The 57671-nt window shown below is 41.6% G+C and carries 48 protein-coding genes and 1 pseudogene (2 of these 49 running past the window's edge); 16 read left to right on the top strand and 33 right to left on the bottom strand.

The window, feature by feature from the left end; all coding sequences use genetic code 11:
• A protein-coding gene (locus CDG60_RS11370) for a universal stress protein (protein ID WP_087512554.1) crosses the window boundary here: on the top strand, nucleotides 1–722 show its 3' portion. The gene continues 121 nt to the left of window position 1, outside the view; the window shows 722 of its 843 coding nt (coding positions 122–843); its start codon lies beyond the left edge, outside the window; the stop codon is at nucleotides 720–722.
• Nucleotides 723–881: 159 nt separating this feature from the next.
• On the opposite strand, the gene CDG60_RS11365 is transcribed toward CDG60_RS11370, so the two are convergent.
• The 4 genes from CDG60_RS11365 to mutS all read right to left on the bottom strand — a co-directional run bounded on the left by CDG60_RS11365 (nucleotide 882) and on the right by mutS (nucleotide 5811).
• The gene (locus CDG60_RS11365; protein ID WP_087512555.1) at nucleotides 882–1547 is read right to left on the bottom strand and encodes an O-methyltransferase; all 666 of its coding nucleotides are present in this window, start codon (nucleotides 1545–1547) and stop codon (nucleotides 882–884) included.
• A 133-nt stretch (nucleotides 1548–1680) separates the two neighbouring features.
• Complete coding sequence (locus CDG60_RS11360; protein ID WP_087512556.1) at nucleotides 1681–2400, bottom strand: M15 family metallopeptidase domain-containing protein; 720 nt, start codon at nucleotides 2398–2400, stop codon at nucleotides 1681–1683.
• Nucleotides 2401–2530: 130 nt separating this feature from the next.
• Entirely contained in the window at nucleotides 2531–2854 is a 324-nt protein-coding gene (fdxA, locus tag CDG60_RS11355) for a ferredoxin FdxA (protein ID WP_086197921.1), read from the bottom strand.
• A gap of 326 nt (nucleotides 2855–3180) precedes the next feature.
• A complete protein-coding gene (mutS, locus tag CDG60_RS11350) occupies nucleotides 3181–5811 on the bottom strand; it encodes a DNA mismatch repair protein MutS (protein WP_087512557.1) in 2631 nt (876 codons plus the stop codon).
• Nucleotides 5812–6125: 314 nt separating this feature from the next.
• Here mutS and CDG60_RS18425 point away from each other — a divergent pair.
• The 6 genes and pseudogenes from CDG60_RS18425 to CDG60_RS11325 form a co-directional block, all read left to right on the top strand.
• Nucleotides 6126–6245: pseudogene (locus CDG60_RS18425) on the top strand (IS5/IS1182 family transposase); the annotation flags it as partial.
• 305 nt (nucleotides 6246–6550) lie between these two features.
• Entirely contained in the window at nucleotides 6551–7798 is a 1248-nt protein-coding gene (locus CDG60_RS11345; RefSeq protein ID WP_087512558.1) for a dienelactone hydrolase family protein, read from the top strand.
• Nucleotides 7799–7819: 21 nt separating this feature from the next.
• Nucleotides 7820–8611 (top strand): SDR family oxidoreductase, encoded by a 792-nt coding sequence (locus CDG60_RS11340; protein ID WP_087512559.1) that lies wholly within the window; start codon nucleotides 7820–7822, stop codon nucleotides 8609–8611.
• A gap of 54 nt (nucleotides 8612–8665) precedes the next feature.
• The gene (locus CDG60_RS11335; protein WP_087512578.1) at nucleotides 8666–9904 is read left to right on the top strand and encodes a styrene monooxygenase/indole monooxygenase family protein; all 1239 of its coding nucleotides are present in this window, start codon (nucleotides 8666–8668) and stop codon (nucleotides 9902–9904) included.
• 27 nt (nucleotides 9905–9931) lie between these two features.
• Complete coding sequence (locus tag CDG60_RS11330) at nucleotides 9932–10468, top strand: flavin reductase family protein (protein WP_394373904.1); 537 nt, start codon at nucleotides 9932–9934, stop codon at nucleotides 10466–10468.
• A 68-nt stretch (nucleotides 10469–10536) separates the two neighbouring features.
• Nucleotides 10537–11484, top strand: coding sequence for a SphA family protein (locus tag CDG60_RS11325; protein ID WP_087512560.1), 948 nt, complete (start codon nucleotides 10537–10539; stop codon nucleotides 11482–11484).
• 275 nt (nucleotides 11485–11759) lie between these two features.
• On the opposite strand, the gene CDG60_RS11320 is transcribed toward CDG60_RS11325, so the two are convergent.
• From CDG60_RS11320 to antA, 5 genes are all read right to left on the bottom strand, one after another.
• Nucleotides 11760–12818, bottom strand: a complete 1059-nt coding sequence (locus CDG60_RS11320; protein WP_087512561.1) for an AraC family transcriptional regulator — start codon at nucleotides 12816–12818, stop codon at nucleotides 11760–11762.
• A 227-nt stretch (nucleotides 12819–13045) separates the two neighbouring features.
• A protein-coding gene (locus CDG60_RS11315; protein WP_223155595.1) for an IS3-like element ISAba14 family transposase occupies nucleotides 13046–14178 on the bottom strand; the annotation gives its coding sequence in 2 pieces (ribosomal slippage) (nucleotides 13046–13926 and nucleotides 13926–14178; 1134 coding nt in all).
• A gap of 508 nt (nucleotides 14179–14686) precedes the next feature.
• Nucleotides 14687–15718, bottom strand: coding sequence for an anthranilate 1,2-dioxygenase electron transfer component AntC (gene antC / locus CDG60_RS11310; RefSeq protein ID WP_087514448.1), 1032 nt, complete (start codon nucleotides 15716–15718; stop codon nucleotides 14687–14689).
• An 11-nt stretch (nucleotides 15719–15729) separates the two neighbouring features.
• Nucleotides 15730–16221 carry an anthranilate 1,2-dioxygenase small subunit gene (gene antB / locus CDG60_RS11305; RefSeq protein ID WP_087514449.1) on the bottom strand — a complete coding sequence of 164 codons (492 nt, stop codon included), beginning with the start codon at nucleotides 16219–16221 and terminating at the stop codon, nucleotides 15730–15732.
• Nucleotides 16222–16223: 2 nt separating this feature from the next.
• Nucleotides 16224–17639: an anthranilate 1,2-dioxygenase large subunit gene (antA, locus tag CDG60_RS11300; RefSeq protein ID WP_087514450.1), complete on the bottom strand. Its 1416-nt coding sequence runs from the start codon at nucleotides 17637–17639 to the stop codon at nucleotides 16224–16226.
• Nucleotides 17640–18211: 572 nt separating this feature from the next.
• Here antA and CDG60_RS11295 point away from each other — a divergent pair.
• The gene (locus CDG60_RS11295) at nucleotides 18212–18499 is read left to right on the top strand and encodes a hypothetical protein (protein WP_160117033.1); all 288 of its coding nucleotides are present in this window, start codon (nucleotides 18212–18214) and stop codon (nucleotides 18497–18499) included.
• A gap of 12 nt (nucleotides 18500–18511) precedes the next feature.
• Complete coding sequence (locus CDG60_RS11290) at nucleotides 18512–19516, top strand: hypothetical protein (RefSeq protein WP_087514452.1); 1005 nt, start codon at nucleotides 18512–18514, stop codon at nucleotides 19514–19516.
• A 105-nt stretch (nucleotides 19517–19621) separates the two neighbouring features.
• On the opposite strand, the gene CDG60_RS11285 is transcribed toward CDG60_RS11290, so the two are convergent.
• Nucleotides 19622–20827, bottom strand: coding sequence for a diguanylate cyclase (locus CDG60_RS11285; protein WP_087514453.1), 1206 nt, complete (start codon nucleotides 20825–20827; stop codon nucleotides 19622–19624).
• A 132-nt stretch (nucleotides 20828–20959) separates the two neighbouring features.
• Nucleotides 20960–22092 (bottom strand): IS3-like element ISAba14 family transposase gene (locus CDG60_RS11280; RefSeq protein ID WP_223155595.1). Its coding sequence is split into 2 segments (ribosomal slippage): nucleotides 20960–21840 and nucleotides 21840–22092, totalling 1134 coding nucleotides; the frame shifts between segments, so codons are not numbered across the junction.
• Between the two features lie 312 nt (nucleotides 22093–22404).
• Here CDG60_RS11280 and CDG60_RS11275 point away from each other — a divergent pair.
• On the top strand, nucleotides 22405–23157 hold the full coding sequence (locus CDG60_RS11275) for an iron-containing redox enzyme family protein (protein ID WP_087513833.1): 753 nt from the start codon (nucleotides 22405–22407) through the stop codon (nucleotides 23155–23157).
• 67 nt (nucleotides 23158–23224) lie between these two features.
• Here CDG60_RS11275 and CDG60_RS11270 read toward each other — a convergent pair whose 3' ends face one another.
• The 18 genes from CDG60_RS11270 to CDG60_RS11180 all read right to left on the bottom strand — a co-directional run bounded on the left by CDG60_RS11270 (nucleotide 23225) and on the right by CDG60_RS11180 (nucleotide 45045).
• Nucleotides 23225–25231 carry a lipase family alpha/beta hydrolase gene (locus tag CDG60_RS11270; protein ID WP_406565287.1) on the bottom strand — a complete coding sequence of 669 codons (2007 nt, stop codon included), beginning with the start codon at nucleotides 25229–25231 and terminating at the stop codon, nucleotides 23225–23227.
• Between the two features lie 120 nt (nucleotides 25232–25351).
• Nucleotides 25352–26269: an ABUW_2363 family tetratricopeptide repeat lipoprotein gene (locus CDG60_RS11265; RefSeq protein ID WP_087513835.1), complete on the bottom strand. Its 918-nt coding sequence runs from the start codon at nucleotides 26267–26269 to the stop codon at nucleotides 25352–25354.
• A 111-nt stretch (nucleotides 26270–26380) separates the two neighbouring features.
• Entirely contained in the window at nucleotides 26381–27190 is an 810-nt protein-coding gene (cysE, locus tag CDG60_RS11260) for a serine O-acetyltransferase (protein WP_264757121.1), read from the bottom strand.
• Nucleotides 27183–28040 carry an RNA methyltransferase gene (locus CDG60_RS11255; protein ID WP_087513837.1) on the bottom strand — a complete coding sequence of 286 codons (858 nt, stop codon included), beginning with the start codon at nucleotides 28038–28040 and terminating at the stop codon, nucleotides 27183–27185. The genes cysE and CDG60_RS11255 overlap by 8 nt, the downstream gene beginning before the upstream one ends.
• A 31-nt stretch (nucleotides 28041–28071) precedes the next feature.
• On the bottom strand, nucleotides 28072–31644 hold the full coding sequence (dnaE, locus tag CDG60_RS11250) for a DNA polymerase III subunit alpha (protein ID WP_087513838.1): 3573 nt from the start codon (nucleotides 31642–31644) through the stop codon (nucleotides 28072–28074).
• A gap of 254 nt (nucleotides 31645–31898) precedes the next feature.
• Nucleotides 31899–32594 carry a methionine ABC transporter permease gene (locus tag CDG60_RS11245; RefSeq protein WP_087513839.1) on the bottom strand — a complete coding sequence of 232 codons (696 nt, stop codon included), beginning with the start codon at nucleotides 32592–32594 and terminating at the stop codon, nucleotides 31899–31901.
• Nucleotides 32591–33616, bottom strand: a complete 1026-nt coding sequence (locus CDG60_RS11240; protein ID WP_087513840.1) for a methionine ABC transporter ATP-binding protein — start codon at nucleotides 33614–33616, stop codon at nucleotides 32591–32593. Before CDG60_RS11240 ends, CDG60_RS11245 begins: the two co-directional genes overlap by 4 nt.
• Before the next feature lie 70 nt (nucleotides 33617–33686).
• Nucleotides 33687–34562 (bottom strand): MetQ/NlpA family ABC transporter substrate-binding protein, encoded by an 876-nt coding sequence (locus tag CDG60_RS11235; protein ID WP_087513841.1) that lies wholly within the window; start codon nucleotides 34560–34562, stop codon nucleotides 33687–33689.
• 987 nt (nucleotides 34563–35549) lie between these two features.
• The gene (locus CDG60_RS11225) at nucleotides 35550–36107 is read right to left on the bottom strand and encodes a GNAT family N-acetyltransferase (RefSeq protein WP_087513842.1); all 558 of its coding nucleotides are present in this window, start codon (nucleotides 36105–36107) and stop codon (nucleotides 35550–35552) included.
• On the bottom strand, nucleotides 36104–36934 hold the full coding sequence (locus CDG60_RS11220) for a TIGR02391 family protein (protein ID WP_118868746.1): 831 nt from the start codon (nucleotides 36932–36934) through the stop codon (nucleotides 36104–36106). The genes CDG60_RS11225 and CDG60_RS11220 overlap by 4 nt, the downstream gene beginning before the upstream one ends.
• A gap of 86 nt (nucleotides 36935–37020) precedes the next feature.
• On the bottom strand, nucleotides 37021–38307 hold the full coding sequence (gene purD / locus CDG60_RS11215; protein ID WP_087513844.1) for a phosphoribosylamine--glycine ligase: 1287 nt from the start codon (nucleotides 38305–38307) through the stop codon (nucleotides 37021–37023).
• A gap of 128 nt (nucleotides 38308–38435) precedes the next feature.
• Nucleotides 38436–40010, bottom strand: coding sequence for a bifunctional phosphoribosylaminoimidazolecarboxamide formyltransferase/IMP cyclohydrolase (gene purH / locus CDG60_RS11210; RefSeq protein WP_087513890.1), 1575 nt, complete (start codon nucleotides 40008–40010; stop codon nucleotides 38436–38438).
• Nucleotides 40011–40103: 93 nt separating this feature from the next.
• Nucleotides 40104–40373, bottom strand: coding sequence for a DNA-binding transcriptional regulator Fis (gene fis, locus CDG60_RS11205; RefSeq protein WP_001086304.1), 270 nt, complete (start codon nucleotides 40371–40373; stop codon nucleotides 40104–40106).
• A 390-nt stretch (nucleotides 40374–40763) separates the two neighbouring features.
• A complete protein-coding gene (locus tag CDG60_RS11200; RefSeq protein WP_087513845.1) occupies nucleotides 40764–41639 on the bottom strand; it encodes an MJ0042-type zinc finger domain-containing protein in 876 nt (291 codons plus the stop codon).
• A gap of 23 nt (nucleotides 41640–41662) precedes the next feature.
• Nucleotides 41663–42565 (bottom strand): 50S ribosomal protein L11 methyltransferase, encoded by a 903-nt coding sequence (prmA, locus tag CDG60_RS11195; RefSeq protein ID WP_087513846.1) that lies wholly within the window; start codon nucleotides 42563–42565, stop codon nucleotides 41663–41665.
• Nucleotides 42566–42670: 105 nt separating this feature from the next.
• Nucleotides 42671–43558, bottom strand: coding sequence for a bile acid:sodium symporter family protein (locus tag CDG60_RS11190; RefSeq protein ID WP_087513847.1), 888 nt, complete (start codon nucleotides 43556–43558; stop codon nucleotides 42671–42673).
• Between the two features lie 100 nt (nucleotides 43559–43658).
• Entirely contained in the window at nucleotides 43659–44540 is an 882-nt protein-coding gene (locus CDG60_RS11185; protein WP_087513891.1) for a bile acid:sodium symporter family protein, read from the bottom strand.
• A gap of 151 nt (nucleotides 44541–44691) precedes the next feature.
• Nucleotides 44692–45045 carry a hypothetical protein gene (locus CDG60_RS11180; protein WP_087513848.1) on the bottom strand — a complete coding sequence of 118 codons (354 nt, stop codon included), beginning with the start codon at nucleotides 45043–45045 and terminating at the stop codon, nucleotides 44692–44694.
• 233 nt (nucleotides 45046–45278) lie between these two features.
• Between CDG60_RS11180 and mnmG the strand changes: the two genes are divergently transcribed.
• Nucleotides 45279–47159, top strand: a complete 1881-nt coding sequence (mnmG, locus tag CDG60_RS11175) for a tRNA uridine-5-carboxymethylaminomethyl(34) synthesis enzyme MnmG (protein ID WP_087513849.1) — start codon at nucleotides 45279–45281, stop codon at nucleotides 47157–47159.
• 48 nt (nucleotides 47160–47207) lie between these two features.
• Here mnmG and CDG60_RS18420 read toward each other — a convergent pair whose 3' ends face one another.
• The gene (locus CDG60_RS18420) at nucleotides 47208–47786 is read right to left on the bottom strand and encodes a hypothetical protein (protein WP_227542870.1); all 579 of its coding nucleotides are present in this window, start codon (nucleotides 47784–47786) and stop codon (nucleotides 47208–47210) included.
• Nucleotides 47787–48727: 941 nt separating this feature from the next.
• Between CDG60_RS18420 and mhpT the strand changes: the two genes are divergently transcribed.
• The gene (gene mhpT, locus CDG60_RS11165; RefSeq protein ID WP_087513892.1) at nucleotides 48728–49933 is read left to right on the top strand and encodes a 3-(3-hydroxy-phenyl)propionate transporter MhpT; all 1206 of its coding nucleotides are present in this window, start codon (nucleotides 48728–48730) and stop codon (nucleotides 49931–49933) included.
• A 395-nt stretch (nucleotides 49934–50328) separates the two neighbouring features.
• Here mhpT and CDG60_RS11160 read toward each other — a convergent pair whose 3' ends face one another.
• A complete protein-coding gene (locus CDG60_RS11160; protein WP_087513850.1) occupies nucleotides 50329–51336 on the bottom strand; it encodes a helix-turn-helix transcriptional regulator in 1008 nt (335 codons plus the stop codon).
• Nucleotides 51337–51577: 241 nt separating this feature from the next.
• Between CDG60_RS11160 and CDG60_RS11155 the strand changes: the two genes are divergently transcribed.
• The 4 genes from CDG60_RS11155 to CDG60_RS11140 are packed head-to-tail and all read left to right on the top strand — an operon-like array spanning nucleotide 51578 to nucleotide 55284.
• Nucleotides 51578–53131, top strand: coding sequence for a circularly permuted type 2 ATP-grasp protein (locus tag CDG60_RS11155; protein WP_087513851.1), 1554 nt, complete (start codon nucleotides 51578–51580; stop codon nucleotides 53129–53131).
• 21 nt (nucleotides 53132–53152) lie between these two features.
• Nucleotides 53153–53764, top strand: coding sequence for an alpha-E domain-containing protein (locus CDG60_RS11150; protein ID WP_087513852.1), 612 nt, complete (start codon nucleotides 53153–53155; stop codon nucleotides 53762–53764).
• Nucleotides 53752–54531 (top strand): transglutaminase family protein, encoded by a 780-nt coding sequence (locus CDG60_RS11145; RefSeq protein ID WP_087513853.1) that lies wholly within the window; start codon nucleotides 53752–53754, stop codon nucleotides 54529–54531. Before CDG60_RS11150 ends, CDG60_RS11145 begins: the two co-directional genes overlap by 13 nt.
• An 18-nt stretch (nucleotides 54532–54549) precedes the next feature.
• Nucleotides 54550–55284 carry a proteasome-type protease gene (locus tag CDG60_RS11140; RefSeq protein ID WP_087513854.1) on the top strand — a complete coding sequence of 245 codons (735 nt, stop codon included), beginning with the start codon at nucleotides 54550–54552 and terminating at the stop codon, nucleotides 55282–55284.
• A 403-nt stretch (nucleotides 55285–55687) separates the two neighbouring features.
• On the opposite strand, the gene alr is transcribed toward CDG60_RS11140, so the two are convergent.
• Nucleotides 55688–56761, bottom strand: coding sequence for an alanine racemase (alr, locus tag CDG60_RS11135; protein ID WP_087513855.1), 1074 nt, complete (start codon nucleotides 56759–56761; stop codon nucleotides 55688–55690).
• Between the two features lie 474 nt (nucleotides 56762–57235).
• Nucleotides 57236–57671 carry the 3' end of an AraC family transcriptional regulator gene (locus CDG60_RS11130; protein ID WP_087513856.1) on the bottom strand. The gene runs 605 nt beyond the window's last position, so the window shows 436 of its 1041 coding nt (coding positions 606–1041); its start codon lies beyond the right edge, outside the window — the gene reads right to left on this strand; its stop codon occupies nucleotides 57236–57238.

Below are 57671 nucleotides of genomic sequence, written 5' to 3'. Positions count from 1 at the left end.
ATCCGGCCAGCTATCATCTTGGGGAGATCAGTGGCGTCATTGGTTTTGAGAGTAATGCCATGCTGCTCAAAGAGCTGGCGGAACTCGAGCAGAAACAGAGTGAACTGGCACTGGGCTACAGTAATAATCTGCTGGATCACATTTCATCCCTGATCAAAGAAAAATATGACCTGGATACAACACATCTTCAGGAGAAAGGTGACTTTCTTGAGCAAAGTTTCAATGTACTGAAAGAGGATGATATTGTTGTTATTGGTCGTGTTGGGGAAAAATCGGCTGAAAAAAATAAATCACTCGGCAGTAATGTTGAAAACTTTATCCGTGGTGCCAACTGTATTGTGATGACGGTTGGAGAAACCTTTAAGCCACCGACACGATTCATTTTTGCCTATGAATATTCACCGACCTGTGTGCAGATGATGAAACGCATTGCACAGAGTGATCTGCTGAAACTGTTGCAGTGCCATTTACTGTATGTGGGTGATCATCCTGAAATACTGAATGAACCTTCTCAGTATCTGAAAAATGCAGGACTGGATGTGGTGGTGGAATACCGATATGGAGATGTTGCGGAAAATATCCTAGATTATCAGCGGGAACATGGTATACAGTTAATAGTGCTCGGCGCATTCAGCCACAGTAAAATTCACCAGTTCTTCCTGGGGAGTATCACCACGACGATTTTCCGAAATTCCCTGGTTCCATTACTGGTGGTCAAATAGATATAGTGTTCAGTATTGATTAGAGTAAATTATCTATACTGATGCTCTTCTGTTCATAGTTATCCTCATAATATGTGGATAACTATATGGACAGTATATCTAAGTGTATAAAATTAAAAAAATTACTGGATATGAGCGTTTTTTATCCGGCTCAGGTTTTTATTTCACAATAGCTAAAGCAAAACCGTCATGACCTTTACTGCCAACAGTCTGCAGTGCGGTACAGGAAAGGATTGCTGGATGATTCTGCATGGCGCTGAACATGTCACGAATTCCTTCAATACTAGGTTTATGATTGCTCTCTTCCAGAATGGCACCCGCACGGATAACATTGTCCAGGAAAATCACTGTACCTGAATGTGACAGTTTCAGACTCAGTTCAAGATATTCAGGATAGCTCTGTTTATCTGCATCAATGAAAATAAAGTCAAAAGCCTCAGTGTCTTCAGGCAGAGCACGCATGATATCAGCAGCGCGACCAACTTTGAGTTCAACCTGTTGTTTCAGCTTAGCATTATCAATATTTTCCTGACCCAGTGCAGCATGTGTGTCACGTCCTTCTATGGTCAGAATGTAGCCATCATCAGGAAGTGCTCTGGCAAGCCACATTGTGCTGTATGCAGCAAAAGTGCCGAGTTCCAGTACACGTTTGCAGTTATTCATCTGAATCAGCATCTGTAAAAGCATGCCCTGGTTCGCTGCAACAGCAAGGTGATCTGGATAACCTCTGTCATCCGTATTTTTCAGGGTCTGCAGTAGAACAGGGTCTTCTGGAATTAAATGTGACTCGATGTATTGATCAATATCTGTCCACATTTGTTGCATGATTCATTTACCTTTGTTGCGATGCTGAGCATTTTATACCTTTCCGTTCAGAGTGCAATTTTTACTGTCAGTTTTGATGAAATTGCACTGCACAAAAAAGAGACCCAAAGGTCTCTTTTAAAATTAAACGATATCAGTAATTACACATGGATGAATTCCGGCTCAGATCAGGACCCCAGGTGCGGTAACCCTGTGTATCAATATGAATCTGTCCCGAAGCATATAATCCAAGTCCCATATTCAGGCTTTGACCATGCTGAGCCCAGAACTGACACAGACGGAATTTGGTATTTTCAATAAATGCATAATCTTCAGGTTGTGGAAACTGCGGACCAATTCTGAAATCAATTGCAGAGTTGAACAGATGGCGTGAAGAACCTGCACCACCTGCACACTGATTTAAAGGTAGATCACGATAAACTGAAGTCACTTCAAAATCGGTCAGTACTTTTGCTGCCACCAGGTATTTGAACACTCGCAGTGTTGGAACCTGGTTAGCCCATAGTTCACGGCTTGGGATCATATACTGAGAACGGCCACACTTCTGCCAGTCGCGGGCAGTACGTAATAATTCAAATGCAGGAACGATGTTGCCCACACCATTGCGTTCAAGGAAGTTTTCATACTCACGGATCTGACGTAAGTTATCACTGACCTGAACCCAGGCATTATAGGAATATGGAATTATTTTTGGAGGAACAGGGCGGTTGTAGATCACCTGTTCCTGAGGAATAAATATGCGCTTTCCATTCGGCGTCGAAATCGTTTTGCCTTTTTGAGGAGAGGTTGTACAACCAATCATAATGGCAGGAACGATGCTGAGAGTCAGCATAGCCTTCAAAAAATGCTTCATTATGCAAATCAGGTATTTATCAATATTCCCGCTATTCTAATCGAAATCTTTGTAGAAAATCTGGAAATATTGCAATCAAATGTGTGTTTTAGGTATAAAAAAAGATCAGCAGGTGCTGATCTTTTTTTAATTATTTTTCCAGATACTGGAGTTTGTCTGTTTTACCGTTCCATTCTTCACGGTCAGCAGGCTGGTCACCAATCTGTGTGATGTTCGGCCATTTTTGAGACAGGTCAGCATTCAGTTCAATAAACACTTCCTGACCTTCAGGCAGTTCATCTTCAGAGAAAATGGCATTGGCAGGGCATTCAGGCTCACAAAGCGCGCAGTCAATACATTCATCCGGGTTGATCACCAGGAAGTTAGGACCTTCGTAGAAACAGTCAACTGGACAAACTTCCACACAGTCCTGATATTTACATTTAATACAATTTTCAGTGACAACAAAGGTCATGGCGACAGCTACCTAAAAATATGGTTCTAATTGATAATGACGTATTTTAGGGAAAACACACAGAACTAACAATTCCTTTTATTGATAATTAATATACGAGTTCCTGCTGAATCAGTTTTATTTATGGTTGAGCAGAGCAATCCGCACAATTTTTATCCACTATAGCCCGATTTTTCATGAAAGTTGTCTGAAAAAGCAAAGAATCTTTTTATTTATATAAAAAATGCATATACAAAACATTTTTAAAGAAAAGCAGTTACATGAGCTTCCTTTCAGTATTTATAAATAAAAAAAAGACCCTGCAGATAACAGGGTCTTTTTTATTTTCAGGATTTCAGCAGTTCCTTTAATGTATACAGCTGCTCAAGGGCTTGCCGTGGTGAAAGATCATCGATATTCAGAAGTTCCAGCGCATCGAGCGCAGGGGATGCTTTTTCAGTTTCAATGATACGTTCCACAATTTCAGGTTCATGAGGTTCAGAAAATAGATCATTCTGAACTGCATGATTCAAATGCTGATGCTGCTGTTTTTCCAGGATTTTCAGTCGGTTCTGTGCTTCTTTAATCACAGAAGCAGGAATGCCTGCCAGCTTGGCAACCTGTAAACCATGACTCTGACTGGCTGGACCCTGCTGGACTTTGTGCAACAGAATCAGATTGCCGTTCAGTTCTTTGGCAGTGACATGATAGTTATCAATGCCGGATTCTTTGCCCAGTTCAGTCAGTTCAAAATAATGTGTAGCAAACAGACATAAACATTTGATGCGCCGGCTCAGGTCGAGCACACATGCCCATGCCAGAGACAGACCATCATAGGTACTGGTACCACGTCCAACTTCATCCATCAGTACCAGTGACTGACTGGTGGCATGGTGCAGGATCTGGGAGGTTTCCGTCATTTCCACCATAAAAGTGGATTTTCCTGTGGACAGGTCATCAGCAGAACCGATACGGGTAAAAATCCGGTCAATCGGACCCAGTCGTACTGACTGAGCAGGAACATGACTGCCACAGTATGCAAGCAGGGTAATCAGTGCCGTCTGACGCATGAAAGTCGATTTACCGCCCATATTTGGACCGGTAATAATCACCATTCGATGGTTATAATCCAGCGTAGTATCGTTTGGTGTAAATGTGGTTTTGCTCAGAGCTTCAACAACAGGATGTCTGCCGGCAGTAATTTTAACTCCGGTTTCAGGACTGAATTCAGGTCTGCACCAGTTACGCAGTCTTGCCTGATGTGCAAAATTGGAAATCATATCCAGCTGAGCAATGGCACTGCTCATCATCTGCAGATTACCAATATCTTCGCGCAGTTCATTCAGCAGCAGTTCAAACAGAATTTTTTCGCGAGCCAGTGCCCGTGATTCACTGGACAGGACTTTGTCTTCAAAAGATTTCAGTTCTGGTGTGATGTAGCGTTCAGCATTTTTCAGGGTCTGTCTGCGGATATAGTGGTCTGGAGCCTGTTCTGCCTGAGCGCGTGTCAGCTCTATATAGTAACCACTGACTCGGTTATAACCGATTTTGAGTGTATTGATACCGGTATTTTCACGTTCCTGAATTTCAAGATCAATCAGGAACTGACCTGCATGATCACGTATTTTGCGTAATTCATCCAGTTCACTGTCAAAACCTTCTGCAATTACATTGCCATCACGTAGTAACACCGGTGGGTTTTCCACAATTGCAGAAAGCAGATGCTGATGTAAGCCATGGAAGTCCCCCAGTTCTTCATTCAGCTGATACAGCAGCTCTGTCTGTGAAGTACTCAGAACAGGCTGAAGAGCCTGTCTCAGTACGGGTAGCTGGGCACATGCCTGACGCAGTTGCACCAGATCCCGTGGACGGGCGCTGCCTAAAGCAACACGGCTTAGGACACGTTCAATATCGCCTATTTCCTTGAGAACATCACGTAGAGGAGACTCATGAAATCCTTTAATCAGGGCAGTCGTGGCATCCAGTCGTGTATCCAGTATTTTGGTATCACGTAACGGCTGCATCAGTGTTCTGCTGAGCAGACGACCACCCATCGCCGTCTGACAGTCGTTAATCAGTTCAAACAGTGATGTGCCATGTTCAAACAGTGGTTCAGTCAGTTCCAGATTGCGTCGGGTCACAGGGTCCAGAGCGATAAAGTCACTGCTCTGTTCCAGCTGAATGGAGCGGATATGTGGCAAAGCCGTTCGCTGTGTTTCACGGGCATAATGGATCAAAGCGGCAGCAGCTGCTTTTGCTAAAGGAAAATGATCAATGCCAAAGCCAGACAAGGTTGATACACCCAACTGATCGCACAGTGTTTTTTGAGCATTATTCAGGTTGAAATCGACATTTGGACGTTTGGATACAGGGCAGTCCAGCTGTTTCTGAATATCTGAAATAATATTGGGATCAACGATATTTTCATCAATGACAATTTCGCTTGGCATCAGGCGGGATAGTTCAATCACAAGCTGTTCTGGTTTTGATTCCAGCTGCTGGACTTTAAAAATACCTGCACTCAGATCCAGCAGTGCTATACCAACCTGATTCTGATGGAAACATAGTGCAACCAGATTGGAGGACTGATGTGATGTGAGTAAAGCATCATCTGTCAGTGTGCCAGGTGTAATAATTCTGACAACGCCCCGTTCAACAGGTCCTTTTCCTGTGACCTCACCCAGCTGTTCACAGATAACAACGGTTTCGCCTTTTTTGACCAGTCTTGCTAGATAACCTTCAGCAGCATGAAAAGGAACACCAGCCATAGGAATAGGCTCGCCATTTGCTTTTCCTCTGTGTGTCAGAGTAATGCCAAGCAGTTTTGCAGCCTTATGTGCATCTTCAAAGAACAGTTCATAGAAGTCACCCATGCGATAAAACATTAAGGAGTGCGGATGCTGCATTTTCACTTTGAGGTATTGCTGCATCATAGGGGTATGGGAGGAAAGATCAGCCATTGTTTCTGTGCTATTCATGTATGCTAAGTCTTTAAATAATAAATATGTTTTGAAGGTTTGGCTGTCTGACCAGTTTTAACCACATCTGGATAAATCTGACTCAATTCAGGATAAAAGTATACATTCGGGTGTACTTTTTTCTGTGTCAGAATTGAAGCCACGGTGTGTGAGCGTTCTCATCAGACTCTCAGGTATGTCATCTTAACAAATCAAAGCGGATTCACAAAAAGGATTGCTGAGATGAATGAAGAAATAAACAGCAACAGGAACGTTGCTTTGTCAGTCTGTACAGCCATTTGATCTTGTGTCCTGAAATACGATCTATTGAATGATTGGGAGATAAGCTGAGAGCTGGAAACTTTGATCGCCAGGTCAATGAGATTCATGCACGTATAGCCGTCTTAAATAAACTCACTGAATCAGGTCAGCCATATATTCAGGTTGTTACTTAAATTTGAGTAGATATAAGAAATTCTTAATTTTTAAAATCTTTGTACAGCAAAGCCTGAAGCTCATCTAACATACTTTGATTGAAGATTTTTTCCTGAATCACTATCTCTTAAGTCCATATCTTCATCCATATTTTCCGCATGATTTAACTTTGACGAGATCAGAACAAAAAGATTGATTCAGGGAAGTTTTTTGCATTTTGACGCAACATTTCGCAGAAGCTGGATAATTTTCGCAGATTCTGGACAGACGCTACTCTCCTTTCACAGACATGATAACTGCAAGAGTTAGGTCTGGAGTCAGTGAAATGGCAGGTCAATATATTGACGTAAAAACACAAACAGGGAAGTCATTTGCTGCGTATTTAGCAATTGCCGAAGGTGGAAAAGGTCCAGGAGTCGTACTGTGTCAGGAGATTTTTGGTATTAACGCTGCAATGCGTGCCAAAGCAGATTTCCTGGCAGAAGAGGGATATACAGTCATCGTGCCAGATCTATTCTGGCGGACTGCACCACGTATTGAACTGGGTTATACCGAACAGGATTTTCAAAAAGCGTTTGAGCTTTATCAAAATTACGATGAAGACCTGGGGGTGGAAGATATTCAGGATAGCTTGAATCATTTAAAAACACTTGCAGGTTGTGATGCTGACGCTGGTTTAGGGGTTGTTGGGTATTGTCTGGGGGGAAAAGTGGCTTATCTGTCCGGTTGCCGTCTTCCCGAAGTTGCTTGTGCAGTCGGTTATTACGGTGTGGGAATCGAAAAGGCATTGCATGAGCTTGCGAACGTTAAAGGCCGAATGGTTTTACATATAGCCGAATTGGATAAATTTACCCCGCCAGAAGTACGGCAACAGATTCTGGATGCTGCTGCACAATATAAGAACGTCAATGCTTATGTTTATGAAGGTGTGGATCATGCCTTTGCCCGTCCAAACAGTGAACATTATCACAAGCCATCTGCACGTTTTGCTCATGAGCGAAGTGTTACTGCACTGCATCAAACCATTGGACCTGTTTATGACCTGGTTGCGCTTTGGGAAGAGCACATCCGTCATGAATTTGATACGCGTGATGTGCCTGCCACAATGGCGACGATGGTTGCTCAGCCTTATGTCAATCATATTCCAACGCTCACGGGTGGCGTGGGATATAGCCAGCTCGCACGTTTCTATCAGTATCATTTTGTCCATCAGAATCCTCAGGATATGAAGATTACTTCGATCTCACGTACCGTCGGTTCAACACAGGTGGTGGATGAGTTCATTATGAGTTTTACCCATGACAGCGAGATTGACTGGTTGCTGCCAGGGGTTGCTCCAACTGGAAAATATGTCGAAATTCCGATGCTGGGTGTGATTCAGTTCCGTGGTCCAAAGTTGTGTCATGAACATATCTATTGGGATCAGGCTTCTGTTCTGGTGCAGATCGGATTATTGAATCCTGAAGGTTTGCCTGTTGCAGGTGTTGAAACTGCCAAAAAACTGTTGGATGAAGATATGCCATCCAACACTTTAATGCCGTCCTGGTCGAGCAGCGAAGCTAAGCCGATTTAAACGGGTCTTCAGGAGCAGAATATGAATATTGAATTAAATCAAAAAATTGCTGTAGTGAGTGGTGGTGCAACCCTGATTGGTCAGGCAGTGGTACAGGCTTTGGTGAATGCAGGTGCGAAAGTCGTCATTCTCGATATTGCTGAGCAGGGGCAGCAGGTCGCTGATGCCATGAAAGGACAGGCACAATTTATTCAAACCGATTTACGTAATGATGCCGCCATTGCCAGTGCTGTGAAGACCATTCATGAAACATTTGGAAAAGTCGATTACCTGGTCAATCTGGCCTGTACCTATTTAGATGATGGCTTTAAATCCTCACGCGGAGACTGGTTGCAGGCACTGGATGTCAATCTGGTATCAGCTGTCGAACTGACCCGTGCTTTTTATGAAGATTTAAAAACTAATCAGGGTGCGATTGTGAATTTCACATCAATCTCTGCCAAAGCTGCTCAAACGGGACGGTGGTTGTATCCCGTTTCAAAAGCGGCGATGCGTCAGCTTACTCAATCAATGGCAATGGATTTTGCACCTGATGGTATTCGCGTTAATTCCGTATCACCAGGCTGGACATGGTCACGTGTCATTGCAGAAGTCAGTGGCAACAATCGAGCCAAAGCAGATGCCGTGGCAGCTGATTATCACTTGTTGGGTCGTTTGGGCAATCCAGAAGAAGTTGCAAATGTTGTTCTGTTTTTACTCTCGCCAGCCGCAAGTTTTGTGACAGGTGCTGATTATGCCGTAGATGGAGGTTACTCCGTCATGGGACCAGAAGGGAATCAACCTGCTATTCCACGCTTAGCAGATGAAGCGTGATAGCAAATCAATATTTAAACCTTAAAGAATTTAAAAAATATGGGAGAACGCATGATGCGTCGTATAGCAATTGTTGGAGCAGGTCAGTCTGGATTACAGCTCGGTTTGAGCCTGCTGGACACCGGTTATGATGTCACAATTCTGACTAACCGTACCGCAGATGAAATCCGTCAGGGTAAGGTCATGTCAAGCCAGTGTATGTTTCATACTGCCTTGCAGACTGAGCGTGATGTTGGACTCAATTTTTGGGAAGAGCAATGTCCTGCAGTGGAAGGGATTGGCTTTACACTGGTCAGTCCTGAAACTGGAGAGCCTGCATTTTCGTGGAGCGCACGACTGGAGCGCTATGCTCAATCGGTCGATCAGCGGGTAAAAATGCCTTACTGGATTGAAGAGTTTGAACGTCGTGGTGGCAAACTGATCATTCAGGATGTCGGGATTGATGAACTGGAACAACTGACTGCCGAATATGAACTGGTGCTGTTGGCAGCAGGTAAGGGTGAAGTGGTGAAACAGTTTGTGCGCGATGATGAACGCAGCACATTCGATAAACCGCAGCGTGCGCTTGCTTTGACTTATGTCACAGGCATGAAACCGATGTCGCCGTATTCGCGGGTTGCCTTTAATGTGATTCCAGGGGTGGGGGAATACTTTTGTTTCCCTGCGCTAACAGTGACAGGCCCTTGTGAAATTATGGTATTTGAAGGTATCCCAGGCGGTCCAATGGACTGCTGGCAAGATGCAAAAACACCTGAACAGCATCTGCAGGTGAGTAAAGACATTCTCAACAAATATCTGCCCTGGGAAGCTGCACGTTGTGAAAATATCGAGCTGACTGATGCAGGGGGATATCAGGCAGGACGCTTCCCACCAAGTGTACGCAAGCCTGTGTTGACTTTACCATCAGGTCGTCAGGTGTTTGGTATGGCAGATGCACTGGTCGTGAATGATCCGATCACGGGTCAAGGTTCAAACAATGCTGCCAAATGCAGCAAAATTTACTTTGATGCCATTTTAGCGCAGGACTCTCAGGCATTTACCCCTGAGTGGATGCAGCAAACCTTTGAACGTTACTGGTCTTATGCTGAAAAAGTTGTGGCTTGGACTAACAGTTTACTGGTTCCACCGCAGCCGCAGATGATTGAAGTATTAGCTGCAGCAAGTCAAAACCATGCAATTGCCTCAACGATTGCCAATAACTTTGATGATCCACGCAACTTCTCTCCGTGGTGGTTTGAACCAGAGCAGACTCAGCGTTTTATCGAATCTAAAAGCTGTCAGAAAGTGGCTTAAACACAAGGAAAGTAAAGGGTGAATGTCATGAATATCAATACATCGCATGAGCTCGGTTTAAAACCGATTGATATAGAAAATCCAAGAGAAATCCGTAATTTACTTGGGCAGTTTGCAACAGGTGTGACTGTGATCACTACACGTGGTCGTGATGGACGGAAAATTGGAATGACAGCCAATTCATTTTCATCATTGTCGCTTGAACCGCCGCTGATTCTGTGGAGTTTGTCGAAAACTGCACCAAGTTTGCCAGATTTTACAGAGGCTGAATATTTCGCGATTCACATGCTGGCTCAGGAGCATCATTCACTTTCTGGACATTTCGCACGTGGTTCAGAGGATAAATTCGCCAGTATTGCACATCGTGAATGCGAGCGTGGTCTGCCTTTACTTGAAGATGTACTTGCGACCCTGATTTGTAAAAACATCAACCAGTATGAAGGTGGTGATCATCTGATTTTTATTGGTGAGATTGAACATTATCAGCAACGTACCGGTGAGCCACTGGTTTTTCATGCGGGTAAATATCGTATCGCGGCTGAACATCCAGAGCTTAGTCTTTAATCATTCACAATACCTTTAACGAGAGACATCACGATGAGTTATGGTCGTGATTTTCTTGAGGATACAAGATGAAAAATAATGTCATAAAAAGAGGTTTTCTGGCTGGAACAGTAGTCCTGACTTCCATTGCAGCACATGCTTACGATCTGCCAACCGTCAATCTGGGCATGACCAGTTTTATGGATGGAGGATTACCAGCTGGACCAGGCTGGTATTCACAAACTTATTTTCAAAATTATGATTCAAATAAATTTATGGACAATGAAGGGGATAAACTCCCTTTACCTAAAACTGATTTGAACTATCAGGTATTGGTTCAGCAAATCAGTTATATGTCCAATGTCCGTGTGGGTGAGCATGCGGCACTGGGACTGAATTTTCTGGTTCCATTTGTAAGTAAAATGGATATGGATGATGGCTTAAATAATGCGGCGATCAAAGCACAGAGTGGCTTTGGTGATCTGATGATTGGTCCATTTATCCAGTTTGATCCAGTTATGGGAGCTGATGGTCCAAAATTTGTGCAGCGCGTTGAATTCCAGGTCAACTTGCCAACTGGTCGTTATGATCGCGACAAAAATATCAACCCTGGTAACAACGCCGTGTCACTGGATCCATACTGGGCAGCCACTTACTGGTTTAATCCGAAATGGACAGCATCGACCCGCATTCATTATTTATATAACTTTAAAAATGATGACCCTAACTATACCTATGGCACTGCGGATGATATTCAGGCAGGGCAGGCGATTCATGCCAACTTTGCAACTGATTATGCAGTGACGCCTCAACTGCGCTTAGGCATAAATGGCTACTGGCTCAAGCAAGTGACTGATAATGAAGTCAATGGTGAAAAAGTTAAAGATGCGCGTGAGCAAATCTGGGCGATTGGACCTGGTGGCATGTACAGTTTTTCAAAAAATGACCATGTAGTTGCCAATGCTTATTTTGAACAGGATGCTAAAAATCGACCTGAAGGCACACGTTTACAGGTACGTTATATCCATCATTTCTGATTAATTGCCTCAAACCATTTTAATAATGACTTTCTTTGGCCTATTTAGAGTTTTCTGAATAGGTTTTTTATTATTGTCTTAAAATTGAACAAGCTTTTGATAGAAATAAACATAGTATCCTGATCACGTTTCAGTAACGGATATAAGAAAAATCTGGGCAATATAGTTAAAAATGGGGGGCTATAGAGAATATGCTTGAGATAAGACCACTCTTCTAATCAAAAAGAATCCCGCACATATGACTTAGTTTTATGTCTTGAAATATTTTAGCCTGATTATGAATATGCTTTTAAGCTGATATCCTGATGTTCTATAGAGGTACGGCGAGTACTGGATGGTAATTCACCATAGCGGCGTTTGTATTCCTGAGAAAAACGTCCCAGATGTGTAAAGCCCCATTTGAATGCGACATCCGTAACTGAAATATGCTCGTTACGCAACAATTCAATATGCGCCTGTTCAAAACGTAGCTCTCTTAAATATGACATTGGCGTAGTATTTAAAAAACTTTTAAATCCTGCGAACAGGGTGCGTACACTGACGCCAGCATGTTCGGCCAATTGTTCAATGGTGAGTGACGCATGCAGATTTTCGCGCATAAATGCTTCGGTACGTTTGATGAAATAAGGTGAAATAGCCTGTTCTTTGGTTTGTTCAATACGTTGTAATAACGTATTTTGCTGACCATAAATCAGTGCATTGAACAGACTGGATTCAAACTGTTTAAAAGCCATTGGATGATGTAATGGATGTCGTTCGCAAGCTAAAGCATCGGTCAGGGTACGCATAAGCTGTAAAAAGTAACCACCACCTTGCGTCGAAAAATCAAGTTTTGGCTCAAATAACGGTAAGTGATGAGGGACATCAGGAAGATGCTGACGACAATGCTGGAGCAAGTCTTCTTTATCTATTTTGAGAATGAGTTGCGGAGAATTCGCATGCCAGCGCATTTTAAACGACTGATCTGGGGAAATGAGCGATGCAACTTGTGTATAAGAAATAAATTTTTGCTGATTAATTTCAATTTCAGCATAACCCTGTGTTGGAATTTGAATCAGATAAAAATTATCCAGATGATCAGGTTCAATATAAACATCAGCGCCGTATTCAAGACGACTGATGGATAAACGACCAGCTGTGAGATGATGCATGGACGAGTAAAAATCGTTGCGTTGCTGCACAATTTTTAACAGGTGTGGCTTAAAGATTTGCCCCACACTTTTGCAGGTTTCACCCAGATCCTGGTGCTGGAACACTAAGTTTTGTGATGAAAAAATGGAACATTGTTGTAGATGACGTCCATTTAATTCAATAGCGGGATTGACCTGACTCATTCATATTCCTTTTGGCTGGCTCACTGAAAATATCGCAACTGTGTCAACCAGATTGAAATATTGTCAGTAATACTTAAACATTTAAGTGGCTCGCAATAACATAAAGAATTAAGCAAAAAATAGACCAGTTAATATACTTTTAATACTATTTTTAAGCCTGTCAGGAAGAGGTGGTCCCACTTGTTTGAACAACTAAAAGCGTATTTATAAGTGATATTCCGCTCTAGTTAAGCCACCTTGTTTTGTTGGGGTAGCTGATCATAGTAAAACTCATTTGGTGTCATTTTGTCTAGACTCGAATGAGGTCGTTTCAAATTATAAAACTCAAAATATGCACTTAATTGCTTTTTCGCATCTGTGACACTGCTATAAGCTTTGAGATACACCTCTTCATATTTAACGCTCCGCCATAATCGTTCAACCATCACATTATCTACCCATCGACCTTTACCATCCATACTGATTTGAATGCCATTTGATTTCAATACATCAATAAATGCATCACTGGTAAACTGGCTGCCTTGGTCTGTATTAAATATTTCAGGTCGACCATATTTTTCAATCGCTTCATTTAAAGCCGAAATACAAAAATCCACCTCCATACTAATCGATACCCTATGCGCAAGTACCTTGCGGCTATGCCAATCAATCACAGCACATAAATAAACAAAGCCTTTTGCCATAGGGATATACGTTATATCCGTAGACCACACTTGATTACTGCGCTGAATAGCCAACCCTTTGAGCAGATATGGATATTTACGGTGAGCTTGATTAGCCTGGCTTAAATTTGGTTTGCAATATAACGCCTGAATACCCATTTTCTTCATTAAAGTACGTGTATGACGTCGTCCTATATGATGTCCTTGACGATTCAACAAATCACGCATCATACGACTGCCTGCAAAAGGATATTGCATATGTAATTCATCAATACATCGCATCAGCTTCAGATCTGATGCACTCACAGGTTTTGGGCGATAGTAATAACAACCACGGGAGACTTTCAGCAGCTTAGCTTGCTTAGATACTGAAATCTGAAGTGAGTCGTCGATTAACTTTTGTGGTTGAAGCGGCCCAGTTTCTTCAACACACCTTCTAAAAAATCAATTTCTAATGCCTGCTCACCGATTTTTGCATGTAGTTTTTTTAGATCGATGGGTGGTTCTGTTGGAGCTTTTGATTGATCGAAAGCTTGCGAGGAAGCTGAGATCAATTGATTTTTCCAGTCAATAATTTGGTTTTGATGAACATCAAACTCAGCACTCAATTCAGCAAGTGTTTTTTCTGCTTTAATCGCAGCAAGTGCTACCTTAGCTTTAAAATCATTTGAATGATTTCTTCTTGGTCTACGTGCCATAAAATACTCCATATATTGATGTTTATAACATCATTTGAGGAGCAGAATATCACTTATAGGAGTTGTTCAAATTTACGGATCCATCTCTGGACATGATCAATCAAATTAAAAATGAGAAGTTATTATTTCAAATTAAAGAGAAAAACGTGATCATATCTTGAACTCTTTATATGACCTTATTCCTTAAGATCAGTCTTTAATATATAGCAAATCTGACTAAAATGATCAATTTATTTCAGTTATATGGTATTTTTTAAGTAATTGAAATTTATTGTATTATTTATATTAAATTGTAATTTTTTTATACAATTAAAACAAGTTGAATCAATCATATAAAATATGTTGAAAGATATGCTAAGTTTCAGAAAAATGAGAGGGTATCGTTTTTATCAGTTATGTTTATTTATACATATTATTTATACATATATGACTTAAATAGCTAATGAATCAGCGCAGGGTGACAGTCAATGCCATATCTTAGAATATGACATTGAGCCAGTAAGGGGGATTAAGTTTTTGCTGTGTTACTTTGTAAGAATTTTTCACTGTAAATGTGACAGTCCTCAATCGCTTGTTCATCCAGCCATGTTTTGACTGCTTCAATCATGGGCGGTGGACCACATAAGTACATATCAAAGCTTTGTTCAGCCAGTTGGTTTTTGTCTAAATGTTCATGGATGAAACCTGATTTGCCTTGCCATTGTTCCGATGCTTTAGAAATAATCGGATGATAGCTGAAGTCTTTAATCCGTTCGGCATAGGCAGTTAAGCGGTTCTGTTCGCATAAATCAGCTTCTGTATTTACACCATAATACAAGCGAACCGGCGGCTGACACGGTTGTTCTGCAATATTATCCAGCATACCTAAAAATGCGGATAACCCTGTACCACCTGCAATAAATACCAAAGGACGTTCCGCTTCACGAAGATAAAAGCTGCCTAAAGGTGCTTCCATCATCAAAGTTTGCCCAATCTGACAACGTTCTCTCAAATAATTGCTCATCACACCATTCGGGAGGAGGCGAATTAAAAACTGAAGCTGATTGCTGGCATTTGGACGATTGGCAAATGAGTAAGAACGCCAGTCCTCTGTCCCTGGAATCTGTAAACGCGCATACTGACCTGGTAAAAAGTCCAGTTGTCTGGTGTGGCTACGGGCATCTAAATATAGAATAGCAGTAGTTTCTGAAACGAGTTCTACCCCCGTCACAACGGTCGCAATTTTTAAAGTCTCACCGGTATTACAAATGGTGGAGTTATGATCAAAATAAAAAGCGGCATTGGATTTGACGCGGGTCTGACACGCCAGCATTTTGCGCTCGGACAGATCACGTTCACTTAATGCATCTTCATCCACATATTCCTGTTCATAAATACCCGTTTCGCATTTCCCCTGACAGGTTCCACAAACGCCTTCACGACAGTCTAAAGGCAGATTAATGCCCTGACGAACTGCTGCATCAAGCAACAATTCGTCTTGCTGGACAGAGATAAAAAAAGTTTTGCCATCAGCAAAATTGAGTGCAACAGAATGATCCATATTGACTCCCCTTAAACGTGATAGAAATCAAGAACGGAATCAATCCTGTCATTCAACAGTACACTGTGCTGACGGCGGATACGGAAACTGTCTTCTGTTGGACGTAATAAATAGGTTGCGCGTCCATAAAAACAGCCCTCCAGTCCCTGACGGTTATACAGTGTTCGCCAGCTGACTCTGGCTTCAACCAAACCATCATCCAGTGTTTTTACCTGCACATTATGAATATTGTGTTGTGTACGTGGCAAGGGCGTTGCTGAAGCTGCTTTACCGGTACGGATACGGAATACACGGTCTTCAAGACCAGAACGGTCCTCATAATAAACGTAAGATAAGCCCTGATCTGGATCCTGAACATAGTTGTGATCATCAATCCATTGTGGGATGTGGTATACACTGTCCTCATCGTATAGGTTGATGTAAGCATCCCAATCGTAGTTATCGCATAGTTCGGCTTTTTTATAGAGGAACTGTGAAACTGCAAAATGAAGTTCGAGAGACATAATTACACCTCATCCGTAACAGATTGATTGTTAAAAGTAACATCATGCATTTTGAGCATTTTCTTATTCAACCCATCTAAAATAAGGCGTTGCCATTGTCCATGCTGATTGACATACAGTCCTTCATGAGTAAATTCACGACCTGTAATGACAGGCTGAATGCCCAGATCCTGCGAGTTTTGTGTTGGACCATATGTCCATTGATGATAGCCACGGGAGATATCACTCCAGCGCTCCAGACGTCCCTGAAAGCCTTTTTGCTGCTCACGGAATTCAACCAGATCGTCAGGTGTGCCTAAACCAGACACATTGAAAAAGTCTTCAAACTGACGAATACGGTTACGACGTGCTTCTCTGGACTCACCTTTAACACCAATACACTGACTGATGACCTCAGTTTTATTCCATGCGACTGGGCGAATAATCCGTAGTTGCGAGCTGATCTGATCCATAAAGAACAGGCTTGGGTATAAATTTAAGTTGCGTAAGCGGTGCATTGCCCATTCAGCACGTTTCTCACCAAACCTTTCCACAAGGTAAGGCATAACCACATCATAGCCTGGACGCACTGTTGGGTTTGGCATATCACTGAACAATACGCTATGACCATTTTTAAAGCTGAACCAGCCATCATCGGTTTCAGCATCGCCTGCACCGAGCTTACTGTAATCCAGTGTATCAAGTTCATCGCCTTTGGCAGCATTCACTTGCTGACGGTGCTGTACAGTAGATACATAGTTATAATGCACTGTGCTGACGTGGTAGCCATCCAGACCATTTTCATTTTGCAGTTTCCAGTTACCTGCAAAGGTGTACGCAGATTTACCTTGTAGAACTTCAAGTTCACCTGTCGGAGACTGATCGACCATCAGATCCAGAAATACTTTGGCATCACCTAAAAAGTCTTCAAGTAAATCTGTCGCCTGAGTATCCAGGCTGACGAATACAAATCCACGATAGCTACTGATACGAGCTTGTTTTAAGCCACGGCTTGATTTGTCAAAATCTTCACAGTATTCACCAGGGGCTTTAACTTTGACTAAACGACCATCAGATTTATAGCACCATGCATGGAATGGGCAGGTAAATACCGACTGATTGCCTTTGGCAACACGTGTCAGTGTTGCACCACGATGTTCACAGGCATTGACCATTGCATGTAATTCACCTTTAGCATCACGGCTCACAATGATAGGTTGACGACCGATCTGTACGGTGACGAAGTCATGATGATCTGGAATTTCACTTTCATGACAGGCATAAATCCAGACTTTTTCAAAAATGAGTTCCATTTCGAGTTCGAATAATTCTGGCTCAGTAAACATATCGCGAGCAATTCGATAGACTCCATCATTTGGGCGAAAATCGAGACAACCCTGTACAAAATTTTGCCATTCGGCGAGGTTACGTGCAGTCATGGGATCTTCCTCTATCCAATCAGTGCTTTTGTCTGATTGAACCGCGAATCTGAGAAGGGCTCTATCCAGATTTTCTGTGTCTTTATCCACTTTATGCAGTTTGTTACAACCAGGCTGTAAAACAAGTGACTTATATTTTTTGAGTTTTTTGATTTAATTTTAAAAAATTCAATTATGTACAGTTTTACAGGGTTAAGCGTAATCCTGAATAAGTGCTGTTACAGATAGAACAGACATGATCAGGCTCTGGCTTGTATAAAGTCGGTCTGATCAAAAATGCCGACTCAGGAAGTAATATCATGTTGCTTAAGTATTGAGTTGGATATGAAAAATCACTCTGGTCAAATATATTTGCCCATACAGGCTCAAAACAGGCAGTTTTTTCTGTTCTTTGTAGAGGGTAATTATGTATTATATATTTGTTTATTATAAAAATTATAGAGAGTGGTTTTTATTGCCAGCAGCGTGCTGAGCAACTGGGGCTGTAGGAATACTTCCTTCGAAAGAAGCACAAGTCAGTAAAACGGATAAAAAGTGGCACAACAGAGATATCCATAAGTGGGTCTCTCTTTTTGAAGATAAAAATTTTTAAATACTTTGGGGAAAATCAAATGTCATTAGGTGCTGTTTACTTATGGGAACCTGAAATTTTTACGGGAAATATGCCTGATATCAACCATTCAGAACATGTAGCTTATGAGTTGTATCAGAAATCTCGAGGCACTAAGAGTAATGGAAATGCATTACAGGCATGGATTGATTATATTGCTGCAACAGTAACAGCACCGCAATACAGTGAATTTTTTTCTGAAAAAATACAAAAGTGGGCTATCGGTTTACAACAAAGTGTAAAAGACTAAGCTTATGCAATATTGGAAATAGAGAACTTTGATATTCTTGCACAGGGAGATACGCTTTACCGTGTATTTTATGAAGCAGTGCAGGCATCGGGCGTTGGTTTCTATGAGCCTTATTTTTCAGTCTGGGGAATTGGTAATTCACAAATACCTGTAGGTGCAGTTGAAGGTGTGCTTACTTCATTTTTCAAACCTTTAACAACAGATTCACAAATTTTTAATCTGGAAAATATTGAACCGCCCCGTAATATAAAAAAAGCTGAAGAATTAGTGCGGTTATGGGCAACACAGCACCCATATGCTAAAAATTTAAAATTACATATTTATAATACTGGGCATGATTTTATTAATTTGCATGGGAATATTGAGAATCCTGAATTGGCACCGGATAAAGGGTATCGTATGTGCCTTTTTGTTGATGAAGTTACCGGTATTTTTTATCAATTACAAATGCTATTAACAAGTATGTCAACAAACCCAATGGTTTCATTTGCAATGGACTTGACTAATCATTTTATACCACAAGATAAACAAAATTTATTAAAATATAAATTAATTTTTAGATTTAACCCACAGGGTATTCGTACACATTTTTTAAATAAATCTGGAAAAAATACACTTAAATATTTATTGACTGATAGTTGGGATGGGAAGAGCTATATCCGGAAATTTTTTAGTGAATTTAATGGTTATGTCAGTTTTATTTTCTCACACCTGGGAAATGGAAATTTAAAAACATTACAGGCATGGGCATATGGAGATATGCCTGACGATACTATTATTCAATTAAGTTATCAAGATAAGATGATGATTTATGCATTAAGTCTGGATCAGGACAGTTTATCTGAATGTTATGAAACATATAAGGATGAGTGCAGTAAAAAGGAATATGAAAAACAGGAATATTATGACAAAGCATTATCTGACTTAGAATATAATTATTCATTATATCAAGGCATGATAGCATTAATAAGAGAAGCGGGGACTGCGTTACCACCCTATCAAAAAGTGAATAAATAGTTTTAAGCGTAAGATGTACTTTATAAGTACATCTTACAGCGGACTTTACAGATCATTTATGTGTATTTAATGAATTTTGATTCACCTGAACTCAGGTATAGGGTTTTATGATGCAATTTTATAGCGGTTGCGTCCCTGACTTTTTGCTTCATATAAAGTCTGGTCTGCTTTGTTGATAAACTCAGTCAGTTGATCGTTCATCTGAGGAACGATGGTGACTATTCCCAGACTGATTGTGACCTGACTGGAAATACTGCTGGAAGGGTGAGGAATCTCAAGATCTCCAATACGCTGTATCAGCAGATCAGCTATCCGTTTAGCTTCAAATGTTGAGGTCATAGGGAATACCAGCATAAATTCTTCACCGCCATATCGTGCTGCACATTCTTTACTGCGTGAAGCAACGGAACTCAGAACAGTGGCAATCTGCTGCAGGCATCGGTCGCCTGCGACATGTCCCAGTGAATCGTTATAATTTTTAAAATAATCAATATCAATCATCATGACGGTCACTGGTTTTTTAAAACGGACCGCCCATCGCCATTCCTTATCCAGCACGGTGTTCAGATAACGTCGGTTTGCCAGACCCGTTAATGGATCCTGATGTGACAGCAGTTCAAGCAACTCAGCCTGTTGAGTCATTTCCTGCTGGTTCAGGGCAATAATACAGTTTTGCAGATAATTTTCACGGTGCTGACGGTCTATGGCATATGCAAGCGACATACCCAGAATACTGCTGAAGGTATAAGTACGGTTCAGTGCAGTCCAGTCGATATCAAAATGCAGCCATAAAGTAACAACAATGGCAATCAGACCACCGACCCATCCAGCAATAAATGCCGTATAAAAACGCATGCCGACAAAGCCGTAAATAATCACAACGGCATACATCATGGCAGCATGGAGCAGGGCATCGTTACTTTCTTTACCAATAATAGGAATGATAATAAATGAAATGGCAACCGCACCCATAGAGCCTAGGCAGGTGTACAGGTCAAAGTAAGGGTTGAATGCTTTAAAAAATGATAGAACCCATGCACCGAGAATGATGACGCCAACCCATCCGTAGTATGAAAACCATTGTCTGGTGATTTCTCCATCAGGTAAAACCTGAAAAATACCGTAACTGAGAAAAGCGTAAAGAAAGAAAATGATCGGTCCACGGAAACGGAACTCGAATGCTGCTTCATTTTTATACTGTTGTCTGTAGGTAGGCTCAAGCGCAGGCGAAAAGTGGACGTAATTTAATCCCTTTGCTATCAGTGCATCTAACTGCGTCCTGTCTAAAAGCTTTGAACCTTCCAGTTTCATATTGGCTCACATTTTTATCATATTCAAAAATTACTTATAGTTCTGATAATCTGTCAGTTGGTATTTTAAAGAGAGGTGGTCCCACTTGTTTGAACAACTAAAAGCGTATTTATAAGTGATATTCCGCTCTAGTTAAGCCACCTTGTTTTGTTGGGGTAGCTGATCATAGTAAAACTCATTTGGTGTCATTTTGTCTAGACTCGAATGAGGTCGTTTCAAATTATAAAACTCAAAATATGCACTTAATTGCTTTTTCGCATCTGTGACACTGCTATAAGCTTTGAGATACACCTCTTCATATTTAACGCTCCGCCATAATCGTTCAACCATCACATTATCTACCCATCGACCTTTACCATCCATACTGATTTGAATGCCATTTGATTTCAATACATCAATAAATGCATCACTGGTAAACTGGCTGCCTTGGTCTGTATTAAATATTTCAGGTCGACCATATTTTTCAATCGCTTCATTTAAAGCCGAAATACAAAAATCCACCTCCATACTAATCGATACCCTATGCGCAAGTACCTTGCGGCTATGCCAATCAATCACAGCACATAAATAAACAAAGCCTTTTGCCATAGGGATATACGTTATATCCGTAGACCACACTTGATTACTGCGCTGAATAGCCAACCCTTTGAGCAGATATGGATATTTACGGTGAGCTTGATTAGCCTGGCTTAAATTTGGTTTGCAATATAACGCCTGAATACCCATTTTCTTCATTAAAGTACGTGTATGACGTCGTCCTATATGATGTCCTTGACGATTCAACAAATCACGCATCATACGACTGCCTGCAAAAGGATATTGCATATGTAATTCATCAATACATCGCATCAGCTTCAGATCTGATGCACTCACAGGTTTTGGGCGATAGTAATAACAACCACGGGAGACTTTCAGCAGCTTAGCTTGCTTAGATACTGAAATCTGAAGTGAGTCGTCGATTAACTTTTGTGGTTGAAGCGGCCCAGTTTCTTCAACACACCTTCTAAAAAATCAATTTCTAATGCCTGCTCACCGATTTTTGCATGTAGTTTTTTTAGATCGATGGGTGGTTCTGTTGGAGCTTTTGATTGATCGAAAGCTTGCGAGGAAGCTGAGATCAATTGATTTTTCCAGTCAATAATTTGGTTTTGATGAACATCAAACTCAGCACTCAATTCAGCAAGTGTTTTTTCTGCTTTAATCGCAGCAAGTGCTACCTTAGCTTTAAAATCATTTGAATGATTTCTTCTTGGTCTACGTGCCATAAAATACTCCATATATTGATGTTTATAACATCATTTGAGGAGCAGAATATCACTTATAGGAGTTGTTCAAATTTACGGATCCATCTCTAAAGTGTTTATTAGACAGATATCTTTGCATACTATTACATATAAATTTAAGGATAAACAAGTCACTATACGAAAAAAACTGACAATAAAAAAACTGTGAAAAGCTGACAGTTTTTTTCGTCAGACATAGATGACTGGATATAGTTGAATCAGAAATCATCCTGTATAGTGGTTTGTTGTAATACTTGATAAAACTAAAATAAAAACTTAAAGGGACTGACTTATATGACTACTGCATTGCGTCATTATGGGACTGAACTGGACATAACACCTCATACAGAATGGTCGCAGAAATTCTGGGATGATCTTGTACCATTCAAAAACAGAATCAGTGAGCATCCCTTTTTCAGGGATATGGCATCGGGTGAACTGAAACTTGAATGTTTCCGATATGCGCTTCTGAACTTTTATCCGCTCGTTGCTCATTTTCCTTCCTACATGGCACTGGCTTTATCCAGAGCTACTGATTTTGCATCGCCAGGGGTGACCGAAACCCGTGACTGGCTGATTCAGAACATTAAAGTTGAAGAAAGGCATCTGACCTGGTACAGAGACTGGGCGGGTGGTTTTGGACTTTCTATAGAACAGCTGGATGCTGTTCAACCTCCAGCGGCAATGAATGCAGTGAATCATTTTCTGTGGCATACAGGGTTAAAAGCGACATTGCCAGAATGCCTGGCTGCGACCAATTTAGCCATAGAATGGGCAACCGGTGACTGGAGCAAGCAGGTCTATGCTGGGGTAAAAAGTTATATGTCGCATCCTGAGGTGAATATTAATAAGCGTTCACTGGCATGGTTAAGAGCGCATGCACATTATGATGATTTACATCCTTATGAAGCGATGGAACTGATTAAACGAATGTGTAATCACAGCCCTGAACTGCAGACGAAAGCATTTCATGCTGCACGTGAGGGGCTTGCCTATTATGAACTCGCACTGGATGACTGTTATAAATTACAGGCTCAACAGGGATAAATATTCAATAAAAAACCGAAGTCAGACTTCGGTTTTTTACTGGTGCTGTGAATACTGTCTTCAACTTTTACTCTTTGTACAGACCTTGCTGAACCAGGTGCAGTTTTAAAATACGGCGCAGTTCAAGCACAGCTTCGGGTGTTTCCTGAATGGAGTGCCCACCTTTAATGATTTTTTCAGAAACCGCCTGATCCAGATGCGCACTTTTATAGGGAACAATGCCGTCGGTCATAATATCAGGATCAGTACTGTTGGTAATGTTACCCATAATGGAGTGATAGGTCATACCTTTATACGGCATGATATCAGCTGTGAGTTCCATAAATTTGGATGCATGACTTAAGTCACTTGGTCCATTCTGAATCAGACCATGATCAATCTGTTGTACCAGTTCTTTTAAATCAAGGTTCTGATTCTGTAAGGTATCTCCAATTGCAGAGAGAAATGCACCAGGCAGACGGATGATTTTTCGGGCAGCTCGGGTAAACCAGCGGTCAGCATATTCAGTACCGCGGTGTGGAGCTGATACAAATATTGCACGGCTGAAGTTTGGAATATCCTTCATAACCATCCGCTGCGTCACAATAGGCAGCTTCCGATAACGGTTCAACTGTCTGTTGTTCATTAAGTTCATTGCTTTATCGGTTACATCAGCATCACTGACCAGCAGTCTTGAAATAATGCCGCCCATACTGTGACCAATCAGTACGGCATCTTTTTTTGCAGATTCAGAATTGTTCAGCTGACCGAATGCTTGTGTCAGGACAGAATAGATCTGAAAACGGCTTTCAATAATTGGCATATTGGTGGAATAGAAAACCTGCCACACCTGATAATGTTCCCGCAGTGCTTTGTCACCCATGATATCGTTGGTCAGTCTGATCCAGGCTTCTGGGCTGCTGGCAAGACCATGAACCAGTACGATCACTTTTTTATCAGGATTATAGGGTTCGAGCATATAGAGGTGGGGCATGGTCAGTCTGTCATCACGGTCTATCAGGCTTAAGTACGCATATTTCCCAAGATTGGTTTCAGCCAGCCATAATCCATAAGGTGTGGAAAAGTTGGCAGCAAGAGGATAGCTTTTTCCTGAAATGCTGATCTGTTCAAATTTATAAGGATCGTATACTTTAATTTCAAATTCAGGGTTATTTAAAATTTCATCCACTGTAGATGCCCGGGCAGGCTCTGCAGTCAGTGTTGTTGCCAGATACTGTGCCTGATGAATATTGGGGTTGAGTCCACCAGGATATCTGTGATTCAAAGGGTCAATAATATACTGAGCTTTTTCATGCTGTTGTGCTGTACTGTGGGGAAGTACGACTACAAATTCTGAGCCAAAACCATCCCGACGGTTAATGGAGCGTAAACCAGAAAAGTTCAGGTTGTAACTCGAAATCATTTGCTCAATTTTTTTGCCCTGTAACTGCGGGTATTTGCTGAAGTCTATTTTATATTTGCTGTTTCCTATGACGATGGTGTCAGCGACTTCAGTCGGTTTATAGCGGGAGGTATAAGTGGAAACCAGTTTGGCAATCGCCAGGTTATAAAAATCCCGAATCTGTACCTGTCTGTTATCAAAAATACGATCCTGAGGAGCACGCTGGGTTTTAAACATATAGGCATAACTGTACCGGATACTTTTATCCAGCATGGTTAAGGATTGATCCAGGCAATCGTTATAGAGCTGCTGCTGTATCTGCTGTTTTTCAGCAGACTGATGTTTCGTGAGTATGCTGATTTTACAGTTTGAAGATTTTTCAAGCAGTAGTGCTTTTGACAGGTATAACTCACTTGCAGTTGAAAGCAGCTGCTCATCCTGAATCTGACGGATTTCTTTTAATGATGAAACACATTCATCCGGTTTTTCAGAACAGCTTTTGGCTTCTCTGCCTGTCATGGAGAGGACATTGAGGCTAGCTTCACTGAGTTTATCCCGAGTCAGGATACTTTCACGTTCATTGCTGATCGTGACATTGATTGCCTGATTTTTAACACTGACCACCTGACATCCTGTCAGTACGGAAACGTAAAGTATGCTTAGGCATATAATTTTATTCATGTTATTTGGCATATATAAATTATATTTCCGGAATTTATCCAATTTTAATCAAGCATACGGTAAAAATAGTAATTTTCAATTCTCGCAGACTAAAAAAGACCGTACTGGACGGTCTTTTTTTTGATTCAGGTTTTATTTTGCTTTAGGTGGGTTCAGTACCTGCCAGACATTCCAGCGACCCTGTTTTTCAATTTCAGTAATCAGACGGTCTGCAACTTCAGCTTCCTGAGGGTATTTGATTTTATAGTTTTTCAGTACCTGAATGGCGTTCTTTTTCTGTTCCATTGCGATGTAGTTGTTGGCAGCCGAAAGGTAAGCTTCCTGTACACCTGCTTTCATTGCTTTGTCCAGGTAAGGAATTGCTTCACGCTGACCACCACCTTCAGATAAACCAAAACCAAACCAGAAGTTTGCTTCAGCATCTTCTTTATTGATTTTCAGAATACGCTGAGCATAGTTCAGAGACTTGGTGGTATAGACAGAACCTAAATCCAGGTTACGTGCCATCACACTGGCTTTAAATGCACGGACTAAGACATCAAATGAAGCATTGTCTTTAGATGCCAGAGTGTCCAGCTGCTGTGTAACTTCTTTGAGTTTTGCTTCAAAACCCTTACGTTCCTGACGTTCAGTAAAACGTGGTGGATAATGACGTGCTTTACCTTCTACAAGCTGAAGAAAATCATCTATTTCTGTAATATCAATTTCATTTTCACCTGCAAGAGCAGCAAATTTCAGTGAGCGTTCTTTGCTGTTCACAGTAGGAATGATCAGACGGTTAACATCCAGCGTCAGTGTTTTTGAAGGGTCATCTGATTTGCTCACCACCATTTTGGTGACAGGCTGAGCTGCCGCTTTCTGAAGGTTGATTTCAAATGGAGGTGGAGCATCGTAATTAAACGGATTTAAAGCATAAAATGGTGGAGTAATATCTGGTTCAGTAAAAACGATTGGATCTTTTTTTGTGTTATTGGGTTTGATCGGTGCAGAGCTACATGCAGACAGTAATGTCGCAGCAACTACAGCAAATGCCAGTGGCTTAAGTGTCATAGTGTGTTCATCCGTTTCATTTTTTTAAAAAAGTTTTAAAACCTGTCCGTCAGTCTAAAAAAAGTCTGACGAACATGCAAGACAGGGCTTGTTACTTATTTGAGGTTTTGTTCAGGCTTTAGACTGCTGACTCTGGGCTTCGCATTCACGGCGGACATCTTCAATGATTTTAAGCTCTTCCTGGCTGAAAGGCTGTTCATTCTGCTGCTGTACTTTAAATGTAGGGTCAAGCAGCGATAAACGCTGGCATAACGTATTCATACGTTTTTCATTATGTTGAATACGATCCAGTAACACTCGCATACCCTCAAGCATTGGATCAGACTGGTCCTGCGTTGCGGCATAAGGCTGGAAGCCAATACTTTCTGCATAATCGCGGAGACGTGTTTCTGCCTCATCCTTCGGTTTATCTTTGGAAATAAAGCGCGCTGGATTGCCAACTGCGGTGGTGTCGGCAGGAACGGCTTTGGTAACAACGGCATTGGAACCGACTTTTGCATTTTTACCGACAGTGAACGGCCCCAGGATTTTTGCACCTGCGCCCACAACCACACCATCTTCAAGGGTCGGATGACGTTTGCCGGTGTTCCATGTCGTGCCACCCAGTGTAACGCCGTGATAAAGCGTCACATCATCACCGATTTCAGCGGTTTCCCCAATGACCACACCCATACCATGATCAATAAAAAAACGGCGTCCAATTTTTGCACCAGGATGAATCTCAATACCGGTTGCGAAGCGACTGAAAGATGAAAGCAGACGGGCAGAGCCTTTACATTCTTTTTTCCATAGTTCATGTGCTAACCGATGCATCATTAAGGCATGAATACCTGGATAGGTCGTCAGTACTTCCAGTGTATTTCTTGCCGCAGGATCACGGGCAAATACAGCCTGTATATCTTCCTTGAGCTGTTTAAGCATCTGGCTGATTCTCCTTATCTGCTGATTTTTTAGTGGACTGTTTCCAGGTTCCGTCATTCATAGCCTGAACTCTGCTGAATATGCCTCGAAGTAAATGATATTCCATTTTGTCCAGCTGGATACGACCAAAAAGACGACGTAAGCGTAATGGTAACAGTCTTGGATTTTGTGGGTCCATAAATTCGATGTCAGCGAGCATTTTTTCAATGTGCGGATAAAACTGATCCATCTGTGCATGCGTCACCAATGGTTCATCCCAGTGCATGGATTCCTGTTCAGTCACACGCATGGTTGCCTCAGGATCTTCAATTTTATCAATAAAATTTAAAGCCGCCATTCGCATTTCATAACAAATCACCTGGATCGCCTGAGCGACATTCAGCACACCATAGTCTGAATTGACAGGAATAGTGACATGATAATTTGCCATAGCCAGTTCTTCATTGGTCAGACCGCGGTCTTCGCGACCAAAAATAATCGCAATTTCCTGTTTGTCCTGTACCACCGCCTGGAGGGATTTTTCAGCGGCAGGGCGTGCATCGAGCAGTGGCCATGGAATCGTCCGACTTCGCGCACTGGTGCCAAACACCAGGTGGCAGTCTTTAATGGCTTCTTCAAGGGTTGGTACAATTTCTATCTGTTCAATCAGATCTGCTGCGCCAGCTGCCAGCGCATCAATATCCGGATGCGGATATGTTTTAGGTTCAACCAGCACCAGTTTACTTAAGCCCATGGTTTTCATTGCACGCAGAGCACTACCGATGTTGGCAGGCAGGGTGGTATTGACCATAACGATGCGCACATGGGAGAGATGTGCTGAGACAGCAGCATTGTCAAATTGATGACTCATAATGTATCCACTCATTATTTTAAACAGGTTATCAGGAGTACTGAGAAGCTTCTTCAGTCTGATAAAGATCCATTGCCTCATCCATACTCATATCTGATGGAGGAGGGGGAATATAGGCAGGTCTGCTTTGCTGATGATCCGCAGCTTTTGCTGCTTTGGATTTGACCTGATATTCAACATGCAGGGATTCCTTACCGAAATAATCCCGAAGTTTAATCAGTAAGTCATCGAGTGGTGCTACATTCCATTGAACACCCATATGTAACTGGGCTGATGCATAGGGATAATCCAGCTGTAAAATCACAGGTATATGTGTACACATATCGACATTGCAGAATGGCTGCAAAATAGGCTGAAGTTCCTTGCGCAGTGATCTGGAAACAGTTTCATGATTCAGTTTAATCTGAATGTTGCAGGCACGTTTCTGGCGGATTTCATTCAGGCTGAATGCTTTGGTCAGACGTCCCATAGGACGGTCAAAGCCTTCACGCTCATAAATCTCACCTTCAATCACCACGACTTTTTCATTCTGCAGAATGTCTTTGAAACGCTGGAAGCGCTCGTGATTGGCTGAAACCTCAATACGGGCTGTGCCATCATCCAGGGTGATCATCATCCGGTTCGGGAAGTTTGCAACGTCCACCACCAGTCCTGCAAAGACAGTCGTCACACCACGTCGGGTCGGCGTCAGTTCATTGATACGGCATGGAATGAAAGATTTAAGTTCAGGGCGGTATACATCAATCGGATGTCCTGTCAGGTATAAGCCCAGGGTATCTTTTTCGCCTTTCAGACGGACTTCATCTGACCACGGTTTGACTGGTTTTGCCGGTTTACGCTGAACTTCTTCAACTTCACCAAACAGATCCATGATTCCGGTTTCGCGGTTGGAACGTGCCTGGTCAGCAGCCTGAACAGCTTCTGGGAGCTGCAGCATCAGACTTGAACGTTCAATGCCCAGACAGTCGAGCGCACCTGCACGGATCAGGGCTTCAAGTGTACGTTTGTTGATTTTTTTCAGATCGACCCGATGACAGAAGTCAAACAGATCTTTAAATGGACCATCATGCAGACGTGAGTCAATCACAGACTGCATTGCCTGTTCACCCACACCTTTAATGGCACCCAGTCCATAGATAATGGTCTGAGCATCGCTGGCATGGAACTGGTAGAACGACATATTGACTGAAGGGGGAAGCACTTCCAGTCCATTGATCCGGCAGTCATCAATCAGAAATACAATGTTGTCCGTATTCTGCATTTCTGAAGACATGACCGCAGCCATAAACTCTGAAGGGTAATGCGCTTTTAACCAAGCAGTCTGGTAGGCAACCAGTGCATAAGCTGCCGCATGTGATTTGTTAAAACCATAACCTGCGAATTTTTCCATATAGTCGAAAATATGGTTCGCTGTTTTTGCATCAATATCTTTGAGCGCAGCACCTTCAATAAAGGTTGCACGCTGTTTCTCCATTTCCTCGACTTTCTTTTTACCCATGGCACGACGGAGTAAGTCCGCGCCACCCAGTGTGTAGCCTGCACAGAACTGTGCTGCCTGCATCACCTGTTCCTGATAAACCATAATTCCATAGGTCGGTTCGAGCACACCTTCAAGCAAAGGATGTAGATATTCAAACTCGCCGCCATGCATACGATGAATAAAGTCAGGAATCAGATCCATTGGACCTGGTCGGTATAAAGATACGAATGCAATAATTTCTTCGAACTTACTTGGTTTAGCTTCCTTCAGCATTTTTTTCATGCCGACGGATTCAAACTGGAATACCGCTGTGGTATTTGCTTCAGCAAAAACTAAGTAGGCATCAACATCATCCAGAGGAATATGCGCAATATCCAAAGGCTGATCGGCTTGAATCCGTTTGTTGATGTTCTGTACCGCATCTTCAATCACGGTTAAGTTACGCAGACCCAGGAAGTCGAATTTAACCAGACCTGCTGCTTCAACATCATCTTTATCGAACTGTGCAACACGTGCAGTACCATCGGCTTCACACATGACCGCAGAGTAGTCGGTAATTTTGGTCGGTGCGATCACCACACCACCGGCGTGCTTACCGGTGTTTCGGGTGATTCCTTCAAGTTTGAGTGCCATTTCCCAGATTTCAGAAGCATCATCATTATCTGGATTGGAAGGATTGGTCACAATGTCTTTGAGTTGTGGCTCAGCTTCAATGGATTCCTCTAAGGTTAAGCCTAAAGGCTTGGTCGGAATCATTTTTGAAATACGGTCAGCCAGACCATAAGATTTACCTAGAACACGCGCAACGTCACGAATTGCACCTTTTGCCGCCATGGTTCCGAATGTTGCAATCTGTGAGACTGCATCCCGACCATAGTGACGTGCCACGTAGTCAATGACTTTATCACGACCTGCAATACAGAAATCGACGTCGAAATCGGGCATCGAAACACGTTCAGGGTTTAAGAAACGCTCGAAAAGTAAGTCATAACGTAAGGGATCAAGGTCTGTAATTTTCAGACTGTATGCCACCAGTGAACCTGCACCTGAACCACGACCTGGTCCAACGGGTACACCATTGTTTTTAGACCAGCCAATGAAGTCCATGACGATCAGGAAGTAGCCTGGGAAGCCCATTTTATTAATGATGTTAATTTCATAGGCCAGACGCTCGTCATAAGGCTTACGGATTTCAGCCCAGTCTTCATCACGCTTTTCAGGTGGATACAGAAAATTTAAACGTTCTTCCAGACCTTCTTCGGATATATGCGCAAAGAAGGTGTCAATGGTATGACCTTCAGGAATTGGATAATCAGGTAAATCGTTAAAGCCCAGTCGGAGTGCTACATTACAACGCTTGGCAATATTGACGGTATTTTCTATAGCACTTGGAATATCTGAAAACAGCTCGATCATTTCCTCGGCTGTTTTGAAATACTGCTCTGTACTATAGGTTTTTGGACGACGGCTGTCATTCAGTACATAACCATCAGCAATACAGACACGGGCTTCATGCGCTTCGTAGTCCTCGCGTGTGAGGAAGTGCACATCGTTATGTGCAACCACACCGATATTGTATTTTGCTGCCAGTTTCACCGCTTCCTGAATAAAGTCTTCTTCAAACGGGCGCTCAGTACGGGTTAAAGCCAGATAAACCCGATTGCCAAACTTATGAATCCATTCTTCAAGTAAGGGTTCAGCTTTCTGAGGATTGGCAGAGCACAGCATTTTGCCGACATCGCTGTGCATACCGAGCAGTACAATGATGTCATCTGACTGTTCCAGTATCCAGTCTTTCTGAATGCATGGAATGGAAAGCTGCTGTCCTTCAATATAACCACGGGAAACGATTTCCGTCAGACTGCGCCAGCCTTTATTGGTCATGGCAAGTAGGGTTGCCCGATGTTCAGCATCATTCAGGCGGATGGTACTTCCGAAAATGGGTTTAATCCCTTTGCCCATGCATTTATTATAGAACTTGACTGCAGCATGAAGGTTTGACAGGTCTGTAATCGCCAGAGCCGGCATGGATTGACTGGAGGCAGTTTTAATTAATTCAGGCACACGTACGATTGATTCCGTAATCGAAAACTCTGTATGAATACCAAGATGTACAAACTGCATAAATCAATCCTTGCAAAAACTGCTGAACATTTTAGCACGCAAAAAAGATCTGCATACGTGATTATTTAAGCACTTGGGGAAAGTGGCACAATTCTGAACTTAAAATGCAGAGATAAAGTTCTAAAGTGTTGTGTTTACAGCGGGCTTAGACAGTTGCGGGATAGCTCGACTTCCTTATAGTCAACGGAAAATGACTGTGTAAATAAAAATGCCTCCAGGAACTGAAGGCATTTGAACTGATCATGAAGTTTTGCTTATTTGATTTTAGACAACCAGTCACCCAGACTCTGTACCAACTGAACCAGGATCAGCAGGACTATAACTGTCAGAATGACAACACTGGTATCAAAACGTTGATAACCATAAGAAATAGCAAGATCACCAATACCACCGGCTCCGACAGCACCTGCCATGGCAGTTGCTCCGATCAGGCTGATGGTTGCGGTGGTCAGATTTAAAATCAGAGAGCTGCGTGCTTCCGGAATAATAAATTTAAAAATGATCTGTAACGGGGATGCACCCATTGCCTGAGCAGACTCTACAATTCCTGCATTCACTTCAAGCAGGGAAGTCTCGATCAGACGACCAATATAGGGTCCTACATAAATCGTTAATGGCACAATGGCTGCCCATGTTCCAATAGATGTACCCACCAGGAATTTAGTCAGTGGAATCGCAGCGATCAGGAGAATAATAAATGGCAGTGAACGCAGGGCATTTACAATCGGGTTCAGTAAATGATAGACAGCTCGGTTGGGCATAATGCCTTCAGGGCGGGTCACCAGTAAAATAACAGCCTGAATGAATCCCCAAAGTGTACCGAACAGCATGGCAAAAAACACCATGTGAAAGGTTTCCTGCAGAGCCGTAACAAACTGATCGATTGAAAGCGGGCTGTGCCAGTAAGGAGCTGTGATTTCAGTCAGCCATTGAACAAACAGATCTCTCATGCGCTGACTCCTGGCTGTTCAACTTTGACGCCATTCTGTTCAAAGAACGCAATGGTCTGTTTAATAATTTTAGGATCGCCTAAAAGCTGAATGAACATTTGCCCAATTACAGAACCATTAATTTCAGTCATGTTGGCAAATAAAATATTCAGGCTGATATCAAACTGTTTGATGGCAGCCTGAACAACGGTTTCCTGCGCTGAAGTTCCAAGAAACTGCAGGCTGTAAATACTTTTGTGGTTCTGATTTTCAAGATTATTCAGAATACTGACCGGCAGCTGCTGCTGTAATACAGTCTGAATAAAATTTTTGGTTGTTGGATGCTGTGGCTGACTGAAAATATCCAGGGTAGTTCCTGTTTCAATCACTTTACCTTGCTCCATGACAGCCACATAGTCGCAGACAGATTCAATCACATCCATCTCATGGGTGACCATGACGATGGTGATTCCTTGCTCTTTATTGATTTTTTTCAATAATTCCAGAACAGACTTGGTCGTCTGTGGATCAAGGGCAGAGGTTGCTTCATCACAAAGCAGAATTTTAGGATGATTTGCCAGTGCTCGGGCAATACCGACACGCTGCTTCTGCCCACCAGACAGTTCATCAGGATAAGCATCTTTCTTGTGCTTCAGGTCAATGAACTCAAGCAACTCATCCAGGCGTTTTTCGCGCTCAGCCTTAGCCACACCCAGCAGTTTCAGTGGCATTTCAATATTTGCCGCAACCGTTTTAGTCTGCAACAGGTTGAAATGCTGGAAAATCATACCGATTCCTGCACGCTCCTGACGTAATGAACGTGCATTCAGCGCAGTAAAATCCTGCTGATTAATAATCACCTGACCGGAGTTTGGGCGTTCAAGCAGATTAATCAGGCGGATTAAGGTGCTTTTACCGGCACCACTATAACCAATAATGCCAAAAATACTGCCGGCTGGAATCGTTAGATTAATATTATCCAGTGCGCGCAGGGTCTGACCTTTCAGCTCATAGTGTTTTGAAATGTCTTTAAATTCAATCATATCGTCAAAAACTGTACAAAAATGAAAAAACAGGCAAAGTTACTTTGCCTGTTTTGTTTAAGAAATTATATTACTGTTTTGATTCTGTCAGATAGCTGACAGGTTTATTTACATCCACTTTTGTACCATCAAAATGTTCCTGAATGTATTTTTCAACCGCAGGAGTATGGTAAAGCGTTCCCAGTTTCTCAAGTACAGGATCATTTTTACGTGAATCAGCAACAGCGACAATGTTGACATTCATTTTGGTCGACTGGTCAATCGGCTCATGATAGATAGAGTCACGGATCACGTTCAGACCACCTTCCATTGCAAGCACATTACCCAGAACAATGGCATCCACTTCATCTTTAGCACGGACAGCTGTAGCCATCTGAATCGGTTTGATCACAATATTCTTTTTATTTTCAGTAATATCAGCAGGTGTGCCTTTTACATTATCAAAGTCAGCCTTCAATTTTACCAGACCTGCAGACTGTAATAATAAAAGCGCACGGGATTCGTTTGCACCGTCATTTGGAATCGCAATGGTAGCGCCAGTGGCAAAGTCTTCAACTTTTTTCACTTTGCTTGAATAGATACCCATTGGCTCAAGATATGTCGTTGCGATTGGTGCAACCTTATCTTTGTTGTTGTCATTGTACGCAACCATGTAAGCGTAGGACTGGAATGCATTTGCATCAATTTCCTTATTCGCTACGGCAGTATTCATGGATACATAGTCAGTAAAGTTTTTAACTTTCAGCTCAATACCAGCCTGTTTTGTTTCAGGCAATGTCGCGATGTAGTTCCAGATATCTGTATCTGAACCACTTGATGCCAGGGTAACTGTAGTCAGTTCACCGGCAGATGCAGCTGCCTGTTCAGTTTTTGGGGCTTCCTGCTTACCACATGCTGACAGAGTCAGAACAGAGGCGCTGAGCAAAACGCTGAATAACTTTTTCATGTATAAGTCCTGAAATGCAAATGCCGGAATGTCTGCATTACATTAAATTTAAAATGGTTCCAGAGTCCTGAAATACAGGCAGTATCTGATGCTCTTGGAATGCAGCAGTACAACGGCTTTCAGGTATTTTTGAAAATTTTACTCTAAAGATTTGTTTATCATACCAATAAAATTTAATTATAAATAGTGTTGCACTATGGTGATGTTTTAACGTGAATAATGTTCTAATTTAACACTTTAAAGAAAAGAATATAGAAAACAAAAGCTTTTATTAAACATGGAAGCAAATTTATCCTCTGAATTTACTTATATTGAATATATAAATTTTTTTGAATTTACTATCTGAATTATGAATATAGCTGCTTTGCAGGCATCGGGTTGAATCTAAGAATGTACTTAGAGCTGAAAGATCAACATAGACGATCAGCATGTAGCTGAAATAAAGCCTTGTTCCAGAAGCTGTATGAGTGATCAGACTGTTTTGGATACTCAGTAGGGGAGCAGATGTTTTTGATGCAAAAAAGCCAAAACCTGAAGCTAACTGTATAATGAAAAAAGGGTATGAGAACCGTACTCATGGAAAACGGTAAGGTGCTTATAAATTTCTGATTAAATATAAATATCTGCAGTAATTTTAAATAAAACAACGTCCGGAAAATACCAGTTAGGTAATGAATGAGCCATCCTGTCTTTTTTTCAAAATTTCTTACAGAGCGTTGCATTATCTGATGATGGGCAACGGTTGACTGTTTATGGAAAATCCAGAAATCCTGTTTTGAGTTTAAGCTTTGAGCTGAAGCCTTTATAAACCGTAGCTGATCGATTCTTTTGCTAAATGAAAAAACCCACCTAAGCGGGTTTTTTTAAATACTGAGACGATGAAAAGTTATTCAGCATTTTCAGGTGCAATCACACAGTACACGACCGCCAGCATTCACGGTGTCGCCATTTTCATTGGCTTTAGTACCTGTATGAAATATTTTTGCATCAACAAAATGTATGATGCAGAAAATCACCGCGATGTATTTCGTACAGTACATGACGATGTAATGGATGATCATCAGGAACAAAAGGATGATCAAACTCTCTGACTTTATCCATGCCGAGTCTTTGCATAACACCTTCGGATGGTGTGTTGATGCAGGCAGTTAATGAAATTACACGATCTATACGTAAGTTTCTAAAAGCATGCTTTAACACAGCTTTAGCGCCTTCGGTTGCATAACCTTGATGCCAGTATTGGGGTAGTAAACGCCAGCCAATCTCAGGGGCATCGGCTATTTCAAACTCAGGTGGATGAACGTGTAAGCCGATAAATCCAATAAATTCACCTGTAGCTTTTAGCTCTACTGCAAATAAGCCCCAACCACGTTTTTTAATGTCATTTTGGATACGTTGCAGAAAAGCAGTGGCTTCAGTTGCATCAAGTTTTTTAGGAAAATAGCGCATGACCTCGTCATCTGCACACATTTGGATAAATGGGGCAGTGTCGGAATCTTGCCATTGGCGTAGGATTAGGCGAGGGGTTTGGAGTTGGATGGTCATGATCGTTGGATTGCTTCACTTTCAAGTATATAAAGTTCATTAATGAGTAAAAACTCACGCATTAATGTCTTTAAAGGTTTTGATACCTCATTATGAGCGTGTTCATTTCTGAAAGCTTTATATATGTTGGGAAAAATTCTTCCTGTTGCTTGAGATGCTCTTTTATCTTCATTTTTACAAATCAATGGCCGGTTTTCAGAACAGAAGGCATATTCAAATAATGCTGAGGAATGTTTATCACTATTAATACGATTTTGAACTATATTTTCTAATCTTATAAAAGCATTAAAAATCGAGCGATTAGGATCATCGTTAAATTTAAGAGCAAGATCTAAAATTTGAGAATCAATTAAGTGGTAGGGTAATTCTGTTGGATAGTAACGGTCATTTGTGACTTGGTATTCCGTAGTTTTATAAATTTCATAGATGTATTCGTATATGTTAGTTGGTCGTACAACTTCGGTTTTTAACATTATTTCAATATCAGTATCTGGCAATGAACTATGATTGATTTTCTTCATTAATTTTTCAGAAATATTAATTTCGTCTACTGCTATATTGTGCTTTAAAAGAAGTTGCAGTGATGATGCTAATCCTTTTGGTCCTTCACCAGGGTAGCCTGATCTAAAGCCTGATCTGATAATGTAAGTATTTCTATGAGATTTTATTAAATATGCATGTGCTTGATTGCAGGATAAAAGTAGTGCTTTTTCAATGTGTATTTGAGTTTGGAGAATGATGCCAATAGCGTCCAAACAATCTTGAGTATAGGGTGTCCCTAAATATTGTATTTCTTCAGATGGTTGATTAAATAAATTAAAGAGCATTTTTAGAAAGTATTTGTTTGATATTTAATTGAATATATCAAAAAACCCGCCTAAGCGGGTTTTTAAAATACTGAGACTATGAAAACTTATTCAGCATTTTCACGTGCAATCGCACGGTAACCAATATCTTTACGGTATTGAACGCCATCAAACGTTACTTTTTGGCAAAGTTCCAAGGCTTTAGCTTGAGCTTCCCCAATGGTATTACCAAGTGCAGTCACACAAAGTACACGACCACCAGCAGTTACGATGTCGCCATTTTCATTGGCTTTCGTACCTGCATGGAATACTTTAGCATCAGCCATTTCAGTGTCTAAACCTGAAATCACATCGCCATTGCTAGAAGTTTCAGGATAGCCTTTAGATGCTAGAACGATACCGACAGTTTTACGCTCATCCCAATCAGCTTCCGCAGGTAAATTACCCGCAATGCCTGCTTCAACCAGATCCACCAATGACGATTTTAAGCGCATCATGATCGGTTGAGTTTCAGGATCACCAAAACGACAGTTGAACTCGATCACTTTTGGTTGACCTTGTTCATCAATCATTAAGCCTGCATATAAGAAACCTGTGTAAACGTGACCATCTGCTTTCATACCATCTACAGTTGGACGCATCACTTCACGCATGGTTTTTTCAAATACATCCGCAGTCACAACAGGAGCAGGAGAGTAAGCACCCATACCGCCAGTGTTTGGACCTTGGTCGCCCTCAAAAATACGTTTGTGATCTTGAGAAGTCGCCATTGGCAAGATGTTGTCGCCATCAATCATACAAATGAAAGACGCTTCCTCACCTGCAAGGAATTCTTCGATGACGACACGTGAACCTGCATCACCAAATTTATTGCCAGCGAGCATGTCATCAATCGCATCAAATGCTTCCTGATTGGTCATGGCAACAATTACACCTTTACCTGCAGCAAGACCGTCTGCCTTGATCACGATCGGCGCACCATTTTTTTCTACAAATGCTTTAGCCGCATCTACTTCTGTAAATACGTCATAGAAAGCTGTAGGGATGTTATGGCGTTTCAGGAAGTGTTTCGCAAATGCTTTAGAACCTTCAAGCTGTGCAGCGAACTGAGTTGGACCCCAGATTTTTACATCAGCAGCACGGCATGCATCAACCACACCATTTACAAGCGGTGCTTCAGGACCCACGATCACTAAATCAACCGCATTGTTTTTTGCAAAGTCGATAATCGCATTGTTGTCTAAAATATTTAAGGCAACATTTTCGCATTTATTTTCAGTTGCAGAACCAGCATTGCCCGGTGCTACAAATACTTTTGCGACTTTGTCATCCTGTGCGATTTTCCATGCAAGTGCATGTTCACGACCGCCATTACCCAAAACTAAAATATTCATGATCAAAAATCCTTCCAGAAATAGAATCCCCCTAAATCCCCCTTTGGAAAGGGGGACTCCCTTCGTTCTATTATGATATAGAAAACCCTCCTTTATTAAAGGAGGGCTAGGGAGGATTTATATATTAATTAGTGACGGAAATGACGCATACCCGTGAACACCATTGCAATGCCAGCTTCGTCAGCAGCAGCAATGGTTTCTTCATCACGCATAGAACCACCCGGTTGGATAATGCATTTGATACCTGCTTTCGCAGCATTATCAATACCATCACGGAATGGGAAGAATGCATCTGATGCCATTACAGCACCTTCAACCACTAAGCCAGCATGTTCAGCTTTGATCGCAGCAATACGAGCAGAGTTAACACGGCTCATTTGACCTGCGCCTACACCGATAGTCTGACGACCTTTTGCATAAACGATTGCGTTAGATTTAACATATTTCGCAACTTTCCAAGCAAAGATTAAATCATCAATTTCTGCTTCAGTTGGCGCACGCTTCGTCACAACTTTAAGATCATCTTTAGTGATCATACCCAAGTCCTGGTCCTGAACCAGTAAACCACCGTTTACACGTTTGTAATCAAGTTGTGCTTTACGTGCATCGATTGCAGGAAGTTCACCACATACAAGAACACGGACGTTTTTCTTCGCACCAGTCACTTCAAGAACGCCATCAGCGATGCTTGGAGCAATGATTACTTCAACGAATTGACGGTCTACAATTGCTTGCGCAGTTGCAACATCTAATTCACGGTTAAATGCAATGATGCCACCAAATGCAGATTCAGGATCGGTTGCATAAGCAAGGTCATAAGCAGCTTGGATACCGTCTAAAGAAACCGCAACACCACAAGGGTTTGCATGTTTAACGATCACACAAGCAGGTTTTGCAAATGATTTCACACATTCAAGTGCTGCATCGGTATCTGCAATGTTGTTATAAGACAGTTCTTTACCTTGAAGCTGTTTCGCAGTGGAAACAGAAGCTTCAGTCGCAGTATCTTCTACATAGAACGCAGCTGATTGATGCGGGTTTTCACCGTAACGAAGGTCTTGTACTTTGTTTAATTGGGTATTGAAAGTACGAGCAAACTTATCAGCTTGACCTTCTTCGTTACCTACACGAGCGCCTAAGTAAGATGCGATCATACCGTCATATTGTGCAGTATGTTCAAATGCTTTTACTGCAAGATCAAAACGTGTTGCATGAGATAAAGCGCCGTTTGCTTTTAACTCTTCAACTACAGTTGCATAGTCAGATGCATTTACCACGATACCAACAGACGCATGGTTTTTTGCAGCAGCACGAACCATGGTCGGACCGCCGATGTCGATGTTTTCAATCGCATCAGCCAGTGAACAGTTCGGTTTAGCAACAGTTGCAGCAAATGGATATAAGTTAACAACAACTAAATCAATCGCATCAATGTTGTGTTCAGCCATTACAGCTTCATCCAGGCCACGACGAGCCAGGATACCACCATGAATTTTTGGATGCAGTGTTTTTACACGACCATCCATCATTTCAGGGAAGCCAGTATGCTCTGAAACTTCTACTACAGACACATTGTTGTCTTTAAGCAACTTATATGTACCACCTGTAGATAAAATTTCCACCCCAAGAGCAACAAGGTTCTGGGCAAATTCAACGATCCCGGTTTTATCAGAAACAGAGATTAAAGCGCGTTTAATAGTCATGATCATCGTCAACAGTTTAAGTCTGGATATTTAACAAATAGCTAAAACGTAGGTAAAAAAAAATGCCCACGCAAGCCGTGAGCATTTTATCATTTATTCACTCATTAAACCGTGAGCTTTTAACTTTTTACGTAAAGTTCCGCGGTTCAGTCCGAGAATCTCCGCAGCACGCGTCTGGTTGCCACGAGTATATTCAAGAACTACAGATAGAAGTGGTTTCTCCATTTCTGCCAGCACCATGTCGTATACCTGCGAAGGCTGTTCGCCCTGCAACTGAGCAAAGTAATGACGAACTGCGCGATCTACGTGAATACGAAGAGCGACATCAGATTGTGCAGTAAAAATAGGAGATTTGCTATTCATGCGAATTAATCCGAAAAATCAGATACCACCTGGGTAAAGGTGATATGTAAAAAAAATGGTCTAAAAATTTAATGAACTCCGTTTTAGATCCTAAAACGGGCGCTCTAAAACTTAATCATTAGCTTGCCACAACTCAGCGCTTTGGTCGAAAAATAAGCGTAACAATAGTTAAATATTTGTTACCGACCAATTTCAGAACAAAAAATCCTACTCGTGCGCATCATTGATTAAATAAGGCGCATCAGCATGACTGTTTATTGTGAAAATTAACGGGGAGTTCGCAGCACAAAGCTTTCGTGGCGCGTATGATACCATTGTCTTAGAAAAAGTGAGCAAGAAAACTGCACTTTTTTTACATTTTTTTTACATTTTTAATAGTTTTTTTCAATATCAAGGGTGAATGATTTCCAATGTATAGGAATCGAAGTCTTTACGGTCCTTAGGCAGGCTAAATTCAAACTTAAATGGACTGTGTTTAGGAATACGCTGGATCCCACTCAGACTCTTGACCAGGTACTGATGTGGATGCAGGGTGTAAACACCGATACTTTCACCACGTTCTTTGAGTGTGACCTGCAGGTTTGGTAATAAAAGGCTTTTTTCATGATAGTTAATCAGTTCACCGGTAAACTGAACTTCATTTTTGCTGACCCGCTTCACTTTGACCCGGTTGGTAGAAATCATGCTGTAGGTTTTTTCAAGCGTTCTACAGTTGACCAGCTGGCAGGTACTGTTGAAAATTGCGCTGAGGGCAGGGCTGTTGTTCAGAAAATTAGGGTTGAACCAAAGCACCTGAAAGGTCAGTAAGCCGACCAGTAAAAAGTTGATGGTCGCCCAAACAATATAATAAGCAGGACCATGCTGTTTTTTGACTTCAGCTTCGTGATCTGAAAGGTTCAGCGTTGGAAAGTTACCAATCGGTTCTGTTCCAAAATAATTCAGGTTGTTCAGATAGGTTTTCAGATCAATATTTGAGTGTTCAACTTTGCGGTCGAAAATGGACAGCAGGACATGTTCACTTTCATTGTCCTGTGCATTCTGAAGGCTTTGCAGAATAGCAGTATTGAAGGTGTCCTCAGGCAGCGGTTCATTTTGTGCAGCCGCACTTTCAGCAGATGTACCTGCAACCGTGATCAGGTTGGTCAGTGCATTGAATGTTGCTGAACATTTTGGACAACAAACCATACCCTGAGCAACAGTCAGTTGAGCCACAGAGACTTTATATACTGTAGAACATTCAGGGCACTTGGTTTGTTTATCACTCATAATTTACTGTTTAAAACTAAAAATTAATATTGCTGGCGTTTTCCAGAAATTCTGCACCAGTTTTCATCACGCTTTTCGATCTCTACTATATCAAAAAATTCAGAATAAACACCAGTAACATCAGTAACTTGCTCTTCTATTACACCTGCAAGTGCGAACTCACCCTCAGATTTAATTAAAGTTGAGAATTCTTCTGCAAGTGACATCAGTGGTCCGGCAAGAATATTTGCAACCAGAATATCGGCCTGTTTACCTTTAAACTCTGCATTGAACTCTTCAGGAAGACCTACATATAAGTTTTCAAGTACGCCATTAAGTTCTGCATTCTGTTTTGTTGCCAGTACAGCCTGTGGGTCAATATCTGTGGCATATACTTTTTTAGCACCCAGAAGTAGTGCAGCAACACCTAAAATACCTGAACCACAACCGTAATCAATGACGATTTTATCTTTAACATCAGTTTTGCCTAACCATTGCAGGCATAAGAATGTCGAAGCGTGATTGCCTGTACCAAATGCCAGTCCTGGATCAAGTTTGATATTGACCGCATCTGCTTCAGGTGCTTCCATCCATTCTGGTACGATCCAGTACTTTTCACCAATCTGAATAGGCTCATAAGCATCCATCCAGGTGCGTTCCCATTCCTGGTCTTCAAGAAATTCACTGCGCATCGGTTCTGTAGGGAGCTGAGTACGGATGAATGTCTCCAGTGAGGCTACATCAATCGTTTCATCGTCTTCCTGGGCATAGATACCCGTCACGATGACTTTATTCCAAAGAGGTGTTTCACCTGGAAGTGGTTCAAGCAGATCCTGATTTTCAGCATCATCCAAGGTAACACTGACTGCTCCAAGTGAACTGAGCAGTGTTTCAGTAAAATCAACCTGAGCCTGATCAACTGTAATATGAATTTGTAACCACTTCACGGTAATAACCTAAATCTGATTCTAAAAAGCTATTGTAACCAGCAGTAACCGGAACGGCTACTGCTGGAACGCATCTGAAAGCCTTATTCATGTAAAGAACTGACTTCAGGCAGTCTGCTGTGGCTCTGTTGCTGGCTGGACAGGCGAAAACCTGTTCAGCAGGAAACCAAAAATTGCGGCAAAGAAATACATGAATAATGAATAGACCGCAGCAGGCATTGCCGCGGTGGAGCTTGCCATCACCGTCAGTGCAATAGTCATCGCCAGTGTACTGTTGTGAATACCGATCTCAAATGCACAGGCGCGTGCCTGGGTACTGCTGATACCTGCTAAACGGGGAACAAAATAGCCGATCAGCAGACTGCATAAACAGAAAATCACGGTTGCGAGACCAACCTGGGTCAGGTATTCCATAATCTGATGACGTTCTTTGGCAATCGCTCCAATAATGATTAATACAAGGAAAACCACTGCAAAAATCCGTAATGGTCTGTTCATTTTCTCCGTAAACTTTGGGGCAAAATGACGGATCAGCATCCCGATACAGACAGGAATGATAATGATGCTGAAAACCTGGAGAATTTTACTGAACTGTAAGGTAATCTGTTGACCATCATTCATAAAATGCTGAATGGAAAGATTGACAATCAGAGGGAGGGAAACAGCTGCAATGACTGAATTGATGGCTGTTAAGGTAATATTCAGCGCAATATCTCCTTTAAAGAGATAGCTGAACAGGTTTGCTGTACTGCCCCCGGGTGAAGCGGCGAGCAGCATTAAACCGACTGCCAGTACGGGCGGTAGAGCCAGTATTTTACAGAGCAGAAAAGCAATTCCAACCAGTAGAACCAGCTGGCAGAACAGTGCAAGCAGAACGGCTTTAGGGTGTCTGGTCACCCGTGCAAAATCTTTTGGGGTCAGTTCCAGCCCAAGCCCAATCATAATAATAGCTAAGGCCAAAGGTAATAATATTGTAATGATTCCTGAATCCATCAGTTCAAACTCCTGTCCTTGTTCTATTAAGCAGACTTTATGCTGCAGTCTGTATATTTTTTTCAGTTTTTAAGCTTGTAATTTTAATATAGAACAGAATTCAGAACTTGTCCTCAGAAATTATTTCATTGCTGGTATGACTTGTCAGAATGAACCCAAAAATCGTGGCAAATACATACATCACAATGGAGTAAATAGCCGCAGGAACCGCAATGGTTGTGCTGTTCAGTACGGTCAGGGCAATCGCCATGGCGACTGTCGTGTTGTGAATGCCAATCTCAAATGCACAGGCACGAGCCTGTTTGTCGGGTACACCTGCAAGCTGAGGGACGACATAACCCGTTACCAGTCCACTGAAGCAGAACAGGGCGGTGGCTATCCCAATTTCAGAAAAATATTCAAGTACATTACTTCTTTCCTGATACAGGGCATACAGAAATAAGCCTGCTAAAAAACAGATGGACAGATACCGCATGGGTTTATTCATTTTCTGTGCAAATTCGGGCATGGATGTCCGCAATGCCATACCCACGCACACAGGTACAATAATCAGTAAGAAAATTAAGGTTATTTTTTCAATAGGCATTGCCATTTCCTGGGTTTCCCCTAAGAAATAGGCAATCGAAAGACTGACGATAAAAGGCATGGTAAAGGTGGAAACCAGGGAGTTGATCCCCGTCAGGCTGATATTGAGGGCAACATCGCCTTTAAATATATAGCTGAACATATTGGCTGTTGGACCGCCTGGAGACGCAGCGAGCAGCATCAATCCTACTGACAGCAGTGGTGGTAATGTCAACAGGACACAGATCAGGAACGCAATAATGACCAGTAAAATCTGCTGTGAAAATAATGCCAGAAATATAGCCTTAGGATACTGGTTGACCCTGATGAAATCCCTGGGTGACAGTTCAAGCCCCAACCCCGTCATCATGATGGCCAGCGTAATTGGCAATAAAAAGGTAAATAAACCTGTGCCCATGCGAACCTTTATTATTTTTTCTTTGATTATTGAGAGTTTATAGACGTTTTTGCCATTGGCAATAAACGCAGCAGTCATAAAATGAAATATTTATGACTGCTTTATTGGTTAAGTCACATGAGAAAAGAATTAAGTGAAACTGGTCATTATTTTATGACTTTGGCTGCGGGGGAACAAAACCTAAAGCACATTTACCTTTAATTTCCTGTCCCTCTATATTGATTGATTTTGTGTTGCTGTCGCTCTGACAGACTGAGTTTAATTCAGCTTCATCTCCTTTGATGGCTGCTTTTCTGGAAGATGCAAAAAACTGAGGTTCACATGTGCCATTCCAGATAATTCCTCTGAAGGCAAAGCTGACCTGATCTCCCTGGGTTTTTCCTTTACAGACCTGCTGAAACTTCTGTGCGTCATAAATGGTTTCAACTTTGTCATTTGCCTGGAGCGCAAAGGAACTGAACAGCAAACCACACATCAGAAATGAAACGGGGAAAATTTTATTCATCATGTTAATCCTTTCGTTTGTTCAGATTCACATTATTCAGAATAAAAAAGACTCAGAAAAAAACAATCTGAATCCAGTGCTGTTTCAGTAAACAACAGCATGCTTTCAGTAACATAAAAAGGCATGAAACGGATTTGTCCGGTCAGTACAAGATAATTGAGTGACAGGGTCAACTTATTCGATGGTTTTTGCTATAATGATCTGTCATTCTTTTTTTATCTCTCTATACCACTATGCATTATCCTAAAGTTTACGATGTCATTGTTATCGGCGGCGGTCACGCTGGTACGGAAGCGGCACTTGCTGCGGCGCGTATGGGGCGACAGACGTTGCTTCTGACGCATAACATTGAGACTTTGGGGCAGATGAGCTGTAACCCGGCCATTGGTGGTATTGGTAAATCGCACCTGGTACGTGAAATTGATGCCCTGGGCGGTGCAATGGCACTTGCTGCCGACAAAGGCGGTATTCAGTTCCGTATTCTGAACTCGCGTAAAGGCGCGGCAGTACGTGCAACACGTGCGCAAGCTGACCGTATCCGCTATAAAGCGGCTATTCGGGATACTCTGGAAAATCAGGCAAACCTGGATATTTTTCAGCAGGCAGCAGATGATCTGATCGTTGAAGGCGATACCGTCAAAGGTGTTGTCACACAGATGGGTATCCGTTTTGATGCGAAAACAGTTGTTCTGACAACGGGTACATTCCTCGGTGGTGTAATCCACGTCGGTCTTGAAAAATCCAGTGGTGGGCGTGCCGGTGATCCACCGTCTATTTCATTGGCTGCTCGTTTACGTGAACTAAAACTGCCAGTGGGGCGTTTAAAGACAGGTACACCACCACGTATTGATGCGCGTTCAGTTGATTTCTCCGTGATGACACCGCAACCAGGTGATTTCCCATCGCCAACCATGTCATTTATGGGCGATGCTTCAATGCATCCTGAGCAGGTGAACTGCTACATTACGCATACCAATGAGCGTACGCATGAGATTATCCGCGGTGGTCTGGATCGTTCCCCAATGTATACCGGTGTGATTGAAGGGGTTGGTCCACGTTATTGTCCATCCATTGAAGACAAGATTCACCGTTTTGCAGACAAAGATTCTCACCAGGTATTCCTTGAGCCAGAAGGTCTGGATACGCATGAACTTTATCCAAACGGTATTTCAACTTCTTTACCTTTTGATGTGCAGTTTGAACTGGTTCGCTCAATCCGTGGTATGGAAAATGCGCACATTCTGCGTCCTGGTTATGCAATTGAGTATGATTATTTCAATCCACAGTCGTTGAAATTCTCTCTGGAAACCAAATCCATCAATAACCTGTATTTCGCGGGTCAGATCAATGGTACAACAGGTTATGAAGAAGCGGGTGCGCAGGGCTTGCTGGCAGGTTTGAACGCAGCACGCCGTGCGTGGGATCAGGAGCAGTGGACACCAAAACGTGATGAAGCGTATATGGGCGTTCTTGTTGATGACCTGATTACACTGGGTACCAAAGAACCATACCGTATGTTTACTTCTCGTGCGGAATACCGTCTGATGCTTCGTGAAGACAATGCTGATCAGCGTTTAACAGCCATTGGTCGTGAAATGGGTCTTGTGGACGATGAACGTTGGGCTTCTTACTGTGAAAAAATGGAAGCAGTAGAAACTGAAAAAGCACGTTTACAACACCTTTGGGCTGCACCAAACAATCCAATGGGTAAAAAGTTCGTTGAAATGACGGGTGATGATCTTTCTAAAGAGTCTTCTGCGATTGATCTGTTGAAACGTCCGAATATCAGTTTTGCTCAGATTGCTGAACTGACAGGTTCTGAAGTATCTGCATTTGTGGGTGAACAGATCGAGATTGCCGTGAAATATGCGGGTTATATTAACCGTCAGCAGGAAGACGTTGCTCAGATGAAACGTCTGGAAGATACACGTATTCCGGCAGATTTTGATTATGATGTGGTTTCAGGTCTATCCCGTGAAATTACTCTGAAACTGAAAGATGTCCGTCCTGAAACTTTAGGTCAGGCAAGCCGTATTCCAGGTGTGACACCTGCGGCAGTTCAGTTGGTGATGATTACCATCCGTAAGAATGCTCAAACGAAAAAATCTGCTTAATTGTTAGATTGAAATAAAAACCCGCTTAGGCGGGTTTTTTATGGTCATTTAAGGGCCAGTCATTCCATTTAAATATAAGTCAGGATAGCCATCACTACTGAATTTAAACTGATTAAGGGTTACGGTCAGATTAATTGGGTTGTATGAAATATTTTGAATATTTGTCTTACTTTCACGATCCCAAAATGCATATCCATATCCTTCTAACAAGATTGAAAAAAACGACACTTCATCTACAATATTATTGACAGCCTTTACATATAAAAAACCCTTAGAAGGTAATGGTGATGTAGTAAATTCCTGTATATTATGATTAGTAAAATGGAATTGTGTAAAGTTAGAGTTCTCAATTGGAATAATTTGATTGTTATCAGAAAGTTGATATGTGAAATCATATCTTCCAGATGCAGGTATATTTACAATACTCGGATCTTGTTGTAATTGTCCTGAGATCGTACCAGATAAAGTTAATACATTTTTTATATCATAAATTTTAGTTTGATTGAATTTTATTTTACTGTTGCCCGTTTTATGATCTACTTCTAATTGAATATTATTGCATGAGTATTTTCCCTCTTCGCTACAGGAAAATAAATATGGAGATTCTGGATCAGAAGAGTACTTCAATAATTCTACTTTGGTTGGCTGGTTTTCTACAGTATCAAAAAATATTTTTAACGAATAATCGTAATCGAGTTTGAAATTGAAAGTTAACAGGTAACTTTTTTTATGGTTATTTTTTTCTAGATCAAATGCTTGGGTGTAGAGATATACGGGTAGTCTATCATTTGTACTTGTCTCTTTCTAAGAGACCTTTGCTGTGAATGTTCATTGGTAAGATTAATAAGAGAATTAACAGTATTTTCTCTTTTAACTTGATTTACTTTATTTTTATTGGGCTCATTTTCATTGCAAGCAGTCATCAATACTGTAGTTAATACTATAAATATTATTGATTTTTTCATCTTTTGAACCTTATTGATAAATTTTTATTTGTATAAATATTGATCTTTTTATATCACAATGGGGTAAGTCTGGGGTTTATTTTTGTATAATAATTGAATTAATATTACCTCTATTTCCTTGTAAAATAAGTCACTATACAAAGCACAATAGAATGAACAGATATGCCATCTCTAAGGCACAATTTATGGTTTGCTGATTGGTGAGGCATTGAGTGAACCCGCGTTCAACCTGCCTGAAAAATTACCTGAATATTCAAAAATTGACATTATTAAACAAAATGGCTTTCATGAAATATATTTCAATATCCATTTTGAATATGATCGGACGATGAGACACAAGCTTTTTAATCCAGTATAGATTTAAATGATTGTATGATCATTAATAGCGTTTATTAGGGTAAGTTTATGAATAATAATTAAAAATATTTAATTTATTGTAAAAATATATCACTCAGATCACTTTAATGTCTTATTTCGCTAAGAAATTACAGTATTTATTTTCAGAAACCCGACCATTGTAGTGGTATTTATTCTCTGGATTTAGGCAGACACTCCATGCCATGGCGTATGACCGTATATACGCTTTATGAATGGAGTTCGATTATGGCAAGTCAACAATCAGGAAAAATGCAAAAATTCCTCACTGTATTTTTGTGTTTCTGGGTGGCATTCTTTGAAGGATTTGACCTTCAGGCACCCGGTATTGCTGCGAAAGGAATTGCAGCGACATTTTCCTTAGACCAGGTACAGATGGGCTATGTATTCAGCCTGGGTGTATTTGGTATGTTATTTGGTGCATTCTTTGGTGGCCGTATTGCAGACTATCTGGGACAGAAAAAAGTCCTGATGCTGTCGATTGCAATTTTCGGTCTGTTTTTCAGCCTGAGTGCAATTGCACCAAATACAGAAATTCTTTATCTCTCACGTTTTTTCACGGGGCTTGGACTTGGGGCTGCGATGCCAACCATGATTTCAGTTGTGGGTGATGAGGCGACAGAGGCAAACCGTGGAAAACTGAACAGTCTGATGTACTGTGGCTTACCGGTTGGCGCAATTTTTGTTGCAGGTCTGGGCATTTTCTTCCCGGATGTTTCATGGCATACACTGTTTCTGATTGGTGGGATCACACCACTTGTTCTGATTCCTTTCATGGCATTTATTCTGAAAGACAAAAGAAAAGAACAGACAGTGACCGAAGGTACAGGCGATGTACCAGGGATGTCTGAGATTCTGTTTTCACAGAAGAAATATCAGCAGACTTTGCCTTTGTGGGTCAGCTTTTTCTTTACCCTGATGGTCAATTATATTCTGATCAGCTGGTTGCCAAATCTGCTGATGGAGCAGGGGCTTGAAAAGAAACAGGCATTTACCATCATGCTGGTTTTCCAGGTCGGTGCTGTGGTTGGTACACTTGCCTTTGGTTACCTGCTTGACCGTCTGAAACTGTGGCAGATGTCCGTTATTATTTATACTGGTTTGTTTATTTCAGTATTTACACTGTTTACAACAACCTCTATTCCGGTACTTATTGTTGCAGGAGTTATGGGTGGAATTTTCTCTACAGGCGGTCAGTCGATTCTGTATGGTATTTCTCCAATCTTCTATTCAGCCGCAGGTAAAGTGACAGGTGTCGGCAGTGCAATTTCGCTGGGTCGCCTGGGTGCGATGACAGGACCATTACTGACAGGAAAGATTCTGGCTTTAGGACTGGGGACAACAGGGATTCTTGTTGCCAGTGCACCGGGTATTTTATTGTCAGCTGTTGCTGTAACGGCACTATCCCGCTATAAAGCGTCGAAAAAAGACTAAAAATTTAATCCTCAGAAGTTTTCAGGACAGCAGATGCTGTCCTTTTTTATATTCTGAATATTGTAATTTTTTAGACTTCTTAGCTGAAAATAAGATTTACTCTGCAAAACTGTTTATTTCACAAGCGGATTGAGTGTATGTACATTAGCTTTATAGCCAACGAGAGGAGTCAGCAATATGACTAAAAAGTCCATCCGATATAACACAGCAGAACTTGCTTGCCGATGTTATTCCATGTGTTCACGAATGCAGTGAGGTTTTGATTCAGACGGAGTGAGATGGATAAGAAGAGCAAAATACATCCACCAGATGAATCATGACCTTCCTTATCAATGTGCTAAAACAAAAATAAGATGAATATGAAAACTGTTAAAGTCCCTGTAAAGGGACTTTTTTTATTCAGTCGTCTGTGCCGTAACTTCATGCACAGCATTATGAACTTCAGCCGGTTCAATCTGGATCAGTTTTTTACCAAAACTGCGCAACCACCAGACCAGCTGTAATGTAAACGGAACCAGTGCTTTTACTTCATACAGACCATTATCCAGGCGGGTAATACTCTGATTCAGGCTCAGCTGACTTTCATCAAAATAAGCAAGATCAGACTCTGCAACCCTAAGTTTCAGTTCAATATTTTCAGTAGCTTTACTGAAATCGACTCGGAATCCTAATGCACCCGAATCAATATAGCTGTCTATGTCAAAATTTACAGGGTGTAATGCACGGGTATTCATGACAGTGGCTGATTTAAATCGGTGCAAAGCAAAGGTCTGAATGTCCGTTTTGTCATGGCGGGTACAGATCAGATAAATAATTGCACCTTTTTGTACCAGTGCCAGTGGGTTAAGAATATAGGTTTTTTCTTCAGGGCTGTTGCGTCCCTGATAAATACATTCCAGTTGTTTATCCTGTAAAAGTCCTTCGTAAATGGACTGCTGGGCATTTTTTTCCACGACTGGCGGTATCAAAGGCTGACTGGCAGGGACAATACGCACACGGTTGATCCACTGGCGGACATTGTTCTGTGTGGACAGATTTCTACGGGCAAGATCAAACCAGGGATTCATTTCATCCAGCAGACTTGGGGGAAGCAGATGTTTCAGGTGTTCTTCCACCATCATAAAAGTAACCGCCTGTGAGCTGGTCATATGAGGCAGGCTCTGAATCGGAGCATCTGCCCGCCAGCGCCATCCCTGTGGGACTTCCTTGTTACTTTCAATGGGAAACCGCTGAGAAATCTGATTGAGATCACGCTGAATGGTACGCAGGCTGATATCAATACCTTCCCGCTGCAGGGTGTCCTGAAGCTCACGTGTACCGGTCCATTTTCCTGAAGAAAGACGGGATAAAATTTGCCATTGTCTATAGAGGCTGTTGGATGTTTCTTTTTCTTGTGCTGACATAATTTAAAAATCAAAAAATGGCTGAATTTATCGTAAAAAACGGGATAGCCACACAATAAGAAAACCTGACCGGAATGGCAAGTTTTTGTGTCCAGTACTGGCTATATTTTGATACATCTTTGAATAAAACTTACATTGAGTCTATGCGACTTTGGTGAATAAATAATCAGAAGGCGATAAGCATTGAGCTGGCACTGTTATTGCTTAATCCATTGTACAACACAACAATGACGAGGTTTGTATGCTAAAAGAAGATCGGGATACAAATTCTGTGCTGGAGAATTATACAAGGAATGTTGCAGAAGAAAGGGTGGTCAATACAGGGAATATTTCATCTACAGAATCGGTAAAGACACATGATTTAATGACTCAGTTCAGATCTCAGTTTTTTAATGAACTGCATGATGACAGTCATATTCCTGCTGAAAGCCGTGCCAGGATTGAGGGATGGCTGAGAGATCAGACCCTGGATGATCTGGCATTACTGAACCGTGCAGCCAGGGATCATTTTCTTTATGAGGGGATTACATTTACTGTTTATGGTGAGCAGGAAGGCACTGAAAGAACGATTCCGTTTGATGTGATTCCGCGCATTATTGCCGGTAAGCAATGGAACATGATTGCACGTGGCTGTGAACAGCGGGTAAAAGCTTTAAATCTGTTTCTGCATGATATTTATCATCAGCAGGAGATTTTAAAAACCGGCATTGTTCCTGAACTTCAGGTCATGACCCATGAGGCTTTTTTGCCCCAGATGTGCGGTCATCAGCTGAAAGGGAAAATTTACAGTCAGATCAGTGGAACAGACATTATCCGTAATAAAGACGGTGAGTTTTATGTGCTGGAGGACAACCTCAGAACACCATCAGGCGTGTCCTATATGCTTGAAAGCAGGAAAATCAGTCAGCAACTGTTACCCGAACTGTGCCAACAGAGTCAGATTCAGGGGATTGAGCAGTATCCACAACTGTTAAAAGAAATTCTTGCTGAAAACTCAGCAGTTGATCGCCCATTGATTGTGGTTCTGACACCGGGGCGTTTTAACAGTGCTTATTATGAACATTCATTTCTTGCAAGGGAAATGGATGTCCCTTTGGTGACATCACGTGATCTTTTTGTTGAAAAAGATAAGGTTTATGTCAAAACAGTCAGGGGTAAACAGCAAGTCCATGTAATTTATAGACGGTTGGATGACGCTTTTCTTGATCCTTTGAGCTTTCGTTCAGATAGCACACTGGGTGTGCCAGGTCTGATGTCTGCTTATCTGCGGAATAATGTCGTGATTGCCAATGCTCCTGGAACAGGCGTTGCAGATGATAAATCCATTTATCCTTATGTTGATAAGATGATTGAGTTTTATCTGGCAGAAAAACCTGTACTGAAAAATGTACCGACATGGCAGTGCCGTGAGCAGGCAGACCTGGAATATGTGCTTGAACATATGGAGCAGCTGGTTGTTAAAGAGGCACAGGGGTCAGGTGGTTATGGCATGCTGATCGGTCCTCAGTCCGCACCACGGCAGATTGCTCAGTTCAGGGATAAAGTCAGAGCAAATCCACATTTATATATTGCTCAGCCTACGCTCGAGTTGTCGGTATGCCCGACACTTGCAGATTATGGAGTTGCTGAACGGCATATTGATCTCAGACCGTTTATTCTGAGTTCTCCTTATCGGACAGAAATTGTCCCTGGTGGTCTGACCAGAGTGGCAATGCAGGCAGGTTCCCTGGTTGTGAACTCCTCGCAGGGCGGTGGTGTAAAAGATACATGGGTCATAGATCCATTGCATTCATAACTGCTGATACAGGAGTGAAAGATGATTTTATTGAACAGTAATGCACAACAGATTTTCTGGTTAGGGCGATATTTAAAACGTATCCAGTATTTATGCAGTCAGTTTCCATTTGAAAACAATGAAGATGCATTGCTTTATGCTCATGCTTTCTGCTTGCCGGCTTTTGATGCATCATCTTTGAATGAACTGGTACTGGATGCTGAACAGCCTTCATCTTTTGGCTGGCAGTTTCAGTATGCAAAAGATAATGTGCAGGATTTAAGGGGTTTGATTTCTGCAAAAGCCTATGCTGAACTAAATCAGAATATTAAAAATGCCTGCGTAAATGCGGCTTATATCTGTGATGTTGTGGATGAGTGCCATGATGTGATGGAAGCAGAGTCTGAAGAAATATTTTTATTTTTTAAACTGGGGCAATGCATTGAGCAGCTGGATCGGCAGCTCAGGCTGAAACAGAAAATTGAGCAGACTGTTGTGGAGCTGAAGCAGATTACAGCACTGATGAAACCAGTGGGTTGGGTTGCTCTGAGTGAAACATTACTTGAGTTTACAAGGCATCAGGATTTGAAGGGATTTTATCAGTTGAGTGATGGTTTACAGCATATTTTTGAGGTGGGCACATGCGACTCATGATCAATCACCAGACACATTTTCAGTACAGTGAAGCTGCCTGCAACAGTATTCAGTATATTAAAATGATGCCTGTAAGCAATGCTCATCAGAAAGTACATCACTGGAATATCAGTGTACCAGGTGACTGGCAGCAGCAGATGGACGTCTTTAACAACCCCTGGTTGACGGCGGTTCAGCGTTACAGTTATTCGCAGATGACCATTATGGCTCAGGGCGTGATTGAGCTGAATCCAGCAACTGGGCAGGGGCCTCAATGCAGCCTTAACCCATTCATATTTCTACAGCCCACCGCCATGACACAGTCGGATGCTGAAATGCGCTGTTTTGCCCACAGATATGTCAGGGAAAATACCGTGGATCAGTTGAAACAACTGGCACAGGCACTTCTACAGTATATGCCGTATAAGGTTCAGGCGACTTCGGTCTGTACGTCTGCAATAGAAGCATTTCAGCGCAGAGAGGGAGTCTGTCAGGATCACAGTCATGTCTTCATCGCTATGTGTAAAGCCTTGGGGATACCTGCAAGATATGTATCGGGCTATCTGTTTGCAGATAACAGTACGCACCTGGCCAGTCATGCCTGGGCAGAGGCTTATTTAAATGACACATGGTATTGTTTTGATATCAGTAATCAGATCTTTAGCCCTCAGGTGCATGTGTATGTGGCAATGGGTCGGGATTACTGGGATGTTGCTCCGATCAGGGGGGTTCGTGAAAAGGGTGGTACAGAGACTATGCAGTCGATTGTACAGGTACTGACCTGCTGACATTTACAGAGAAAACTTATGACGTATTGCTGTGCATTAAGACTCAAACAAGGTTTGGTATTTATCAGTGACACACGAACCAATGCAGGTGTCGATCATATTTCTGTATATCGAAAACTGTATACATTTGGAATACAGGGTGAGCGTTTTATCTGTATCCAGACCTCTGGGAATCTGGCGACGACACAAGCGGTGATAGGGCATTTACAAAATCATTTGACCTTAAAACAAGAGCCAAATTTATATAGTGTTAATACCATGTTTGAAGCTGCAGGCTTGGTCGGTCAAATCCTGCGTAAAGTGATTGCTGATGTCACGGAAGATACGCAGGAGCAAAGCAACTATTTCTGTAGCTTATTGATCGGTGGGCAGATTAAAGGCGAAGATATGCAGCTTTATAATATTTACCCACAAGGCAATTTTATTTCTGCAACCAGTGACACACCGTATTTTCAGATTGGTGAAAGTAAGTATGGTAAGCCAATTTTAGATCGTGCTCTAAGTTATGACATGCCTTTAGATGAAGCTTTACGTTGTAGCTTAATTTCCTTTGATTCTACTCTACGTTCGAATGTCTCTGTGGGCATGCCATTGGATACATTGGTGTATCAAAAGGATTCTTTTGTGATTCCGCAAGGAAAAAGAATCAATGAAGATGAGCCTTATTTTCAGAATATCAGTAAGCAGTGGTCTGAGACTTTGAAAAAGGGGTTACAGGATTTGCCAAAACCGAATGATGATTTTTTTCAGTGAGTTATATGCTGATAGGTTTAAATAAAATACAGGGTTATGTTATTTTAAAATATCTATTTAAAAAAATACTTAGGTTTTAAATTCACAATAAATTCAAGAACGTATCGGGAGCCCCTTCTCTTGCACTATATATGGCTCAGAGAGAAGGTGAGGATGAGGGGTAATGCTGATCAGTTTAGCAAAATTATTAGGAAAATTTCTAGAATCTCCCCTAACCCCTCTTTGAAAAAGAGGGGAACTTCTTGTAACTAAAATGGTTTTTTAGTAATGAAAGCCCCCTCCTTTGGAAAAGGAGGGTTGGGGAGGATTCAAAAAACCTTAACTGACTTGCATTAAGGATGAGGGGGAGCTTTTATAAAAGGTTAGGATGAGAGCTTTAAATAGCCCTCATTTTTTACAACCCTCAAATTTTCTTACGAACAGGACGATTGCTCATACGACACAGCAATTCATAACCAATCGTACCATTGGCTTCAGCAACATCATCGACCAAGCGATCTTTACCCCAAAGCTCAACTTCTGTACCCAAAGGTGCATTTAACCCTGTGACATCAATCGCGATCATATCCATTGCCACACGACCAATCACACGAGTTGGTTTGCCATTGATTGCAACATAGTTCTGTTTTGGAAATGCACGTGGATAACCATCACCATAACCAATCGAAACAATGGCAATGTCCATTTCTGATTCAGTAACAAAGGTTGAGCCATAACCGACAGATTCACCCGCCTGGATGTGATTTAAAGCAATAATTTCCGCAGTAAACGTCATGACAGGTTTGATATCTAGGTCATTGACAGATTTGTCTGCAAATGGCGATGCACCGTAAAGCATGATGCCTGGACGGACAAAGTCAAAGTTAAGTTCTGGCCATTTAAATATCGCAGCTGAGTTACAGCATGACGCCATAATTGGATCACAGGCTTCTTTTACATCTAAAAATTGATTTTTTTGTTGTTCATTGAGCGGATGATTTTCTGCGTCGGCATTGGCGAAATGCATCGCAAGTACACAGCTAAAACCATCTGCTTTGAGTGCGTGAATCACATCAATAATTTCAGGGACTTTAAAACCTAAGCGGTTCATGCCACTGTTGAGTTTGACCCAAACTTTTAAGCCTTTGGCGATATAAGCATCTTTTTGAGTGCGTAACCAGTCCAGTTGTTCTTGCTGATGGACGACGACTTCAATGTTATTTTCAACCACCACAGCTATTTCATCGGCACTGAAAATACCTTCGATTAAGGTAATCGGTTGCTGATAGCCTAATGCACGAATTTCTAAAGCTTCTTCAAGGCAGGCAACACCGAACGCATCCGTTTCGGCTAAGGCGGCTAAACAGTCTTTTACGCCGTGCCCATAGGCATTGGCTTTGACCATGCTGACAATTTTAGCAGTTGGGGCAAGTTGTTTAACACGGTTTAAATTATATTGCAGTGCTTTACTGTCAATATAAACTGTTGCTTGGCGCACCCTGAGTACTCCTTCAGGAAGATTAAAAACATAAACGTGCAGTCAAAGCTGCACGTCATTTTGGAAATATTGCATAGGATTTTCCAATGCGGTCTATTGTATGCCGTTCAATTTGAAATAAACATCAACATTTATGTTTTTGATGATTTTAGTGTTCAGTATCGGAAAATTAAACTTGATGATGAAAAGTTTTGCATTTCATTTGAGTATTTAAGAGCATTAAAATGCTATTCGGCGGAGTCTTACATCAAAAGTTTTAATTTCAGGATTAGCCTTCGGCTCGACCTACTTTTCTTTCGGGAAAAGTAGGCAAAACCATTGTCATTCTCAAAACTCGTCAACTACCTGATATTGATTAATTTCATCGCAAAAACAAGATATAGCAAAAGTAGTCTTGCCTCAAACAGTTGCGAATGACGTTGACGCGTATCAAATATTTTATGAACGTTATTTTGCAATATTACTTCATGATACTTATAGTATGGATTTTCGATATTGATTGGGTGTCATCCCAGTGTGTCGTTTGAAAAAATGATTTAAGGCGCTTTGTTCTGAAAATGCCAATAAACTTGCAATATCAGACAACGAAAGCTGTTCATCCTGCATATAGGTTTTGGCAAGTTCAAGGCGCATCGAATCTAAAATACTTTTAAAATTCAGTTCCTGTTCACGTAACAGATTCAGTAATTTAGATTTGGAAATAGCCATTTCTTTTGCTACAAAATCAAGCGTGGGTACGCCTTGATCAATCCCCAAAGCCAATGCTTTTTGCACTTTATTTAATACCGTATTCTCAGGTGTAATATGCAGATGATGCATGTATTTAAGTTGAGCTTCGGCTTGGCGATGATAAAGTTCGATAAAATAATCATGACTTAAATTAATCGGTTGTTTTAAATTATTTTTTTCA

Source organism: Acinetobacter chinensis, assembly GCF_002165375.2.
Taxonomy (GTDB): Bacteria; Pseudomonadota; Gammaproteobacteria; order Pseudomonadales; family Moraxellaceae; genus Acinetobacter; species Acinetobacter chinensis.
This window is presented reverse-complemented; position numbering and strand designations above follow the sequence as displayed.

What these genes read in the sequence shown, in the direction of transcription:
- CDG60_RS11180 (WP_087513848.1), bottom strand. Translation starts at nt 45,045, where the DNA reads ATGAATAAAATTTTCCCCGTTTCATTTCTGATGTGTGGTTTGCTGTTC.
- CDG60_RS11235 (WP_087513841.1), bottom strand. Translation starts at nt 34,562, where the DNA reads ATGAAAAAGTTATTCAGCGTTTTGCTCAGCGCCTCTGTTCTGACTCTG.
- CDG60_RS11330 (WP_394373904.1), top strand. Translation starts at nt 9,932, where the DNA reads ATGAATATCAATACATCGCATGAGCTCGGTTTAAAACCGATTGATATA.
- CDG60_RS11140 (WP_087513854.1), top strand. Translation starts at nt 54,550, where the DNA reads ATGACGTATTGCTGTGCATTAAGACTCAAACAAGGTTTGGTATTTATC.
- CDG60_RS11270 (WP_406565287.1), bottom strand. Translation starts at nt 25,231, where the DNA reads ATGCCAAATAACATGAATAAAATTATATGCCTAAGCATACTTTACGTT.
- CDG60_RS11255 (WP_087513837.1), bottom strand. Translation starts at nt 28,040, where the DNA reads ATGAGTCATCAATTTGACAATGCTGCTGTCTCAGCACATCTCTCCCAT.
- antC (WP_087514448.1), bottom strand. Translation starts at nt 15,718, where the DNA reads ATGGATCATTCTGTTGCACTCAATTTTGCTGATGGCAAAACTTTTTTT.
- CDG60_RS11185 (WP_087513891.1), bottom strand. Translation starts at nt 44,540, where the DNA reads ATGGGCACAGGTTTATTTACCTTTTTATTGCCAATTACGCTGGCCATC.
- CDG60_RS11190 (WP_087513847.1), bottom strand. Translation starts at nt 43,558, where the DNA reads ATGGATTCAGGAATCATTACAATATTATTACCTTTGGCCTTAGCTATT.
- CDG60_RS11285 (WP_087514453.1), bottom strand. Translation starts at nt 20,827, where the DNA reads ATGAAACTGGAAGGTTCAAAGCTTTTAGACAGGACGCAGTTAGATGCA.
- antA (WP_087514450.1), bottom strand. Translation starts at nt 17,639, where the DNA reads ATGACTGCACGTAACCTCGCCGAATGGCAAAATTTTGTACAGGGTTGT.
- CDG60_RS11265 (WP_087513835.1), bottom strand. Translation starts at nt 26,269, where the DNA reads ATGACACTTAAGCCACTGGCATTTGCTGTAGTTGCTGCGACATTACTG.
- mutS (WP_087512557.1), bottom strand. Translation starts at nt 5,811, where the DNA reads ATGAATAGCACAGAAACAATGGCTGATCTTTCCTCCCATACCCCTATG.
- CDG60_RS11335 (WP_087512578.1), top strand. Translation starts at nt 8,666, where the DNA reads ATGCGTCGTATAGCAATTGTTGGAGCAGGTCAGTCTGGATTACAGCTC.
- CDG60_RS11245 (WP_087513839.1), bottom strand. Translation starts at nt 32,594, where the DNA reads ATGAGAGATCTGTTTGTTCAATGGCTGACTGAAATCACAGCTCCTTAC.
- mhpT (WP_087513892.1), top strand. Translation starts at nt 48,728, where the DNA reads ATGGCAAGTCAACAATCAGGAAAAATGCAAAAATTCCTCACTGTATTT.
- purD (WP_087513844.1), bottom strand. Translation starts at nt 38,307, where the DNA reads ATGAATATTTTAGTTTTGGGTAATGGCGGTCGTGAACATGCACTTGCA.
- fis (WP_001086304.1), bottom strand. Translation starts at nt 40,373, where the DNA reads ATGAATAGCAAATCTCCTATTTTTACTGCACAATCTGATGTCGCTCTT.
- CDG60_RS11160 (WP_087513850.1), bottom strand. Translation starts at nt 51,336, where the DNA reads ATGTCAGCACAAGAAAAAGAAACATCCAACAGCCTCTATAGACAATGG.
- dnaE (WP_087513838.1), bottom strand. Translation starts at nt 31,644, where the DNA reads ATGCAGTTTGTACATCTTGGTATTCATACAGAGTTTTCGATTACGGAA.
- CDG60_RS11275 (WP_087513833.1), top strand. Translation starts at nt 22,405, where the DNA reads ATGACTACTGCATTGCGTCATTATGGGACTGAACTGGACATAACACCT.
- purH (WP_087513890.1), bottom strand. Translation starts at nt 40,010, where the DNA reads ATGACTATTAAACGCGCTTTAATCTCTGTTTCTGATAAAACCGGGATC.
- CDG60_RS11320 (WP_087512561.1), bottom strand. Translation starts at nt 12,818, where the DNA reads ATGAGTCAGGTCAATCCCGCTATTGAATTAAATGGACGTCATCTACAA.
- antB (WP_087514449.1), bottom strand. Translation starts at nt 16,221, where the DNA reads ATGTCTCTCGAACTTCATTTTGCAGTTTCACAGTTCCTCTATAAAAAA.
- CDG60_RS11340 (WP_087512559.1), top strand. Translation starts at nt 7,820, where the DNA reads ATGAATATTGAATTAAATCAAAAAATTGCTGTAGTGAGTGGTGGTGCA.
- CDG60_RS11200 (WP_087513845.1), bottom strand. Translation starts at nt 41,639, where the DNA reads ATGAGTGATAAACAAACCAAGTGCCCTGAATGTTCTACAGTATATAAA.
- CDG60_RS11360 (WP_087512556.1), bottom strand. Translation starts at nt 2,400, where the DNA reads ATGAAGCATTTTTTGAAGGCTATGCTGACTCTCAGCATCGTTCCTGCC.
- CDG60_RS11220 (WP_118868746.1), bottom strand. Translation starts at nt 36,934, where the DNA reads ATGCTCTTTAATTTATTTAATCAACCATCTGAAGAAATACAATATTTA.
- CDG60_RS11365 (WP_087512555.1), bottom strand. Translation starts at nt 1,547, where the DNA reads ATGCAACAAATGTGGACAGATATTGATCAATACATCGAGTCACATTTA.
- cysE (WP_264757121.1), bottom strand. Translation starts at nt 27,190, where the DNA reads ATGCTTAAACAGCTCAAGGAAGATATACAGGCTGTATTTGCCCGTGAT.
- CDG60_RS11240 (WP_087513840.1), bottom strand. Translation starts at nt 33,616, where the DNA reads ATGATTGAATTTAAAGACATTTCAAAACACTATGAGCTGAAAGGTCAG.
- CDG60_RS11155 (WP_087513851.1), top strand. Translation starts at nt 51,578, where the DNA reads ATGCTAAAAGAAGATCGGGATACAAATTCTGTGCTGGAGAATTATACA.
- CDG60_RS11150 (WP_087513852.1), top strand. Translation starts at nt 53,153, where the DNA reads ATGATTTTATTGAACAGTAATGCACAACAGATTTTCTGGTTAGGGCGA.
- CDG60_RS11325 (WP_087512560.1), top strand. Translation starts at nt 10,537, where the DNA reads ATGAAAAATAATGTCATAAAAAGAGGTTTTCTGGCTGGAACAGTAGTC.
- CDG60_RS11345 (WP_087512558.1), top strand. Translation starts at nt 6,551, where the DNA reads ATGGCAGGTCAATATATTGACGTAAAAACACAAACAGGGAAGTCATTT.
- fdxA (WP_086197921.1), bottom strand. Translation starts at nt 2,854, where the DNA reads ATGACCTTTGTTGTCACTGAAAATTGTATTAAATGTAAATATCAGGAC.
- CDG60_RS11145 (WP_087513853.1), top strand. Translation starts at nt 53,752, where the DNA reads ATGCGACTCATGATCAATCACCAGACACATTTTCAGTACAGTGAAGCT.
- CDG60_RS11225 (WP_087513842.1), bottom strand. Translation starts at nt 36,107, where the DNA reads ATGACCATCCAACTCCAAACCCCTCGCCTAATCCTACGCCAATGGCAA.
- mnmG (WP_087513849.1), top strand. Translation starts at nt 45,279, where the DNA reads ATGCATTATCCTAAAGTTTACGATGTCATTGTTATCGGCGGCGGTCAC.